Origin of the sequence: Aurantiacibacter suaedae, assembly GCF_005434915.1 — a bacterium.
Lineage (GTDB): Bacteria > Pseudomonadota > Alphaproteobacteria > Sphingomonadales > Sphingomonadaceae > Alteraurantiacibacter > Alteraurantiacibacter suaedae.
Genome location: NZ_SKCG01000001.1, coordinates 166399 through 224069, shown reverse-complemented (window position 1 = coordinate 224069; position 57671 = coordinate 166399). Strand labels below are relative to the sequence as shown.

At 61.7% G+C, this 57671-nt stretch carries 45 protein-coding genes, 1 tRNA gene and 1 pseudogene (2 of these 47 only partly in view); 20 read left to right on the top strand and 27 right to left on the bottom strand.

Annotation, left to right across the window (positions count from 1 at the left end; genetic code table 11):
• Together otsB and E0473_RS01080 are read right to left on the bottom strand one after the other, a co-directional pair.
• Window positions 1-61 carry the 5' end (the start) of a trehalose-phosphatase gene (gene otsB, locus E0473_RS01085; RefSeq protein ID WP_241657276.1) on the bottom strand. 653 nt of this gene lie to the left of the window's left edge, so only the first 61 of its 714 coding nucleotides appear in the window; its start codon is at window positions 59-61; its stop codon lies beyond the left edge, outside the window.
• 68 nt (window positions 62-129) lie between these two features.
• Window positions 130-639 carry a flavin reductase family protein gene (locus E0473_RS01080; RefSeq protein WP_206663406.1) on the bottom strand — a complete coding sequence of 170 codons (510 nt, stop codon included), beginning with the start codon at window positions 637-639 and terminating at the stop codon, window positions 130-132.
• Window positions 640-914: 275 nt separating this feature from the next.
• Between E0473_RS01080 and proB the strand changes: the two genes are divergently transcribed.
• Window positions 915-2090, top strand: a complete 1176-nt coding sequence (proB, locus tag E0473_RS01075; RefSeq protein WP_137679021.1) for a glutamate 5-kinase — start codon at window positions 915-917, stop codon at window positions 2088-2090.
• On the opposite strand, the gene putA is transcribed toward proB, so the two are convergent.
• Both putA and E0473_RS01065 read right to left on the bottom strand, forming a co-directional pair.
• Window positions 2087-5581, bottom strand: coding sequence for a bifunctional proline dehydrogenase/L-glutamate gamma-semialdehyde dehydrogenase PutA (gene putA / locus E0473_RS01070; protein ID WP_241657275.1), 3495 nt, complete (start codon window positions 5579-5581; stop codon window positions 2087-2089). The genes proB and putA overlap by 4 nt on opposite strands.
• 312 nt (window positions 5582-5893) lie before the next feature.
• Window positions 5894-6493: a class I SAM-dependent methyltransferase gene (locus E0473_RS01065; protein ID WP_241657274.1), complete on the bottom strand. Its 600-nt coding sequence runs from the start codon at window positions 6491-6493 to the stop codon at window positions 5894-5896.
• Window positions 6494-6981: 488 nt separating this feature from the next.
• On the opposite strand from E0473_RS01065, the gene E0473_RS01060 reads away from it, so the two are divergent.
• The 3 genes from E0473_RS01060 to E0473_RS01050 are packed head-to-tail and all read left to right on the top strand — an operon-like array spanning window position 6982 to window position 9762.
• Window positions 6982-8115, top strand: coding sequence for a carboxylate--amine ligase (locus E0473_RS01060; RefSeq protein WP_137679019.1), 1134 nt, complete (start codon window positions 6982-6984; stop codon window positions 8113-8115).
• A gap of 55 nt (window positions 8116-8170) precedes the next feature.
• Window positions 8171-8728 (top strand): arsenate reductase/protein-tyrosine-phosphatase family protein, encoded by a 558-nt coding sequence (locus E0473_RS01055; RefSeq protein WP_137679018.1) that lies wholly within the window; start codon window positions 8171-8173, stop codon window positions 8726-8728.
• Between the two features lie 56 nt (window positions 8729-8784).
• On the top strand, window positions 8785-9762 hold the full coding sequence (locus E0473_RS01050) for a polysaccharide deacetylase family protein (protein WP_137679017.1): 978 nt from the start codon (window positions 8785-8787) through the stop codon (window positions 9760-9762).
• A gap of 30 nt (window positions 9763-9792) precedes the next feature.
• Here the strand turns inward: E0473_RS01050 and E0473_RS01045 are convergent, their stop codons facing one another.
• Entirely contained in the window at window positions 9793-10731 is a 939-nt protein-coding gene (locus E0473_RS01045) for a LysR family transcriptional regulator (protein WP_161981465.1), read from the bottom strand.
• Window positions 10732-10853: 122 nt separating this feature from the next.
• Between E0473_RS01045 and E0473_RS01040 the strand changes: the two genes are divergently transcribed.
• The 5 genes from E0473_RS01040 (at window position 10854) to E0473_RS01020 (ending at window position 18731) form a co-directional block, all read left to right on the top strand.
• Window positions 10854-13793: a TonB-dependent receptor domain-containing protein gene (locus tag E0473_RS01040; protein ID WP_137679015.1), complete on the top strand. Its 2940-nt coding sequence runs from the start codon at window positions 10854-10856 to the stop codon at window positions 13791-13793.
• A gap of 150 nt (window positions 13794-13943) precedes the next feature.
• A complete protein-coding gene (locus E0473_RS01035; RefSeq protein WP_137679014.1) occupies window positions 13944-15320 on the top strand; it encodes an MFS transporter in 1377 nt (458 codons plus the stop codon).
• Complete coding sequence (locus E0473_RS01030) at window positions 15317-17005, top strand: dihydroxy-acid dehydratase (protein ID WP_137679013.1); 1689 nt, start codon at window positions 15317-15319, stop codon at window positions 17003-17005. The genes E0473_RS01035 and E0473_RS01030 overlap by 4 nt, the downstream gene beginning before the upstream one ends.
• The gene (locus E0473_RS01025) at window positions 16999-18288 is read left to right on the top strand and encodes an aconitase X (protein ID WP_137679012.1); all 1290 of its coding nucleotides are present in this window, start codon (window positions 16999-17001) and stop codon (window positions 18286-18288) included. Before E0473_RS01030 ends, E0473_RS01025 begins: the two co-directional genes overlap by 7 nt.
• Window positions 18288-18731 carry an aconitase X swivel domain-containing protein gene (locus E0473_RS01020; RefSeq protein WP_137679011.1) on the top strand — a complete coding sequence of 148 codons (444 nt, stop codon included), beginning with the start codon at window positions 18288-18290 and terminating at the stop codon, window positions 18729-18731. Before E0473_RS01025 ends, E0473_RS01020 begins: the two co-directional genes overlap by 1 nt.
• Window positions 18732-18758: 27 nt before the next feature.
• On the opposite strand, the gene E0473_RS01015 is transcribed toward E0473_RS01020, so the two are convergent.
• On the bottom strand, window positions 18759-19763 hold the full coding sequence (locus tag E0473_RS01015; RefSeq protein ID WP_137679010.1) for a copper resistance protein B: 1005 nt from the start codon (window positions 19761-19763) through the stop codon (window positions 18759-18761).
• Complete coding sequence (locus E0473_RS01010) at window positions 19763-21553, bottom strand: copper resistance system multicopper oxidase (protein WP_241657273.1); 1791 nt, start codon at window positions 21551-21553, stop codon at window positions 19763-19765. The genes E0473_RS01015 and E0473_RS01010 overlap by 1 nt, the downstream gene beginning before the upstream one ends.
• 84 nt (window positions 21554-21637) lie before the next feature.
• Here E0473_RS01010 and E0473_RS01005 point away from each other — a divergent pair, with 84 nt between their 5' ends.
• Entirely contained in the window at window positions 21638-21922 is a 285-nt protein-coding gene (locus tag E0473_RS01005; RefSeq protein WP_137679009.1) for a metal-sensitive transcriptional regulator, read from the top strand.
• A 153-nt stretch (window positions 21923-22075) separates the two neighbouring features.
• On the opposite strand, the gene E0473_RS01000 is transcribed toward E0473_RS01005, so the two are convergent.
• From E0473_RS01000 to E0473_RS15785, 3 genes are all read right to left on the bottom strand, one after another.
• Window positions 22076-23380 (bottom strand): sugar MFS transporter, encoded by a 1305-nt coding sequence (locus E0473_RS01000; protein ID WP_137679008.1) that lies wholly within the window; start codon window positions 23378-23380, stop codon window positions 22076-22078.
• A 239-nt stretch (window positions 23381-23619) separates the two neighbouring features.
• Complete coding sequence (locus tag E0473_RS00995; protein WP_137679007.1) at window positions 23620-24702, bottom strand: LacI family DNA-binding transcriptional regulator; 1083 nt, start codon at window positions 24700-24702, stop codon at window positions 23620-23622.
• A 4-nt stretch (window positions 24703-24706) separates the two neighbouring features.
• Window positions 24707-24883 (bottom strand): tryptophan 7-halogenase, encoded by a 177-nt coding sequence (locus tag E0473_RS15785; protein WP_421721759.1) that lies wholly within the window; start codon window positions 24881-24883, stop codon window positions 24707-24709.
• 268 nt (window positions 24884-25151) lie between these two features.
• Between E0473_RS15785 and E0473_RS15345 the strand changes: the two genes are divergently transcribed.
• Window positions 25152-25319 carry a hypothetical protein gene (locus E0473_RS15345; protein ID WP_161981463.1) on the top strand — a complete coding sequence of 56 codons (168 nt, stop codon included), beginning with the start codon at window positions 25152-25154 and terminating at the stop codon, window positions 25317-25319.
• 215 nt (window positions 25320-25534) lie between these two features.
• On the opposite strand, the gene E0473_RS00985 is transcribed toward E0473_RS15345, so the two are convergent.
• The 3 genes from E0473_RS00985 to E0473_RS00975 are packed head-to-tail and all read right to left on the bottom strand — an operon-like array spanning window position 25535 to window position 29207.
• Window positions 25535-27721, bottom strand: a complete 2187-nt coding sequence (locus tag E0473_RS00985) for a xanthine dehydrogenase family protein molybdopterin-binding subunit (RefSeq protein ID WP_137679006.1) — start codon at window positions 27719-27721, stop codon at window positions 25535-25537.
• Entirely contained in the window at window positions 27718-28704 is a 987-nt protein-coding gene (locus E0473_RS00980; protein WP_137679005.1) for an FAD binding domain-containing protein, read from the bottom strand. Before E0473_RS00980 ends, E0473_RS00985 begins: the two co-directional genes overlap by 4 nt.
• Entirely contained in the window at window positions 28701-29207 is a 507-nt protein-coding gene (locus tag E0473_RS00975) for a 2Fe-2S iron-sulfur cluster-binding protein (RefSeq protein WP_137679004.1), read from the bottom strand. The genes E0473_RS00980 and E0473_RS00975 overlap by 4 nt, the downstream gene beginning before the upstream one ends.
• A 321-nt stretch (window positions 29208-29528) precedes the next feature.
• On the opposite strand from E0473_RS00975, the gene E0473_RS00970 reads away from it, so the two are divergent.
• Window positions 29529-31565 carry a TonB-dependent receptor gene (locus E0473_RS00970; protein WP_241657272.1) on the top strand — a complete coding sequence of 679 codons (2037 nt, stop codon included), beginning with the start codon at window positions 29529-29531 and terminating at the stop codon, window positions 31563-31565.
• Between the two features lie 33 nt (window positions 31566-31598).
• Here the strand turns inward: E0473_RS00970 and E0473_RS00965 are convergent, their stop codons facing one another.
• The 4 genes from E0473_RS00965 to E0473_RS00950 form a co-directional block, all read right to left on the bottom strand.
• A complete protein-coding gene (locus tag E0473_RS00965; protein ID WP_137679003.1) occupies window positions 31599-32036 on the bottom strand; it encodes a response regulator in 438 nt (145 codons plus the stop codon).
• Window positions 32021-33994: a sensor histidine kinase gene (locus tag E0473_RS00960; protein WP_137679002.1), complete on the bottom strand. Its 1974-nt coding sequence runs from the start codon at window positions 33992-33994 to the stop codon at window positions 32021-32023. Before E0473_RS00960 ends, E0473_RS00965 begins: the two co-directional genes overlap by 16 nt.
• A complete protein-coding gene (locus E0473_RS00955) occupies window positions 33984-34643 on the bottom strand; it encodes a response regulator (protein WP_137679001.1) in 660 nt (219 codons plus the stop codon). Before E0473_RS00955 ends, E0473_RS00960 begins: the two co-directional genes overlap by 11 nt.
• Before the next feature lie 182 nt (window positions 34644-34825).
• Complete coding sequence (locus E0473_RS00950) at window positions 34826-35752, bottom strand: sensor histidine kinase (protein ID WP_161981461.1); 927 nt, start codon at window positions 35750-35752, stop codon at window positions 34826-34828.
• Between the two features lie 191 nt (window positions 35753-35943).
• Here E0473_RS00950 and E0473_RS00945 point away from each other — a divergent pair, with 191 nt between their 5' ends.
• Window positions 35944-36477 (top strand): phosphoribosyl-AMP cyclohydrolase, encoded by a 534-nt coding sequence (locus E0473_RS00945; RefSeq protein ID WP_137678999.1) that lies wholly within the window; start codon window positions 35944-35946, stop codon window positions 36475-36477.
• Window positions 36478-36609: 132 nt separating this feature from the next.
• Here E0473_RS00945 and E0473_RS00940 read toward each other — a convergent pair.
• Window positions 36610-37320: pseudogene (locus tag E0473_RS00940) on the bottom strand (GntR family transcriptional regulator).
• 282 nt (window positions 37321-37602) lie between these two features.
• Here E0473_RS00940 and E0473_RS00935 point away from each other — a divergent pair.
• Window positions 37603-43932 (top strand): hypothetical protein, encoded by a 6330-nt coding sequence (locus tag E0473_RS00935; RefSeq protein WP_137678998.1) that lies wholly within the window; start codon window positions 37603-37605, stop codon window positions 43930-43932.
• Window positions 43933-44439: 507 nt separating this feature from the next.
• On the opposite strand, the gene E0473_RS00930 is transcribed toward E0473_RS00935, so the two are convergent.
• The 5 genes from E0473_RS00930 to E0473_RS00910 form a co-directional block, all read right to left on the bottom strand.
• Window positions 44440-44516, bottom strand: a tRNA-Met gene (locus E0473_RS00930).
• 106 nt (window positions 44517-44622) lie between these two features.
• Window positions 44623-45135 carry a 2'-5' RNA ligase family protein gene (locus E0473_RS00925; RefSeq protein ID WP_241657271.1) on the bottom strand — a complete coding sequence of 171 codons (513 nt, stop codon included), beginning with the start codon at window positions 45133-45135 and terminating at the stop codon, window positions 44623-44625.
• Between the two features lie 41 nt (window positions 45136-45176).
• On the bottom strand, window positions 45177-46145 hold the full coding sequence (mltG, locus tag E0473_RS00920) for an endolytic transglycosylase MltG (protein ID WP_137678996.1): 969 nt from the start codon (window positions 46143-46145) through the stop codon (window positions 45177-45179).
• A gap of 1 nt (window position 46146) precedes the next feature.
• Window positions 46147-47406 carry a beta-ketoacyl-ACP synthase II gene (gene fabF / locus E0473_RS00915; protein ID WP_137678995.1) on the bottom strand — a complete coding sequence of 420 codons (1260 nt, stop codon included), beginning with the start codon at window positions 47404-47406 and terminating at the stop codon, window positions 46147-46149.
• A 99-nt stretch (window positions 47407-47505) separates the two neighbouring features.
• A complete protein-coding gene (locus E0473_RS00910) occupies window positions 47506-47742 on the bottom strand; it encodes an acyl carrier protein (RefSeq protein WP_119591335.1) in 237 nt (78 codons plus the stop codon).
• A gap of 241 nt (window positions 47743-47983) precedes the next feature.
• Here E0473_RS00910 and E0473_RS00905 point away from each other — a divergent pair, with 241 nt between their 5' ends.
• Window positions 47984-48418: a ferritin-like domain-containing protein gene (locus tag E0473_RS00905; RefSeq protein WP_137678994.1), complete on the top strand. Its 435-nt coding sequence runs from the start codon at window positions 47984-47986 to the stop codon at window positions 48416-48418.
• 104 nt (window positions 48419-48522) lie between these two features.
• Here the strand turns inward: E0473_RS00905 and aspS are convergent, their stop codons facing one another.
• Window positions 48523-50370 carry an aspartate--tRNA ligase gene (gene aspS / locus E0473_RS00900; protein WP_137678993.1) on the bottom strand — a complete coding sequence of 616 codons (1848 nt, stop codon included), beginning with the start codon at window positions 50368-50370 and terminating at the stop codon, window positions 48523-48525.
• Window positions 50371-50560: 190 nt separating this feature from the next.
• Between aspS and rnd the strand changes: the two genes are divergently transcribed.
• Together rnd and E0473_RS00890 are read left to right on the top strand one after the other, a co-directional pair.
• Complete coding sequence (gene rnd, locus E0473_RS00895; RefSeq protein WP_137678992.1) at window positions 50561-51763, top strand: ribonuclease D; 1203 nt, start codon at window positions 50561-50563, stop codon at window positions 51761-51763.
• Between the two features lie 26 nt (window positions 51764-51789).
• Window positions 51790-52686, top strand: a complete 897-nt coding sequence (locus tag E0473_RS00890) for a hydrogen peroxide-inducible genes activator (RefSeq protein ID WP_137678991.1) — start codon at window positions 51790-51792, stop codon at window positions 52684-52686.
• A gap of 12 nt (window positions 52687-52698) precedes the next feature.
• On the opposite strand, the gene pgsA is transcribed toward E0473_RS00890, so the two are convergent.
• On the bottom strand, window positions 52699-53292 hold the full coding sequence (gene pgsA, locus E0473_RS00885; RefSeq protein ID WP_137678990.1) for a CDP-diacylglycerol--glycerol-3-phosphate 3-phosphatidyltransferase: 594 nt from the start codon (window positions 53290-53292) through the stop codon (window positions 52699-52701).
• A gap of 120 nt (window positions 53293-53412) precedes the next feature.
• Between pgsA and E0473_RS00880 the strand changes: the two genes are divergently transcribed.
• Window positions 53413-54726 (top strand): MFS transporter, encoded by a 1314-nt coding sequence (locus E0473_RS00880; RefSeq protein WP_137678989.1) that lies wholly within the window; start codon window positions 53413-53415, stop codon window positions 54724-54726.
• A 10-nt stretch (window positions 54727-54736) separates the two neighbouring features.
• Here the strand turns inward: E0473_RS00880 and E0473_RS15450 are convergent, their stop codons facing one another.
• Window positions 54737-54940 carry a hypothetical protein gene (locus E0473_RS15450; RefSeq protein ID WP_137678988.1) on the bottom strand — a complete coding sequence of 68 codons (204 nt, stop codon included), beginning with the start codon at window positions 54938-54940 and terminating at the stop codon, window positions 54737-54739.
• A gap of 125 nt (window positions 54941-55065) precedes the next feature.
• On the opposite strand from E0473_RS15450, the gene E0473_RS00870 reads away from it, so the two are divergent.
• Window positions 55066-56739: a thiamine pyrophosphate-dependent enzyme gene (locus E0473_RS00870; protein WP_137678987.1), complete on the top strand. Its 1674-nt coding sequence runs from the start codon at window positions 55066-55068 to the stop codon at window positions 56737-56739.
• Here the strand turns inward: E0473_RS00870 and E0473_RS00865 are convergent.
• Window positions 56736-57149, bottom strand: coding sequence for an EVE domain-containing protein (locus tag E0473_RS00865; RefSeq protein WP_137678986.1), 414 nt, complete (start codon window positions 57147-57149; stop codon window positions 56736-56738). The two genes, E0473_RS00870 and E0473_RS00865, sit on opposite strands and share 4 nt — an antisense overlap.
• A gap of 126 nt (window positions 57150-57275) precedes the next feature.
• On the opposite strand from E0473_RS00865, the gene E0473_RS00860 reads away from it, so the two are divergent.
• Window positions 57276-57671: the 5' end (the start) of a putative bifunctional diguanylate cyclase/phosphodiesterase gene (locus E0473_RS00860; protein WP_137678985.1), read on the top strand. It continues 1296 nt past the right edge of the window; 396 of the gene's 1692 nt are visible here — the first part of the coding sequence; the start codon lies at window positions 57276-57278; its stop codon lies off the right edge, out of view.

Here is a 57671-nt window from a genome sequence, read left to right as displayed (position 1 = left end):
CCAGCGTACCGTCGAAATCCAGGAACAACGCGAGCGGACCGCGTTCTCGCAGCGCGCTCAAGCTCGGCGGGGCAGGCAAAGGTCCAGGCTGGGCCTCGCCACCGGATGCGTTCATTTCAACCTCGCTCTTTATGCCTCGTTCTCCGGCGCCTCGACACGGGCAAACTTGCCATCGTGGAACAGCAGCGGGGCGGCATCGCCGTGCGCGAAGTGCTCGACCCGGCCAAGAAAGATCACATGGTCCCCGCCCTCGAAGCGGTTTTCCAGCGTACACTCGAAATGGGCCGCGCATTCCTCGAACAACGGCACCCCATTCAGTCCGGCATGAACATCGAGCCCGGCGAACTTGTCAGCCGAGGACGCCGCGAACCGCTTGGCGAGATCTTCCTGATGCGCGCCGAGGATATGCACGGCAAAAGCTTTACACGCATCGAACGCATCGATTGAGCGCGAGGTCTTCGCCAGCGACCACAGCACCAGCGGCGGATCGAGCGAAACCGAGTTGTAGCTATTGGCGGTAACGCCGTAACGCTCGCCAGCGGCATCGACGGTGGTGACAATGGTCACCCCGGTCGCAAAGCGACCCAGCGCGTTGCGAAATTCCAGAGCATCGAACTCGCTCATGATCTGGCTTGGCACATCCCCGGCTGAAACTGCGTGTTGCATTGCGGTATCGCCGGAACGGCGCGCATTCAAGGTCAGCCTTGCGCAATCTGCGCTTTTGCCCCCGACTCAGCGAGATTGCAGGCGTATCGGCCCAATTTACCCAGACAGTGCCTTGCGAGAAACTGACCTTCCCCTATATGGTCTGCCGTCAGAACGGCGGGCAACACGATACGTAAAACCTGCCGGTCACACCGAAATTAATCTTTCAAATATCTCGCCCTTGTCCCGAAGTAATACTTGGTTGTTCTATGGCTCGCAAAAGGATCGTCGTAAAAATCGGATCCAGTCTTCTTACGGATCAGACCCGTTTGACCCCGCGCTGGGGATTCATGCAGCGAATAATGGAAGATTTCGCGCTGCTGCGTGATCAGGGTTACGAAGTTCTTTTGTGCTCGTCCGGGTCTGTTGCACTTGGCATGAAGATGATGGGCGTCACCCCCGAAGAAGCAGGACTGCGCGACAAGCAGGCCTCCGCAGCTTGCGGGATGCCGCTGCTGCTCAACGCCTACAAGCAGATCGGCCACGAATACGATCTCAACATCGGGCAGATTCTGGTGACCCTGGGCGATTTCGAGATTCACTCGCGCTTCCTCAACACCAAGAACACGCTGGTGCGCCTGCTTGAGGCCGGCATCGTGCCGATCATCAACGAGAACGACACCATCACCACCGAGGAAATTCGGGTGGGCGATAACGACCGGCTCGCCGCCAAGGTCGCGCAGATGGTGCTGGCAGAGCATCTCATCATCCTCACCAGTGTCGACGGGCTGTACGATCAGGACCCGTCGAACCCCGATGCCAAGCTGGTGGAAGAAGTGCAGGACGTGAGCCAGTATCTGTCGGTGACCGAGGGTGTGAGCACCTTGGGCACGGGCGGAATGCTGACCAAGCTGCAGGCTGCCAACATGGCGCAGAATTCCGGCTGTCACACCATCATCGCCAATGGCGAAGCGGACAGCCCGATTTCCTCGGCATTGTTCGGGGAGCGTCCGCGCACCATTTGCCTTGCCCATTCGGAGCCTTTGGCAACCTGGCACGCCTGGCTATCCGAGCGGCTGCACATCGCTGGGTCGATTGTAATCGAGAGCAGCGCTGCCGATGAGATCGATGCGGGCGAACGCGGCGTTCACCGCGAAGACGTGATCCGGATCGAAGGCTCTTACAGCAAGGGCGACGTGATCCACATCTATGACGAAGATGGCAAGGAGCGCGCACGCGGCATGAGCGACTTCACCTCCGAGGAAACAGAAATCCTCGTGCGCAACGTGAACATGCCGGTGAAGCAGTTGCTCGGCTATCATTCCCGCGCGGTGCTGGTCGAAAGCAACAACCTCACCACGCTGGATGAACGCCATTTGCCGTGGGAACGGCCCGAACCGACTGAGCAGCCCAAGTTCGAACCGTTCCCCGACGAGAAACGCTAACTGAGCAGCGACACGTTGCCGCCGGCGGCGGTGGTGTCGATGCAGATGTGCCGCTCCACCAGGCACCGGCTGGCAAAGTCCGGCGTGGTGAAGAGCGGCACAATCGCACCATCGCGAGCGGCCAGAGCCTTGCGGATCGCCCTGCGGTCCTCGGTATTGCTGAAGCTGACCACTACCTTGAGCGGCGCAGCTTCGGCCAGCAATTCACGATTCACGAACCCGTCAATCGCATGTTCTCCGGATGCTCCGGGTGCCACGACCAACGTCGGACAGCCCAGTTCACGCAGCTCTTGCGCCTGACGCATGGCCTGTTCGCCATCGGGACCAAGGCACAGGATCGGCCCGCGCGGATGTAGCGAGAGGCAATTGCTCTCGCCGGTCGCACCCGGCATTTCGGTTTCGTCAATCTTGCGGTTGGGCGCTTCGGGAAGCTCTGCAAGCGCCGCGTTCAGTTCCTCAAGCGAAACCTCGCGCCCTGCCTTCACCGGATCATTGGCGATCTCATCGACATAGAAACGCGGCAGATAGTGCGGGCCGCCCGCCTTGGGGCCGGTTCCTGACAAACCCTCGCCGCCAAACGGATGGGTGCCGACCACCGCCCCGATCTGGTTACGGTTGACGTACATATTGCCGACGTGAATCCGGTCGGAAATGAAGGTTTGCCGCCGCTTGATGCGCGTATGAAGCCCGGCGGTAAGGCCGTAGCCGCGCCCGTTCACATCGTTGATGATGTCCTGCAACTGCTCCTGCTTACCGAACAGAGCGAGGTGAAGCACCGGGCCAAACACTTCGCGTTCGAGGTCGTTGATGCCATTCACGCGGATGACTGCGGGGCCGACGAAGTGGCCTTCCTCGGGCGCGTCGATCTGCTTGATAAGGCGCCCTTCGGCCTTCGCCTTGGCAACGTACTCGCTGATCGATTCGTGCGCCTTGGCGTCGATTACAGGGCCGACATCGGTCGAGTGGTACCACGGGTCGGCCACCGAAAGCTCGTCCATCGCGCCCGATAGCATCTCGATGAACTGCTCTGCCACGTCCTGATGGACATAGAGCATCCGCAAGGCCGAGCAGCGCTGCCCGGCAGACTGGAAGGCCGAGGTGATCACGTCCTTCACCGCCTGCTCTGGCAAGGCCGAACTATCGACGATCATCGAGTTCAAACCGCCGGTTTCGGCAATCAGGAGGGCATCGGGCGACAGCGCGTCGGCCATGCTACGGTTTATGACGTGCGCGGTGTTGACCGAACCGGTGAAGCACACCCCATCGATACGCGGGTCGCCGCTGAGCAGAGAGCCGACTTTGGCGCCCGTGCCCGGCAGGAGCTGAATCGCCGTTTCGGGAACACCGGCCAGATGGAACAACCGGGTGGCCATGAAGGCAACCAGCGGCGTCGTCTCGGCGGGCTTGGCGATCACGCCGTTGCCTGCTGCCAGTGCGGCAGCAATCTGTCCGGTGAAGATCGCGAGCGGGAAGTTCCACGGGCTGATGCAGGCAATCACACCGCGCGGCTTGCGCCCGGCCAGCTCTGGCGTCTCGCACTGGCTGGCGTAGTAGCGCAGGAAGTCCACCGCTTCGCGCAGCTCGGTGACTGTATCGACCGGGCTCTTGCCAGCCTCACGGGTCAGCACGGCATAGAATTCGCCCTCGTTCGCCTCATAAAGATCGGCGATGCGGCGGAGCTTTTCAGCACGCTCTTGCGGGGTGGCATCCCAAGGCTTTGCCGAAGCCAGCGCATGTTCGACGGTCTCTTCATTCGCTTCGATCACATAACCCACGAACTTTTCCGGCATGGCCGGATTGTGGACTGTGATCTCCTGGCCATCGTTACGACCGTCCGCCGTCAGCGGGCCTGCGCGCCAGATCTTCTCCGCGTAGGGCATCCGCAGCTCTTGATACCGGTTCAGATGCTCGCGCACCGCCAGATCGTAGCCGCGCGAATTGAGGCGCTCAGGCAGATAGATATCCGATGGCGGAACCACCTTTTCCTTCGACTTCTCGCGATCGGCGGCCAGCGTTTCGAACGGGTCCGCGGCGATGTCTTCGGTCGGCACTTGCGGGTTCGAAAGCTGGGCCACGAAACTGTTGTTCGCACCGTTTTCGAGCAGGCGGCGCACCAGATAGGCCAGCAACTCACGGTGCGCGCCAACGGGCGCATAGACGCGTGAGCGCACGTCGCGATCCTTCAGCAGGAAGCCGTGCAGCCCCTCGCCCATGCCGTGAAGGCGCTGGAATTCGAAGTCGCGGCGGTTACCGGCCAGCTCCATGATGGCGGCGACGCTGTGCGCGTTGTGGGTAGCGAACTGCGGATAGATGCGGTCGGTCTTGTCCAGCAGCTGGTTGGCGCAGCAGATGAAGCTGATATCGGTGGCCGACTTGGCGGTGAAGACGGGGAAGCTTTCCACCCCGTTCATCTGCGCAAGCTTGATCTCGCTATCCCAATAGGCGCCCTTTACCAGCCGCACCATGATCTTGCGATCAAGCTGCGTCGCAAGAGCATAAAGCCAGTCTATAACGAAGCTGGCGCGCTTGCCGAAAGCCTGCACCACCACACCGAAGCCGTCCCAGCCGGCAAGGCGCGGGTCGGCCAGAACCAGCTCGATCAGGTCGAGCGAGAGGCCCAGACGATAGGCCTCCTCGGCATCGATGTTGAGCCCGACATTCGCCTCAGCAGCCTTGCGCGCCAGAATGCTGACCCGCTCGGCCAGCGCGGGAATGGCGCGCGATTGCTGGCTCATTTCATAGCGCGGATAAAGCGCAGAAAGCTTGATCGACAGACCGGGATTATCGCGAATGTCATCGGACGTGGCGGCCTTGGCAATCTCGTCGAGCGCATGCATGTAAGCATCGAAGAACACTTCGCTGTCCTTGGCCGTAACAGCCGCCTCGCCGAGCATGTCGTAACTGTAGGTTGCGCCCTGCTTTTCCCACTTGCGCGCCCGCTTCATCGCCTCTTCGATCGTCTCGCCAAGCACGAACTGCCCGCCCAGAACGCGCATCGCCTGCTGCACCGATGCGCGAACCACTGGCGTGCCAAGGCGCTTGGCCGCGTTCTGCACGGCGGAAAGCGGCCCGGCATGTTCGGGATCGTCGAGCAACGTCGCGGTCAGGCCCAGCGCCATGGTCGAAGCGTTCACGAGCGCATTATCCGAACGGCCGAAGTGATCGCCCCATTCTGCCTGCACGATCTTGTCTTCGATCAACCGGTCCACGGTCTCGCTGTCGGGCACACGCAGCAGCGCCTCGGCCAGCGTCATCAGGCCCAGCCCTTCCTCGGTGGAAAGACCGTATTCCTGAAGGAAGCTTTCCATCATCGTCGGCTTGGTGTGCTTGCGCACCCGGTCGATCACGCTCCAGGCGCGCTCGCCGATAGCCTTGCGCTGCTCCTGCGACGGGCCATGACTGGCGATTAGCTGATCGAGCAACATCTGCTCGTCGGCGAAGTGGTTGGTTCTGATAAGAGCGCGGTATTCGGACAGCGGCTGGTAGGGCAAAGTGGACCTTTCCTGCGGGTAAAATCTGTATCTGGAATGGAGCCTCCGCAACAGCAGCCGATCATTCCGTACTTCTAAGCATTTATTTACGAACCCTTTGGCGGCTTGTTCCGAAAAGATCGCGAGATCGGCCAGCGCAGGCGGCAACGCCCTAATCTAAACCACCCCGCAACCGGGGCGACCGACAAGCCAGTCAAAAAGGTATCGCAGGCCGAGACTCATCAGCCCTCGGCCCCAGAGGGTATCGATTCCGAATAGCGGCGTCCACGCCAGTCGCGCGGCGCGAGCCAGACCTACCGTGAGGGGGCGCCTCTAGTCTTCGGAAGAGCGGACCATTGGCGCACTCTTCCACCCCCAGGCGAGGCGGCACGGCAAAATGTTGAGCGGTTCGAAGCCACTGTCCACCCGGTCGAAATGCTGCGCGGTGAGGTTATGAGCAGCCTTGCTGAACTGATAAGTGAGGAAAGCCCCGCCCGGACGGATCACACGGTATGTCGCCGCGGCGATGCGCGGGCCGAGCCCCTCGGGCAACGTCGAAAACGGCAGGCCCGACAGCACATAATCGGCATGGTCGTGGCCATGGGCGCGGATGATCTGCTCGACATCTTCCGCCGAACCATGGACGGCGATGAAGCGGCTGTCCTGAATGGTGCGGTTGAGATAGTCGATGTAGAGCGGGTTGGTGTCGATCACGATCAGGCTGGCATCGCGCGGCAGCTTGTCGAGCACCGGCCGGCAGAAGGTGCCGACGCCCGGCCCATATTCGACGAACAGCTTGCACCGCTCCCAGTCGACGGGGCCGAGCATCTTCCTGATCGTGTAGCGGGAGGAAGGGATGATCGAGCCGACCATCACCGGATGCTCCACAAAGCCCTGGAAGAACACGCCCCAGGCGCCGAAGAAATTGCGCATTTTCTGCTTCAATCGCGTGGACTTGCGTTGGGCCATAGCCTCGTAACCGGGCATTATCGATCAGTATCCCTTGCGATGCCCCCGGCATGAGGGCCCTTGGAAGCCGCGCGAGGTCGCAAATTCGTCATGAATTTGCAAGACCTCGCCATTGCGAAGGCGAACAAGGAGGCCCGCAACGAGTGCGACCCGCCGCACAATCGGCGTTGCTGCGATACCGCGCTGATCTCGCGGATTGTTGAGGTTGCTCACCGTTCATAAAGCAGTGCAGAGCTATAAACCTCTCGCCCCGTACAGAGCTTGGTCTTTCAAGGAAGTCGCAGATGAACGATGCAATCAACGTCTTCGGAGCCGGCCTGAACGCACTATCGGCTATCTTCTCGCTAGTGCCTCGTTCAACGGTGGTGGCGCGGGGCTGAGAGGTCAGCGTGGTTCCGCCCCCTCCAAAGCTGGGTCTGGTTTGTTCCGAAAGCCCTATCTCCCTCGCGGTGATGCGCGAGATCGGAGCGCGCGGCGTACCCATCGTGGCGATCACGAGAGATGCCAGCTCCTTTCTCCAATATAGCCGCTATGCAACGCAGGCCGTGCGAAGGCCCGCTGGCGCTCTCGCAAGCTGGCTGCCGGAGCTGGCGGATAACTTCGGAATAGACGCGGTAATGGCGATTAGCGAGAACGATCTCGTCGCGCTCGCCGAGCTCAACAAGGTCGCACACCCGTTTCGAATCGCAGCGCCCGACGGGGATACGCTCGATCTGGTGCTGAACAAGTCCACACTCTTGACGAAGGCTGCAAGCCTTGGCCTCACCATCCCATGGACCTTTCAACCCGAGCGGCCAGACATCGCCGATTTCAAAGCGGCCGATTTGGCCTTCCCGCTTGTTGCGAAGTGGAGCAACCCGCTCGCAATCCAGCCCCATCTCGAGGCTGTTGGCCTTGAATTCGAGAAGGTCCGCTATTTCCACTCCCTTGATGAGGTCGAAGCCTATCTGGAAAGCCTCGCGCCATTGGGAAGGTGGCCTCTGTTTCAGGAATATTGCCCCGGCTACGGGCTCGGGCAGATGTTCCACCTTGTCGATGGCGAGGCAACGCTACGCTTTCAGCACCGCCGGTTGCGCGAATGGCCGCTGACCGGCGGGGTTTCGAGCCTGTGCCAGGCCGTCCCGCTGTCCGAACACACGGCGCTGCGCGCGCTTTCAGAGCAATTGCTGTGCGAACTTAAATGGTCCGGGCCGGCCATGGTGGAATATCGCTTCGATCCGCGCAGGGGCACTGCGCGCCTGATGGAGATCAACGGACGGTTCTGGGGGAGCCTGCCGCTCGCGACGGCAGCAGGGGCGCACTTTGCCTGGGAAACCTATCGCCACGCCTTCTTGCAGAGTTCCGAAGTACACGAGCAACCCGACTACCAGATCTGCAAGGCCCGCTATATGGCACCCGAGCTCAAGAACCTGCGCGATGTCGTGCTGGGGAGCCACTCCCTGAAGGACAAGGCCAGCTTCCTGCTTGGTTTCATCGGTGACTTTTTCGATAGATCCGTGCGCTATTACATCTTCTCGTGGCACGATCCGAAGCCATTCCTGCTCGACCTCCGCAACGCTCTCAGCCGATTGGCGGCAGGTAGATAACACAAGTCCCTCGCCTCTTTCTCCCACGACCAGACACTCTGACGGACCACGCCTGATGCAACACTTCATCGCTTCGAATTTCGGGACATCGAGAGGCGCGGTCAGGCTTGCCCTTTCCTACCTCGAAGTGGCGTCGGGATTTGACGGTCAGCACAAGATTGCCCTGCGTGAGGCAAGGCGGCTCGTCTTCGTGTGCCACGGCAACATTTGCCGGAGCGCCTATGCAGACGTCGTCGGCCGAAAGGCCGGGCTCGAAGTCGCCTCGTTCGGCCTATCGACCGCAACCGGCAAAATGGCGCACCCGCTGGTGATCGAGGAAGCAGGCAAGCGCGGGATCGACCTCAGCGCACACCGGACCACCGCGAAAGAGGACTTCGCCATAAAGGAAGGCGACTACCTGCTGGCCATGGAAACGCGGCACCTGCGCAAAATGTTGAGCGACCCTGCCTTTCAAGCAACCCCGATGGCTTTGCTGGGCACATACGCCCGGCCGCCCTTCCCTCACCTGCATGACCCCTACAAGCTTGCGCCCGAATATCTGCCGACCTGTCTGAATAGGATAGAGGAATCTGTCCGCAGTCTGGCACGTCAATGGGAACGAAGCCGGGCATGATCGTTGCCAGCCATCGCCAAAAGACCCCTGTGTGAACCCGAGCCATGGACGGCCGAATGACCAATGTCTTGATCACCATCGACACCGAATATTCCGCCGGAATGGTTGCGCGGAAGGGCGTCTCATGCCGGGCGGAGAATTTCGCCAGATCCATCTCCTGCGAAACCGAAAGCGGCAGCGTGGGCATCGCCTATCAGATGGACCGGTTCGACCGTCACGGCCTCAAGGGCGTCTTCTTCGTAGACCCTATGCCGGGGCTGGTGTGGGGTGCCGAAGCGATTGCGGATGTCGTCGAACCGATTGTCAGCCGGGGGCACGAGGTGCAGTTGCACCTGCATCCGGAATGGCTTCAATTCGCAGGCACCAACAATCCGCTAGGGCAAAAGACAGGCCGCAATATCAAGGATTTCCCGTTCGAAGAACAGTGCATCCTCCTGTCTCGAGCGCGCGACATACTGGTCGCGGCCGGGGCTCCGCGACCGACTGCATTTCGGGCCGGCAACTATGGCGCCGACGACGACACCCTACGCGCGCTCTGCGAAATCGGGATTCCGATCGATACCAGTCATTGCCCCGGAATAGCCCGCTCGGATTGCGAAATCTCGCTTGGTAGCGACACCGTCGGTCCGCTCCGCCACCATGGCACCATCGAAATGCCGATTGGCTGCATTGAGGCGGCCAGGGGGGCAACGCGGCACTGCCAGCTTACCGCCCTCAGCGCACGCGAAATCCTTGCCGCAAGCAAGCACGCGCGCGATACCAGAATGAGAAACCTGATCGTCGTCTCGCACAGCTTCGAACTGCTGAGCCGCGACCGAAGCCAGGTCAATTCTGTGGTGAAACGGCGGTTCGACAAAGTGTGCGAGCAACTGGCCAGCCTTCACGGTGTCGCAACCTGTGGCTTTACGGACATCGACACCGAGACCGCGCTTCTTGGAAATACGACAGCCAATCCGCTTCCCCATAAACCACTGCGAACGTTCGAACGGCTGGTTGAGCAATCCTTCTCCAACCTGTTTTACGGCAGAGCGTAGACCGTCCGCCTCTCTCCGATAGGCACGCGATTATCGGAATTCGGGTTGCTGCGCGTGGGGCAGCACATTCCACAGGTCCACTGGCGAATGATCCTGCGCCGTCGTCAGCCGGGCTTGCAGAAAGGCAATCAGTTCCCGCACGTTAGGCTTCAGCATTCGCTGCCTGGGTACCATGGCCTTGAGCCACAGCGGCAGCGGACGAAAGTCGGGCAAGAGCCTTACGAACTCGCCGCTTGCCACATCGTCTGTAACCAGAATGGAGGGCAGAACGGCAATCCCCAGCCCCTGCCGCACGGCCTCTCGCAGCACCAGCGCGTCGTTCACCTGAAAGCGCGGCTGCACGGTGACGGCGAAATCGCCGTTTTCGCTGTAGAAATGCCAGACATTGCCATAGAGCAAAGAGGCAAGGCAGCTGTGCTCGGTCAGCCGATGGGGGTGGTCCGGTTCACCGAACTGCTCGCAATAGGCGGCGCTGGCGTAGGTGGCATTGGCATAGGGCATCAGCGGGATGTCGACGATCTGGCCGCTGGTCGACGGGCGCGCGCCGATGGTGAGGTCACAATCCTGATCGAATTGATCGTTCAGGCGGTCGATCAGCCGCAAGTCGATCGTCACGCCCGGATGCATTTGCATGAATTCACCGAACAGCGGGCCGAAGATGCGGCTGGTCACCGTGCCCGGCGCATCAATGCGCAAATGCCCCCGTACCGTTTCCGAAGTTTCGGGCTCGGCGATCTCCTCATACTGCGCCAGAAGGCGTTGGCATTGCGGCAGCAACCTGCCCCCGTCCGACGTCAGCGATATTTCGCGGGTTGAGCGGTGAAACAGGGTTACACGGAACTGATGCTCCAGCTGGCCGATCCGCTTCGACACCACCGATGGCGCAACGCGCTCGGCCCGAGCCGCACCCGCGAAGCTGCCTAGGCGCGCGGCTATCAGAAAGGTGCGGATGTTCACCAGCGTATCCATAACGCAACCCTCATTATTCGTGTTTCGCGAATGCTGGCGTCTCATTATGGCATATTGTCGGCCCATTCAACGGCGCATATCCCGTGTCCCAACAAGCCACGATCACAGTGGGAAAGGGAGATATGATGACGAAGGCCAATGTCTTTTCGGCGACCACTTGCGCGCTCGCCCTAGCGGTGGGGCTTTCCAACGGAGCGCAGGCACAGGACCAGGCAGCAGACATGGCAGCGCCGGATTCCTCGGCAGGCGACGACAGCGGCACTATCGTTGTCACCGGCTCGCGCATTCGTTCCAGCTTCGAGCAGCCCACGCCGGTAACGATGCTGGGCTCGGATCAGATCGAACAGCGCGGCATCACCAATCTTGGCGATGCTCTGAACGAGCTGCCCAGCTTCTCCGCCACGGCCACTCCGGCAACCTCAGGTCTTAACCCCGGCCCCGGCCTCAACATCGGCGGCCGCATCCTCGATCTGCGCGGCCTCGGTGCGGTGCGCACGCTGACTATGGTGGACGGCAAGCGGTTCGTCCCCTCGACCTCGCAGGGCACGGTCGACACCAACATGATCCCCTCGATCCTGCTGAGCCGGGCGGACGTGGTGACCGGCGGTGCCTCGGCGGTTTACGGGTCTGACGCGGTTTCTGGCGTTGTGAATCTGGTGCTGGATCGCGATTTCACCGGCTATAAGGCGAACGCCCAGTTCGGCATCTCGAACCGGAACGACAATCTCACCCGCCAGGTGGGCGCGGCAGGCGGCTGGGATATCGGCTCCAACGTTCACCTCGTGCTTGGCGGCGAATGGGAAAAATCCGACGGGATCGATGCCTGCCGCGAACGCGAATGGTGCGTGAACGGGATGACGATCATCGGGCGCAATCCGTTGGCGGCTGGCCAGTCGCCCGATCGTCCGGCGTCCAACATCCTGCCAAATGCCGCCACCTGGAGCGCGGATTTCCAGGGCATTACCACCCCGCCCGCCAGCGCTTTCACCGGAGTTGACGTGCCGGTGTTGCGGCCGATTGACGGGATCACATTCAACAACGACGGGACGCCCCGCCGATATCAGTTCGGCTCCTATGCCAACCGCATCTGGATGGTCGGCGGCGAAACCGGCACCCCGGCGGAAGAGAACCCCTATTTCGACTTCCCGATTGTCTCGCCCACAGAGCGCTACGCAACGATGGGCCTGTTGACGCTGGAAGCCAGCGATGACCTTTCTTTCGAGCTGGGCGTGACCGTGGCCGGGGCCGACGGGCAGCATCGCTCTACCGCCTATCGCAGCATTGCCATCACCATACAGGACGACAACCCGTTCATCCCGCGCTCAAGCGATCCGACGCTCGATATTCCGACGATCCTGGCGAGTTCCGGTGCCACCAGCTTCACCCTCGGCAAGGGCTTCGACGATGTCGGCCCCACTCAGATTTCGGCGGAAAACCGCGTGTTCCGCGTGGTCGCCGGGCTTGAGTATGAACTTGGGAATGGCTGGGCTGCCGACGCCTACTATCAGTATGGCCGCAACTCGTTCCGTTCGGACCTCACCAACAACACGATCACCGCCAACATCGTGAAGGCGCTTGATGCGACCAGCGTTGGCGGTGAGGCCGTGTGCCGCGTGAACGCCGATGCCGATCCCTCCAACGACGATCCGGCCTGCGTTCCGCTCAACCCGTTCGGCTATGGCCAGGGACCGAATTTCGCCCAGGCGGTGGATTACGTCACCGGTGAAGGCTTCCAGACCAGCGTGACGACCCAGCATATCGTTGCCGCCAACATCTCCGGCAGCCTTGTCGAATTGCCTGGCGGCCCGGTAGGCGTGGCCTTCGGCGGGGAATACCGCAGCGACGACCTCAGCGGCGATACCGACGACATTTCGAAGGCTGGCGGGTTCTTCAACGCCGGTAACGGCTCTGCCATCTCGGGCAAGGTCGAGGTGGTCGAAGGCTATGCCGAAGTCGACGTGCCACTGCTCAGCGGCGTGACCTTTGCCGAGGAACTTGGCCTCAGCGGGGCGATCCGGCAGACGCATTACAACCGCTCCTCGGCTTTCGCCGACAGTTCCTCGGTCGATGCGACCACCTGGAAGCTTGGCGCGACCTGGGCGCCCACCGAAGCGGTCCGTATGCGCGTCACCCGCTCGCGCGATATTCGCGCGCCCAACGTGCCCGAGCTGTTCGGCCCGCAGACCACCACCACCGGTATCCTCACCGACGTCGGCAATGGCGGCGTGCAGGTGATTGTGCCGATTACCAAGGGGTCTAACCCCAACCTCAGCCCCGAAGTGGCCGACACCTTCACCGCCGGCATTGTGTTGCAGCCTACCGGAGGTTTCCTCAGCCAGTTCCGCGCCTTGATCGACTATTACGACATCGACATCTCGAACGCGATCGGAACGCTGGGTCAGCAGAATATCGTGCAGCGCTGCGAGGATGGCGACACGCTGTCGTGCTCGCTGGTCACGCGCGATGCAGGCAACAACGTCACCAATATCACCGACACGATTCAGAACGTGAACCAGCTCGTGGCACGCGGGATCGATTTCCAGCTCAACTATCGCCAGCCGCTGGGCGATGCCAACCAGCTCTCGGTGATGCTGCTCGCGAACCACGTGAAGGATCTGATCACCTACGATTCGGTGGGCGCGACCGAACGGGCCGGGCAAACCGGCTTGCGCGGCGGCACACCCTCGGGCGCGCCGGACTGGACGCTCGATGCCAACATCGCGCTCGATATCGGCGAGGCCTTCTCACTCAACACCCATGTGCGCTGGATCGACAAGGGCTTCTTCTTCCCCACCTTCGTAGCCCCCGGCGATCCCGATTTCTCGTTCGACAACCCGAACAGTGTGAACATCAACGAGCTTCCCTCGCGCACCTATGTCGATCTGATGGCGACCTATCGCCTGCTTCCGGCGTCCGGACAGAGCTTCGAGATCTATGCCGGGATCGACAACGTCTTCGACCAGGATCCGCCGACCTTCCCGGGAGCCAACGGCGCGGGCAACAACGTGTTGTTCAATCCGGTTGGCCGGATGTTCAAAGGCGGGGTGCGTGCCCGCTTCTAACCTGATCCCCCCACCGGCCGGGCCTACAACGGGCCCGGCCGGACCCCATACTGCAAGACCCGCTTTCATGCCCCGCCCCTCGCCCACTAGCCGATGCCTTTTCGGCCCTCATCACGCGCGCCCGCGCCCTGACAGGATCGAGACCGCCAGATGACCGAGCTGCCCCGAAAGATCGACGTCGCCGAGGTGATCGAACAGCGGCGGTTCACCCGCTTCAACCTGATGCTGGTGGCCGTTTCGTGGCTGATCACCGTGTTCGACGGGTTCGACATGATGATGATCGGCTACACCGCGCCCTATATGCGCGACGAGCTGGCGCTTGATGAGGTGATGCTGGGCAATGTGTTCTCGGCAGGCCTGCTTGGCATGATGCTGGGCGGTTTTGCCTTTGCCTGGATTGGCGACAAGTTCGGCCGCCGCCGCGCTATCATTGCTTCGGCGCTGGCCTTCGGCATTCTCACCTTCGCCACTGGCCTCACCCAGAGCTACGAGGCGCTGATGCTGCTGCGCTTCCTCGATGGCTTTGCCATTGGCGGAATGCTGCCGCTGGTCTGGGCGTTGAATATCGAATTCGTGCCCAAGCGGATGCGTTCCAGCGTCGTGACCGTGATTATGATGGGCTATTCGCTCGGCGCGGCGCTCGCCGGGCCGGTGACCGTATGGCTGGCTCCCGTGCATGGCTGGCACTGGGTGTTCTTCTTCGGCGGCCTGTGCACGCTCGCAATCGTCGTGCTGCTGTTCTTCACCCTGCCCGAATCGGTCCGCTTCCTTGTCGCCAAGGATGTGCGGCACGACGAGGTCGCGGCGATCCTCAACCGGCTCGAACCTGACCTCGCCGCCACTGCATCCGACCGCTTCGTGCTCGGTGACGAGCAGCGTGACACCGGCAACTTCACCGTGGGCAAGCTGTTCAAGGGCGACCTTGTCTGGCTCACACCGCTCTTGTGGCTCGGCTACACGGCCAGCACCATGGCGGTCTACTTCACCTCCAACTGGGGGCCGATCGTCTACGAATCGCTGGCATTCAGCCGCGACACGGCCGCCTATGTCGGCTCGATCACCTCGGTAGCAGGGGCAGCGCTCGGCCTCGCCCTGATGCAGTTCACCGACCGGCGTGGACCATACTCGGTGGCGTTCTATCCGCTCATCGCGTTTCCGCTGCTGTTGGTGAGCGGTGTGGTGGCGATGGGGCAGGATGTGTTCCTGATCGTCTCCGGCATTGCCATCAGTCTCGTCTCGGGCGCTCATTTCGGCATCCTGTCGATTGCGGGCGTGTTCTACCCGAGCGCGATCCGCGCCAACGGCGGCGGTTGGGCGACTTCGGTGGCGAAAGTCGGCGGCATTGCCGGGCCGATCGTGGGCGGCTTTGTGCTCGCCAGCGGACTGCCTGCCGTGCGCACCTTTGCCATCCTCGCCGTGTGCCCTGCCATTCTCGCCCTGTGCGCCATCGGCATCGGCGCCACCGTTTCGCGCCGCCGCAAGGCCGCCGCCACACCAGACATTCTCCCGGAAAGGAGCCTCGTATGACCTTGAGAAGCCTCGCCGCCAATTCCCCCGTCCGCCGCGCGCACTGGCAAGCGCTCGGCCTCAGCGAGGAAGACCTCGCAAAGCCGAAGATCGCGGTGGTCAATTCTTCCTCCGAGCTGGCCGTGTGCTACGCACATCTCGATGGCGTCGCCAAGCAAGTGAAGGAGGCTATCCGCGCCGCTGGCGGCGTACCCTTCGAAGTGCGCACCACCGCGCCCTCGGACTTCATCACCGGAGCCGGGCGGCAGGGCAGCTATATCCTCGCCGGGCGCGACCTCATCCCCAACGATATCGAGGCGCAGGTGGAAGCCGCACTGCTTGACGGGATGGTCTGCCTCACCTCCTGCGACAAGACCCCTCCCGGCCACCTGATGGCAGCCATGCGGATGAACATCCCCACGATCCTAGTGATCGGCGGCTATCAGGCCTCCGGCATGATCGACGGCGACCATGTCGACATCGAAGACCTGTTCTCCGGCGGCGTGCGCGAGAAGCTCGGCGGCGAGATGAAGCACTCGGTCGATGCGATGACCAAGCAGGCCGTGCGCGGCCCCGGTGTCTGCGCGGGCATGGCCACCGCCAACACCATGCACTGCGTGGTCGAGGCGCTGGGCATGTGCGTGGCAGGCTCGGCCCCGGTGCGCGCCAATTCGGACAAGATGTTCGCCTATGCCCGCGAGGCAGGCGCGCGGATCGTCGATATGGTTCACGAAGGGCTAACCCCGCGCCGGATCATGACCGAAGGCGCGTTCCGCAATGCTGCCGCCATGGTGCTGGCCGTTTCCGGCTCGATCAATGCGATCAAGCATTTACAGGCGGTCGCCGTTGAGGGCGGGCTCGACATCGACCTGTTCCAGATCTGGGAGGACATGGGCCGCGTGGTGCCTACTCTCTCTGCGATCCGCCCAAGCGGGTCGCGCCGGATCGAGGAATTCGAGGATGCAGGCGGCGCGCGCGCGATGATGAAGCAGCTCGAAACTGTGCTCGACACAGAGGTCACCGTCGCCTCTGGCAAGACGCTGGCCGATGACCTGTCCGAAGTTGCCGTGGCCGACGAGGAAGTCATCCGCCCGCTGGCTAACCCGATTTCGGAAGGACCCTCGATCGCGATCCTCAAGGGCTCGCTCGCTCCGGAAAGCGCGGTGGTGAAGCTGGGCATCCGCGACGGCTCGCGGCCCGAGGCCTTCTCCGGCCCTGCCCGCGTGTTCGAGACCACGGCCGCGGCTATGGAAGGCATCACCAGCGGCAAGGTGCAGAAGGGCGATGTACTCGTGCTGCGCGGGCAAGGCCTCAAGGGCGGACCGGCGATGGGCGGCGGTGCCTCCTACATCCTGTTCGCGATTGATGCGGCAGGCCTTGCCAAGGATGTGGCTTTCGTCACCGACGGGCAGCTCTCGGGCCTGTGCTTGAAGGGCCTGACCATCGCCGAAGTCGCCCCCGAAGGCGCGGTCGGCGGCCCCATCGGGCTGGTGCGCGACGGCGACCCGGTCGAGATCGACGTGGCGGCGCGGCGTATCGACGTTATGGTGCCGCCCGAGGAGTTGGCCGCCCGCCCCGGCCCGGGCCAAGAATTCGCCGTGCCCGCCGATGGCTGGCTCGGCATGTATCGCCGCGACGTACAGGAAATGAGCACCGGTGCGGTGCTGATCGACATGGCCAACACCCGGGGAGAACCCAAATGGTAAGTCTGACCGATACCGAAAAAGCCATGCGCGACGGGGCCGAGGGCGCTGCGGTGGCCAAGGCGATGGACCTGCTGATCCGCTATGCTGAAGCGCTCGACGCGCCCGACTTCGTCTACTGCAACAATATCGCCGGGGTGCCCGGCTCTTCGCCGCAGTGGGTGAAGGACTACTACAAGGAAGACGGCGGCGACTATCGCGCGGTGTTCTCGCGCTTCGATCTCGATTCCGATGAGGTGGTCGACGTGCCGCGCATGAACGGTTTCTCATGCCATCTGCAAGGCGGGATGGACCCCGAGCTGTGGCGCGAACAGGGAATGACCGAGGAGGCCTTCGCCAACTTCCGCAGCGACGAGGCGGAAGTCGCCGCGCACGGCATCCAGGTGATGAAGACCTGCACGCCCTACCTCGCGGGCAATGTGCCGGTAATGGGCGAACACTGCGCATGGATGGAATCGAGCGCGGTGGTGTTCTGCAATTCGGTAATTGGTGGGCGCACCAACTGCGAGGGCCGCGAGAGCACCAGCGCCGCCATGCTGGCCAAGCGCATTCCCAACTGGGGCTTTCACACCGATGCTTTCCGCAAGGGCCAGCACGCGATCAAGGTCGAGGTGCCGGTCGATTCGATTTTCGAATGGGGGATGCTCGGCTATTACACCGGCGCGGCGGTGGAGGATGCGATCCCCGTGCTCTCGGGCGACATCTCGGATGCGGCGCTGATCAAGCACAAGCACTTCGGCGCGGCGGCAGCCTCGTCGGGCGGGGTCGAGATGTACCATATGGTCGGTATCACCCCCGAGGCGCCCACCCGCGAAGTGGCTTTCGGCGGGTCCGACAAAGGCGAGACCTTAACCTATGGCGCGAAGGAGCGCGCGGAGGTTTACGAACGGCTGAACGCAATCGGCAGCAGCCGCGATGTCGACTACATCATGCTCGGCTGCCCGCACTATTCGATCGACCAGATCGCCGATGCGGCGCGGATGCTCGAAGGGCGCAAGGTCCACGCAAACACCGAGCTGTGGATATTCACCAGTCGCGCGGTGAAGGCCACCGCGATGGCTTCGGGCTACGACCGCATCCTCGCCGCCGCTGGCGCAAAGCTGATGACCGACACCTGCTCGGCGATCAGTCAGGCCGTGCCGCCGGGGACCAAGGTGGCCGCTTTCGACAGCGCCAAGCAGACGCACTACCTGCCCGCGATCATGGGTATCGAAGGTTGGTTCGGCACCACGCAGGACTGCATCGATGCCGCCTGCACGGGCCGCTGGAACGGAGGGTTGAACTGATGGCTACGACGACAACGCGAAAGCCTGACATCGTGATCCGCGGCCGCAAGGTGGTTGGCGGTGTGGTCGAAGGCGAAGCCCTCGCGACAAAGCAGACGATTTCCGGCTGGGGCGGTGTGAACCCGATGAAGGGCGAAGTGATCGAAAGCCGCCACGAACTGCGCGGGGTGAGCTTTGCGGGCAAGATCCTAGTGTTTCCGGGGGCCAAGGGCTCATCGGGCTGGTCGGCGGTGTTTCACACCAGCAAGCTCGCAGGCGCATCTCCCATCGGGATGCTGTTCACGATCACCACCACCAAGGCGGCGCTTGGCGCAGTGGTGCTGCGCATTCCCAGCATGACCGATTTCGATATCGACCCGGTTGAGCATATCGAAACCGGCGACTGGCTGCGGATCGATGCCGATGCGGGCGAAGTACAGGTGTGGAAGGGCGGCAAGCCGTAAGCGGCGAGTTGCCGCGCCGAACATGTCTCAGAACCAAAAGCGGATACCCGCTAAGTAGTTGGTCACGCCAGTCTGCTCGCCAGCAAGCCGAGCATAGTCGGCACTCCCGCCCAGCTTCCATTCCTGCTCGACCCCGACGTAGGGCGCGAACTCGCGGGCGAATTCGTAGCGCAGTCGCAGGCCAAGCTCCATCGAACTGAGGCCAGCCCCGATGCCTAGCTCGGGCACGTCCTGAGCCGACAGGTTAGCCTCGGCGCGCGGTTGCAGGATCAGGCGTTGCGTAATGCGCTGGTCCAGCTCCGCTTCGACACGCGCGGTCAGATCGCCCTTGTTCGAGAGGAAAGCCGCCGCATCGACTTCGAACAAGTAGGGGGCCAGCCCCTGCACGCCGAGAACGGCATAGGTGCGCTCGGGGCCGGTGAGATCCTGCCGGATACCGGTCTGCAAATCGAACCACGGCCCGATCGCGTGGCTCCACAGCCCCTGAATTTCCGCCGATTCCGCTTCTTCGCCGAAGGTGCCCTCGCCCTCGCTCTTGAACCAGAACTTGTCGATATCGCCGCCGTAGTAGCCCTGCACATCCCACAGATAGCCATCGTGGCCTTCACGTGCGCGGTATTCGAGGCGATCGCCCTGCAACCAAAGCACGTTCATGCCGCCATTCTCGCGCACCAGAGCTTCCCGCGAGGTGCGCATAGCTTCGGCACCCCAGATCGCATCGGCAGCGCGCGCCGGCCCCGAGCCTGCTGCGGCGGGCGGAGGGGTCTGCGGAATTGGCGCTGCCCCCATCGCACTATGGTCCATCTGCGAATGGTCCATCTGCGAGTGATCCATGCCCATGTGCTCAGCAGGCGTATCAGGGGGGCAAGAGCCCTTTGGCACCGCATGGCCCATCGCGCGATGCGCGGCGACCTCTTGCTCGCATTCGGTCTGGGCATCAGGCTTGGCAGGAGGCATCGAATGCCCCGAGTGATCCTGCGCGAAGGCAGGGGTGGTGGCGCTGGCGAGGAGCATGACAGCAAGCACACGCATCAGTCTTCTCCCACCCGCTGCACATCCGGCTCAGACCCTCGCGGCGCGACGGTCACGATCTGAAACATCCCCGAATGCATGTGATAGAGCAGGTGGCAGTGGAACGCCCAGTCGCCTTCCTCGTCGGCGGTGAGGTCGAAGGTGGCGCTGCCGCCGGGCTGGACGATCACCGTGTGTTTCTGCGGCTGACGGTCGGCGGGCGCGCCGTTGACCAGCTCGAAAAAGTGCCCGTGCAGATGGATCGGGTGCGCCATCATGGTGTCGTTCACCAGCTTCACCCGCACCCGCTCGTTATAGGCGAAGCGGATCGGATCGTCGCTGACGGCAGTGAACTTCTTGCCGTCGAACGACCACATGTAGCGTTCCATGCTGCCGGTCAGATGAATCTCCATCTGCCGCGACGGGCGGCGCAGGTCATCGTTTGGCACAAGCGCCACAAGATCCTTGTATGTCAGCACCTTGTGCGGAACCTTGTCGAGGCCGAGGCCAGGGTCACCCATCCGGTCGAGCGGGTTCATCGATACCATGTCGATGCCGGGGCCAACCTTCACGTCAGGCGGCAGCAGCGAGGTATCGCGCATGTTCATGCCACCCATGTCCATATCGGACATCTCCTCGGCAGGCACGTCGTGCCCCATCGCGGCGTGATCCATGGCCGAATGATCCATCCCGGCCATGTCGCCATGGTTCATGCCCATGTCCGCCATCGTCAGCAGCGGCGGATCACGCAGCGCCGGAACGCTCGCCCGCGCGCCCGGACGCGAAGCCAGCGTCGCGACCGCCATGCCCGAACGGTCCATGCTTTCCGCAACGATTGTCTGCGCTTCGCCGGTCGGCTCGACGATAATGTCGTAAGTCTCCGCCGTGCCGATCTGGAATTCTTCCACCTCGACCGGACGCACATTCTGGCCATCGGCGGCGACCACCCAGAACTTCACGCCCGGAATGCGGACATTGAAGAAGGTCATCGCGCTGCCGTTGATGATCCGCAGCCTCACCCGTTCGCCGGGGGTGAAGAGATACTCCATCCCCTCCTCCGGCCCTCGTCCGTTGGCAAGATAGGTGTAGGTCGAGCCGGTCACGTCGAGAATGTCGGTCGCCATCATGCGCATGTGGCCCCACATCCGGCGGTCCTCGGCGGACAACGGATAGTCGTCGGTCCAGCTGGTCTGCTGATAGTTGAAGTAGCCCTCGCCCTTCTTGAGCTTGTCCATGATCGTGTGCGGATGCAGCGGGGTGAATTCGCTGAGCAGCAACACATAATCGCGATCTGCCTGCACCGGGTCGGCAGCGGCGGGCTCGACTACAATCGGGCCATAGTGCCCTGATTGCTCCTGCAAGCCTGAGTGGCTGTGCCACCAGTAGGTGCCGCTCTGGCGCAGCGCGGGTATGTCGTAGACGAAAGTCTCGCCGGGACGGATGCCGGGGAAACTGATGCCGGGAACCCCGTCATACTGGAACGGCAGCAACAGCCCGTGCCAGTGGATCGAGCTATCCTCGTCGAGCGTGTTGGTGACGGCAATGCGCACCGGCTCGCCTTCGCGCAGACGCACCAGCGGCCCCGGAATGCTGCCGTTCACCGCAACCGCGTGCCCGCTGCGCCCCTGCACCAACCTGTGGCCCTCGCCGATGGTGAGGGCAATGTCGCGCCCGGATACCTCGTCGAAGCCATGGCGGATCATCCCGCCGTGCAGGTCCGCTCCGCGCGCCCAAGCGGGCATGGCCAGCGCCCCTGCGCCAAGCGCGCCTGCTCCAAGCATTCGGCGGCGGGAAAGCATCAAGTCGGACATCGGGCTTGCAACTCCTTCGCCCGGCGACATATATACCCCCCAGGAGTATTGCAAGATACCCCCGAGGGTATTGCATCAAAGGGAATGTCAAACGTGCCAACAGCCACCGGTCCCCGCATCGTCAACCGCCTGCACCGGATCGAGGGGCAGGTGCGCGGGGTGGCGCAGATGGTGGAAGACGACCGCTACTGCATCGACATTCTCACCCAAATGCAGGCGATCAAGGCCGCGCTCAGCCGTGCGGAAAGCGAGATCCTCAAGCGCCATGCCGCTTGCTGCGTGGCCGAAGCCATCGCGAGCGGGAATGCCGAAGAACAGCAGCAAAAGTTCGGCGAACTGATCGACCTGTTCGAGAAGGCCAAGCGTTAGCTACACCAGCCGGAGCGGGATAACCGCGCGAAGCCCTTCCCCTTGGGGAAGGGTTGGGATGGGGGTTCCACGCCAGTTGAGTGTCGAGCCCCCACCCCCAGCCCCTCCCCAAGGGGAGGGGAGCAAGGTGAAGAATGACAATGTTATCTATAACTAGACTATTGCAGCATCCACCGGCTTGCGGGCGAAAATGCCAAACCCGGCGATGATCGCATAGCACAGGGCCGGAATGGCCAGAGCACCGGCAAGGCCGATCCCGTCTGCCAGCAGGCCGTAAAGCGCAGGGATAACCGCCCCGCCCGCAATCGCAACGTTGAGGATTCCCGAACCGTCCGCCGCCTTGGGGCCAAGCTTCTCGCAGGCCAGCGCGAAGATCGTGGGGAACATGATCGAGTTCATCAGCCCCACCGCAAGCAGCGAATAGCCTGACAACACGCCAGTGGTGTTGGTCGAGATGAGGATGAGCGCAATGGCGCCAATAGCGTTGAACGCCAGCACCTTGCCCGGGCTCACCATTCGCATCACCACCGAGCCGATGAAGCGCCCCAGCAGCGCCCCGCCCCAGTAGACCGATAGCAACTTGCCCGCCGCCTGCTCGGGCAGGCCAAGCACGCTAGCCTGCATCAGATAGCTGACAATGAAGCTGCCGATGGCGACTTCGGCGCCGACATAGAGGAAGATGCAAAGCGCGCCGTATCCAAACCGTGGCCGCTTGAGCAGGCCGAGCCCTTCGGCGAGGCTGGTCGCCTCGTGCTTTTCGCCCTTCAATCGGTTGCGGAACATCCAGACGACGGCCGCAACCACCGCGATGGCGGCAGCGAGGCCAAGATAGCCGTTCACGATCGCCTGGCTTTCGGCCTGGCGATAGGCGGTCAGCTCCGCGTCCGATAGCTGGTCTGCCGTGACGAGCGCCAGCGAGCCGAGAATGAGCATAGAGCCAAAATAGGGAAAGATCGTCGTGCCGGCAGAGTTGAACGCCTGCGCGAAGGTGAGGCGGCTATGCGTCGTGCTGGGCGGCCCAAGCAGGCTGATGAGCGGATTGGCCACTACCTGAACGATCACCACGCCGCTTGCGAGGACGAAGTAGGCGAACAGAAACATGCCGAAGATGGCGGTCTGGCTAGCCGGGATGAACATCAGGCAGCCTGCGATCATCAGCAACAGCCCCACCACAGCGCCGCGCATGTAGCCCACGCGCTTCACCAGTTTCGAACCGGGAATCCCGACCACGGCATAGGCGATGAAGAACCACAGCTGCACGAGGCTCGCCTCGAAGTAGGAGAGCGTGAACAGCTCCTTCAGCTTCGGGATTATCACATCGTTGAGCGAGGTGATTCCGCCGAAAATGAAGAACAGGCCGAAGACGAAGTATTGCAGCCCCGGCGCGTTCACGGGCGGGCTGTCCTCCACCACCGGTTGCGGATCGGTGCTCGAAGATACCCCAGGTGCCAATGCCATTTGCGCTCGTCCTCTCCACTGGCGTCGCTCTTTGGCGACCGGTCTTTATTCTGCTTTCACGACCAAAAAGCCTCAAGCCGAGGCGCTCTTTAGCACGACTTGCAAGGCGCAGGCCGTGCCCTCCGGCAGATCTCCAAGGCTTACCGATGCAATCTCGAATGTAAATGCGCCATTGCTCTCGATCCCGAAGCCTGTGCTGCCCCCCAGCACCCAGCCGCGCCGATTGCCCGCCAGACTGCTCAGCCAGCCGAACAGGATGTTGAACCGACTGGCGCAGGTGGCGGCGCGGTCGATCCGCGCGTCTCCAGCTTGCCGCTGACCACAATCGTCTCCTCCGGCAACTTGTCGCCCTTGCTCGCCCCGATCAGCAGTTTGACCGCGCGCGCAGTCGTCTCGGAAATAGGCTGATCGACGGCCGTCAGAGGAGGATGGGTGAAGCGCACCACCGGGGTGTTGTCGAAGCTTATCAGTGACAGGTCGCGCGGAACCTCGAGTCCGCGTTTGCGCGCCAATTCAAGTGTAGCGAGCGCCATCTGCTCGCTGCTGGCGATGATCGCGGTCGCCCGGTCATCCAGATCGAGCAGCCTTTGCGCCGCGATCAAGCCGGACGCGAAGCCGAAATCGCCGCGCTCGCACAGGTGGGTTGAGTCGCAGCCCACCGCTTCCAAGGCGCTGCGCCAGCCGTCGATGCGCCAATTGCTGAGGCTGTATTCCTCCGGCCCGGCAATAAACCCGATCCGCTTGTGCCCGAGTGCCAACAAATGCTCGGTTGCTTCGCGTGCCGAGCCTTCGTCATCCATCGTCAGGAAAATGCCCGGGCCGGGGCCGCGCGAGCCGATGCGCGCAAAGGGAATTTTTTCGCGGTCGAGAAGGAAAGTCAGATGCTCGTTCTCGGAGTGAGGCGGCGTGAGAATGACGCCATCGGGCTGAAGCGCCGCGATGGCCGCGCCAAGCTCGCGCTCGATATGGTCGCTATGCGTATCGACGAGTTCGACGATCATGCGAAACCCGTGCTTGGCGCATTCGAGCATCCCGCCAAGCAGCATCTGATCGACCCAGTCCGTACCCTGACGCAATTTCCAGTCGGCAATGGTGCGTTCGCGATCGTTCAGGGCGAGGATCATGTATGACCGCGAACCGCTCATGCGCTGCGCGGCGATGGAGGGCACATAGCCTAGCTTCTCAATGGAGGCCTGCACCCGCTGGCGCATTTCGGGCCGCACATTGGGGCCATCGTTGATCACGCGGCTGACCGTTTGCAGCGAAACGCCGGCATCTGCAGCCACATGTTTGATCGTCACCGCCTGGCGCCGCCGTCTCATTATCTCAAGCCCTCAAACTATCTTGTGCCAAAGCGCCACCGAACGAAGGGAAATAGGACTGGCCAACGTCTTTCCAGTTTTCGAACGCGATGCCCAGCTTGAAGGTCGCCTGCGCGGCGCGCATCAACTCGGCCTCAGGGATATCGAGCAAATGGTTGAAATTCACCAGCGGCGCGGTCATCGATTCCCCCCAACGCCAACCGTGCCGATCTGCTCCCGTTCCACGAGCGTGACCGCAATCACCGGGCCGAGCGTGCGCGCCAAAGCCGCCTCCAACTCGGATATGGCCGCCAGAGGTTGTATTTGGCCCGGGCCATGCCCATTTGATGAATGGCTACCAGTCGCAATCGACGGTCAACGGCGCATGAGATGCGCCATTTCCTTCAGTTCCGCCTTCAAGTCACCCGGTGGCCGCTAATGGCTGGCGGGACGTTCAGAAAGGAACGAAGATGTCGAGTTATGCAACCATCCCCGGCGTTGGTCCGGTCGGTAAGCCCGGCGAGCTTGCCCTGCCCGCCATAGCGCAATTGTTCTTCGTGAACGCGAAACTGCATTCAACCGGGCACAACGTGCGAGAGCATGTGGGAATGCTCATCAGGCGCGAGGTGTCGCTTTGAGTACCCGGCGAAGCGACGGCCCCAACTATATGTCGGTCCTCTTTCCCGTCCTATTTTTGGCGGCAATATTTTTCTGGTTCGTACAGTAAAGCTCGTCACTTACCTCGTGGCTTAAGAGGCTGACCCACCACCACAGCATGGTTGCTATTGGCGATAGCTATCCACTGCCGGTTTGCATTACTGGCGATTTTTGAGCGGCTCGCTATGCCGGACTACTAATCCGGCATAGCTTTCAGAACATGATCGGGCGTCATCGGATAGTCGAAGATGCGCGCACCTGAGGCGTTGTAGATCGCGTTGGCGATCGCCGCTGCGCCGCCGCACATTCCCAATTCGCCAATCCCCTTGGCCTGAATGGGGCTCGCCGCAGCATCGCGTTCCTCAACCATCAGCACGTCCAGCTCAGGCACGTCTCGGTTGACCGGCACATGGTATTCGGCGAGGTCGCAGTTTACCAGATGACCGTCGCGCGGATCGAACTCCAGCGCCTCAGTAAGCGCTACGCCGATGCTCCACGTGATACCGCCCAAGCATTGCGATCGGGCAGTCTTGTGATTTAGCACACGCCCAAAACCGAACGCGCCGAGCATTCGGTCCACACGGGTTTCGCCGGTGTAGCGATTGACGCGTACCTGGGCGAAAAAAGCGCCGAAGCCAGCCGCGGTATAATCGTCTTTGATGTCGCCGGGCTCGTAATGCCCCTCTCGCGCGATATCCTCTCCACCAAGCAGGTCGATCAACGACTTCCCGGCTGACGTCTTGCCTTGGGATAGCTCCAGAGCGGTTTCTTCCACCCCGACCCGCGCAGCAAGGTCTTCACGAATAGCCTTACAGGCAACGTAGACGGCCGACCCTGTAGATGCAGCGCCCCAGCTCCCACCTGATCCGGATCCGCGCGGATGGCGCGTATCGCCCAACTCAACCAGAACCTTATTGGGCTCTAGGCCCAGCATTTCTCCGGCGATTTGGGCCAGGATCGTGTACGTTCCGGTGCCGATGTCGGTCATATCGGTCTCGACCAGCGCCGTGCCATCGGATTTCAGCGTCACTTTTGCGCGGGCTTCGGAGATACTGTGAGCGCGCGCCGCACTCGCCATCCCCGTGCCGACCCACCACTCGCCATCCTGGTGCTGCCTTGGCTTGCGCGGGCCACTGTCCCACCCGAACGCTTCGGCACCTTGCTTCAGACATTCCGCCAACTTGTTCGACGAAAACGGAAGCCCTTCCTCTGGGTCTTGCTCGGGGATGTTTTTCAAGCGCAATTCGACCGGGTCGATTCCCACCTTTTCCGCTAGCACATCCATGGCGCCTTCAAGCGCGGGCATACCCACCGCCTCACCCGGCGCGCGGACCGAGCCGGCCGTCATGCGATGGATACGCGCCACTTCGAGCATAAGTTCGCGGTTTTCGCCGCTGTAAAGGAAGTGCGACGATTGCAGCACCGGCTCGGCAAAAACCTCGCCGGGAAGGTTGGAGACCACCGCATGATGACCGAAGCCTGTCAGCTTGCCGTCCTCATCAGCCGCAAGCCGAAGGCGCTGCGTCGTTTCGGACCGGCGCATGATGCACTGGAAGACCTGCTGACGAGACATGACCACACGAACAGGCCGAGCCAGATCTTTCGCGGCAATGGCGGCCGCGACGACCTCCTCGCTTATTCCAAGCTTCGAACCGAACCCACCGCCCACGAAGCGCGAGATCAGACGAACGTCATCCTCTTCCACGCCAAGCGCGTCGGCCAATTCGCTGATGTTGTAGTTGAGCATCTGCAACGAGGCGTGGACGGTCAGTTTGTCACCATCCCATTCGGCAATCGCTGCATGTGGCTCCATCGCCGCTGAGGCATGGCCACGGGTGGTAAAAGTAACGTCGACCGAATGAGCGGCTTCGGCCATTGCATGGGCAAGATCGCCCTGCCGCACGGTGCCGTCTTTTTCTTCTGTCTCGACAGCCTGCGGATCGACCGGAGCGCCCTCCTCTTCACGATACTTAACAGTCAGATGCTTTGCCGCATCGCGGGCCTGTTCGAATGTTTCCGCGACCACAAGGGCAATGGGCTGCCCCCAGTAGCTGATCGTTTTCGGCCCTTGCTTAGGCGCCTCGTTGGCCGTGCCTTGCGCCGGTCGGGTTGTGAGCCGGGAATCATCGATCACCGCCAACACGCCCGGCATTGCAAGAACCGCGTCCTTGTCCAATCCGACAACCTCGCCCCGCGTGATCGTCGAGGTAACAAGCACACCTTCGGCACAGCCTTCGACCGGATATTCTGCGGCATAGGGTGCGGTGCCGGTGACCTTAGCCAGCCCCTCGAGCCGGGAAACCCCCTTGCCGAGGACGCCCTGCTTCATGCCATCGAGACGGTTGGATTGCTCTGGCTTGTCCTGCTTGAAATGAACGGTCATGCCGCCTCCTCCGCCGCATGCTCAAGCACCGCGTGAAGCGTGCGCCGGGCAAGCGGAATTTTGAAATCGTTCTCCCCATAACCACGTGCGATTTCGAGAAGGATGTCAGCAGCCTTGTCGAACGTCTGCGCAGTAGGCGGCTGCCCGATCAGCGCTTCAGCTATACGTAGATCGTGCCAGGGCTTGTGCGCCAGGCCGCCGAACGCAAGATCTGCGCGTGAGAACAGCCCATCTTTCATTTCAACGATGGCGGCGATTGATACCAGCGCAAAGGCATAAGACGAACGCTCGCGCACCTTGCGATAGATCTGCGTCCCGCCAACGGGAGCCGGCAAGGTGATCGCTGTGATGATCTCGCCATCCTCCAGCACGTTATCGCGCCAGGGCGTATCCCCGGGCAGGCAATGGAAATCGCGCACAGGCACCGTTCTTTCGCTGCCACCGGCTGTCGCGATATGGACCTGAGCATCCAGCGCACTTAGCGCCACGGCCATATCGCCCGGATAAGTAGCGATGCACTGATCGCTCGCGCCGAGGACCGCGTGCAACTTCGCAATGCCGTCGATCGCACCGCAGCCGCTGCCCGGCTCGCGCTTGTTGCAAGGCTGGTCGATGTTCGTGAAATAGAAGCAGCGCGTTCGCTGGCAGAGGTTTCCGCCGTTGGTCGCCTTGTTGCGAAGCTGCTGTGTCGCACCGGAAAGGATTGCGCGCGCAAGAACGGGATAGTCGGAACGCACGCGTGGATGGACAGCAGTTGCAGTGTTGGTGGCCAAAGCTCCAATCGAAAGCCCCCCGTCAGCGGTCTTCTTGATTTCGTCGAATCCGATTCGATTGATGTCCGCGAGCTTATGAGGTGTTTCCACCTGCAATTTCATCAGATCGAGCAGATTGGTGCCGCCTGCGATAGCCATGGCGCTTTCATCCGCGGTGATCTGGCGGGCATCTTCGATCACGCGCGCCTTGGTGTAAGAAAACGGCCTCATGCGCTTTCCTCCGCCACATCGCGAATGGCTGCGACAATGTTGGCGTAGGCGCCGCACCGGCAGAGGTTGCCGCTCATGCGCTCGCGAATTTCCTCGCCGGTAACGTTCATCTCGCCCTCCAGGCTTTCACTGGCGTCGCTTGGCCAGTTGTTGGCAATTTCCTGGAGCATCGCGGTGGCCGAGCAAATTTGGCCTGGCGTGCAATAGCCGCACTGAAAGCCGTCGTGAGCTACGAACGCCTTCTGCAACTCGGAAGGAGCTTCGGGCGTTCCAAGTCCTTCGATCGTCGTGACCTCGTCACCATCATGCATCACCGCGAGGGTCAGGCAGCTGTTGATGCGGATGCCGTTGACGATGACCGTACAGGCCCCGCACTGGCCATGGTCGCAGCCCTTCTTGGTGCCGGTCAGGCCAAGATCCTGACGAACGAAATCTAGCAGCGATCTGCGAGGATCATCGGGCAGCGAATGCTGGGTGCCGTTGATGGAAATGGTATCGGACAAAATCGCCTCCTGTCTGACTTGAACAACCGGGCCGCCAAACGTTTCCGCCTTTTCTGAGATCGCATACGATTGCGTGATTTTCCTGCGAGCAGCGCCGACACCACCCGCGTTTGGGACTCGCGAACCGGAAGAATTGCTTCAAGGCGCGCTATTGATAATGACAAGCGAAAGCGCTCGCGATAAAGGCGCGCGCCATGCCCAACACTCGCTCCTTGATTTTCTGGAATAGCTGTCTTGGCTGGAGTGGGCTGTCGACCCGCAAACCGCTTGCCTGGCGGGCTAAACTTGCAACTCCATCACCAAATTCATGAGGGTACTATCTTGTCCAAACTGCACCTGACTTCGGCACTGGCAATTGCCCTTGCCGCCTTCCCTCTCACCGCCCGGGCAAGTGAGGAAAAAAGCGCGCCAGCCAATGGCATGGACGATACCAGCTTCTCGGTCGGCGATATTATCGTCACCGCAAGCAGCGTGGCTGGCAGCACGCGCAACGTGCTCACCTCGGTCGACCGCATGGGCGGCGATGTCGCGCAGAGTGCCGATGTCGACAACGTCTACGAACTGATCGGCCAGATGCCTGGGATCCAGGTCACCGACTTCAATCAGGGCACGACCAACGGCAAGTTTTCGATGCGCGGCTTCAATGGCGAGAGCAAAATCAACGCGGTAAAGCTGCTGATCGACGGCGTCCCCTCGAACAGCAATGATGGCACCACGCCCTTTATCGACATGGTGTTTCCCCTCAACATCGCGACAATCGAGGTAGTGCGCGGAACGTCCGATCCGCGCTATGGCCTGCACGCCATCGCCGGCAGCGCCCACATTCGCACCCGCACTGGTGGCACCTATGCCGAAGGCCGCGCTTCCGTGGGCAGCTACGACACTTACGAGGGTCAGGTCGTCGCCGGCCTGGAGAGCGGCAAGGTTACCCAGAATTACCAGATCGCCTATCGCGAAAGTGCTGGATACCGCGACCATTCGGACAGCCAGCGTCTCAGCCTCTCGGGCAAATGGGGCATCACCCTTACCGATGACGTGCAGCTCGGCGCCATCGCCCGCTACTACGAGGCCGAAGCAGAGGAGCCGGGCTTCCTCACCTTTGCCGATAGCCGCGCCGCTCCGCGCATGACCAACGCCTTCAACGCATCGGACGGCAGCACCCGCGACATCCAGCAGTATGCGCTAAACGCCGACATCGCTCTTTCGAGCCAACTCGATTGGTCGAGCGTGGGCTGGTTCAACCGCCTGCGCGACGAGCGCTATGTGAAGTTCTCCGCCGCGGCCTCGCAACAGCTGCGGCTGACCGAGGAAGATCACTATGGCCTTTCAAGCGTGCTGCACTGGCGCGGCGATCTGGGCGCGACCAGCCTGATCCTCGAGGCTGGCGGCGATGTCCAGTGGCAGGACAACCGCTCACTGCGCTGGCTCTCGGTGGAGCGCGAGCCGATCAGCCAGGTCCGCGATCAGCGGTTCGATCTCACCGTGGGCGGCGCCTATGTGCAGGCTATCGTCGAGCCGACCGACTGGCTGCGCATCACACCGGCCTACCGTTTCGACTGGGTCGGCGGCGGCTTCACCAACCAGCTTGCCGGCACGGATGCGCCGATCAACGATTACGGCAGCATCGACCAGCCCAAGGTTTCTGTCGCGCTGCTGCCCGCCGCCGGTGTCACGCTTTATGGCAACTGGGGCAAGACCTATCAGATCGGGCTTGGCTCTGGCGCCTATCTGATCGCTCCGCGCGTCGTCGACCTTGCCCCTTCCATCAACGAGGGTTGGGAAGTGGGCGCCAAATATGCGCTGGGCGACCGGGTCCAGGCGCGGCTTGCTTATTGGGAGCAGAGCGCGAGCGGCGAAATCGCCCGCAAGACCAACGACCCGCTGGGCGACTTCGAGAACATCGGCGCAACCGACCGGCGCGGGATCGACGTGCAGGGCAAATTGACAGTGCTGGAAAGCCTGCGCCTGTGGGGCGCGCTGTCATGGCAGGAAGCGATTATCGCTGTGCCCGACCCCGCCACCCCGGAATATGCCAACAATGCGATCGACCACACGCCCGAATGGCTGTGGTCGGGCGGCATCGACTGGAGCCCGGTGGACGCCGCAACGCTCTCGCTCACCGGTCGCGGGCAATCGTCATACTATCTCACCAACGCCAATAGCGAGGGCAACTGGGGCCAGTTCACGGTATTCGACGCCAGCGCTTCCTACCGCGTGAACGAGACGATCGCGCTTGGCATCGCACTCAAGAACATCGGCGATGTCTATCACGAGTACGTGTGGTGGGACGGAGCCCAGTCCCTTCACAGCCCGGCAAATGGCCGCAACGTCACCGTAAGCCTCCGCCTGCGCCGCTGATGCACTGGGCCAAGAAAGCCCGGCGCGATCCTCTCAGGCCGATCTGAGCCGTTCGTACAGGATGCGGGTCTCCAGCAGATTGGAGATCCGCAGGGCCACCTCGATCACGTCGAACGGCTTGGTCACAAAGTCTTTCGCGCCCAGCGACAGCGCACGTCGGCGGGCTTGCAATGTGGTATCGGCAGTAAGCACCAGAACCGGACGATATTCGTCAGCCTTGTCATGCCGGCCGAAGGCCTCCAGCAGCTCGAACCCGTCTACCTGCGGCATCATGAGATCGAGCAGAACAAGATCGGGCTCGAAGTCGATATAGGCCTGAAGCGCCTTCGTGGGGTCACTGAGGCACTTGAGCGAGGCGTAGCCCTCCTGTTCGAGCAAGCTCTGAAGCAAGAGGATGTTGGGCTGCTCGTCGTCGATTGCCAGAATGCGGCGCTGCCGTATTTCGGCAGGATCGATCAATTTGGCGGGCATGGCTGACCTTCATTGTTATCGGGTGGCAGGGCAAGGTTCTTATCGCGGCCAGTGGTGGGTTGAAGCAGGCTGAACCAGAAACGCGAACCCGGCTCCAGCGGTTCGTAGCCAATCTGTCCGCCCATTGCCTCGACCAGACTCTTCGACAAAGACAGACCCAGCCCCGTGCCCTCGACCCGCGCGCGCTCTTGTTGGCCGAGCCGGTCGAACGGCGTAAAAATCCGTTCGGCCATGCCGCGCGCCACGCCTGGGCCATCGTCTTCCACGCTTACTCTCACCGCATCGTCATCAATGGTGCAGGCGAGGCGAACCAGCGAGCCTGTGCGGTTGTACTTGGCCGCATTCCCGACAAGATTGAGCATCACCTGGATAACACGGCGCCGGTCGGCGAGCACCAAGGCCTGGCGGTCCGGCGCGATACGCTCGAACGTCAGGCCGGCGGTTGCTACGATAGGCGCTGCAAGGCCCTGAACCTCGTCCAGCAGTTCATTCAAGTCGATTGGCTCTATCTTGAGCTCGGAGGCGCCTGCCTCGATGCTGGAAATGTCGAGCAGGTCGTTGATGAGTGACAGCAGGTGCCGGCCCGCCAAGGTTATCTGGCCGATCGCCTCGCGATGGCGCTCATCGAACTGGTCCTCGTTGAGTTGCAGCAATTGGCCGAAACCGAGGATGGCATTGAGCGGCGTGCGCAGTTCGTGGCTTGTGCGCGATAGGAACTGGCTCTTGGCGCGGCTTGCCGTCTCGGCCTCCTCGCGCGCCTTGCGCAAGGCGTCTTCCGACCGGCGACGCTCGGTCATGTCACGCGTCACCTTGGCAAATCCTTGCAGTTCGCCGCGTTCGTTGCGTAGCGCCGTGACGACCACATTGGCCCAGAAGCGTGAACCATCCTTGCGCACGCGCCAGCCTTCATCTTCCGCCGAGCCACTGGCGCGCGCGCGTTCGAGCATCTCTGAAGGAAGGTAGTCGCGGGTTTCGGGCGGGTAGAATCGGCTGAAATGGTGGCCGAGGATTTCCTCCGCCTGCCAACCCTTGATCCGCTGCGCACCCAAATTCCAGGTCGTCACGATACCTTCGGGATCGAGCGCGAAAATGCCGTAATCGCGCACGTCTTCCACCACCAGGCGGAACCGCTCCTCGCTTGCGCGCAGATCGTCCTCGCGCGCGTGGAGCAGCGCGCTGGCCCGAACCAGACCCTGCGCCAGGCGGCCCACCTCGTCGGCTTCCTCAGGCGGATCGGTCAATCGCTCACCCTCGGCCAGAGCCCGGGCATCGCCCTCGAGCTTGCGCACCCGGCGGACAATCCCGGTCGAAAACAGGTAGACCGCCGACAGGCTGCCGAGCAGGCCCACAAGCGCACTGATCGCCGTCAGCACCAGAAACCCGCGCCGCACCTCATCGACGCGGGCACGTCGCTCGTCGAGAACCACGGCTTCGCGTTCCTGAATGGCATCGATGGAGCGCCGGACCTCATCGAGAGAAAGCTTGTTGCCCACCAGTGCCGTGGAAAGTTCTGCCGAACTGGTGCCGCCGCTATCGGCCTCTTCGAGAATTTCCCTGAGGCCTTCACGCTTGTCCCGTTCAAGCCGGCGCAGATCCTCGAAATGTTGGCGAACCACATGATCCTCGATTGCGTCATCGAGCCGTCCGATGGTCGGTGGCAACTCCGCCTCTGCCTTGCGGTAGGGATCAAGAAACTGCTCTTCATTGGTCAGCACATAGCCGCGCACCCCGGCAGCGGCTTCGGCGAGCAGGGCATGGACCTGATAGGTGTCGCGTTGAATGGCGAAAGCCCGGCGCACGTCGCTTTCGGCCCGCGTTTCCGCATTGCTGGCAAGGTAGAGAGATACCAGCGCGCCCAGCAAAATCGCCAGCGGCAGCGCCACCACGACGAGGCCCTTTACCGCCAGCGACCGGTCAGCCCAATAGCGCGCAACCCTGCGCATCGCTTCAACTGTCATCTGTTGTCGCCGTCCGCGTGTTGGTTTTTACCGCCAAGACTGCGGCCTGGGTGCGGTCGGCCACGCCGAGCTTCGAAATGATCCGCTCGACATGAGCTTTCACCGTCGCCGGGCTGATCGCAAGGACGCGGGCAATGGCCTTGTTGGTCTTCCCCTCGGCAACCAGCGCGAGCACATCCTTCTCGCGCGGCGTGAGCACCTGCGCCGGATCGCTGAAGCTTGGCGCGTTTCCCTGCGTTCGAAGCGCAGCACCCAGAAGGTCAAGCGGAAGTGCCGAGTTGCCAGCCATCACCTGCTCGATTGCGCGGCGCAGATCGCCGATCGCGGTATCCTTGAGCACATATCCCGAAGCCCCGGCGGCAATCGCCTCCCGAACGTAGCCGTGCATCTCGTGCAGGGTCAGCATGATAATGCGACTGGACAGCCCCGCCGAGATGATGCGCCGTGTCGCTTCGAGCCCATCGATCCCGTCACCGAGGCGAACGTCCATCAGAACGATATCGGGCACCAGATCGCAGGCCATCGCCACGCCCTCCTCGCCCGAGGCGGCCATGCCCACCACAGCCATCGCGCCGCCTTCCAGAACGGCCTTCAGCCCTTCCCTTGCCAACTGATGATCGTCAACGATCACAATGCGCGGCGCTGCCATAGCCTAGGCCCTCGGCGCGAGGTGGGCTTCGACAGTCACCCCGCCCTTCTCGCCCGCCCGCCATTCCAGCGTGCCACCGATGTTGGCCATGCGCTCCTTCATGCCCTCGATACCGATATGATACCCGCCAGCAGACTCCGGTTTGCTGCGGCCCTTTGGGCGCAGACCCCAACCTTCGTCAGCTATCCGCAAAAAGGGTGTTCTGCGCCCTGACGTAAGTCCGCCTCCACCAGCACCGGGCATGGTTGACCGGCGTGCTTGCGGATGTTCGTTATCGCCTCTTGAGCAACACGGTAAAGTGTTGTTTCGATGACATTCGGCAGGCGATCTTCACTCGCACGCAACCGTTTGGTCACGCGATACCCGTCGCGTTCGAGGTCATCGCAAAGAGCCTCCAGCGCGGCGCTGAAGCCAAGGTCGTCAAGAATGGTCGGGCGCAGCCCGGCGATCACGCCGCGAAGCTCTGTGACAAGGCCGCGCGCAATCTGGGTGAGCTGTTCGCGCTGCGCCAAGAAAGCCTCCGATTTGGCCTGAGCGGTGGCACCTTCAAGCAAGCGAAGCAGCGCGGTGGCAGTCTGAGCGACACCGTCGTGCAGTTCGTAGGCGACGCGGCGACGCTCGTCCTCTTGCGCGCTGAACATCCGCGCGACCAGCGTCTCAAGCTGCGTCTCGCGCTCCTGCAATATCGCAAGCAAGTGCTCCCGATCCCGCTCGCGTTCGACTCTCTCGACAGCCGTCCCGACCAGATCGAGCAACATCCGGCAAGCTTCCCGGTCTTCCTCATCGGCAATCGCATCAAGCGACGCGAGGCCTTCGATCTGGACCCGGCAAAGCACGCCGCCCTCCCGACCTGGGGCTTTAATGGCTATCCCAGTGGCGCCGTCCGCTGGCAACAGATCTGCCCCGCGGCCGCCAACAAAGAAGGCCAGCCGGGCAAGCGAACGCCTCACGACCTCGTCAAGCGTGACCGAGTCCGCCTCGATCAGGTCGCCGCCGACATTCGAAAGCAATCTGAGCCGCGCAGCACGCGCTTCGGCCGCGCGATAGAGTTCGCGCAGTTCCCCGACCGTCTCGATTTCGGCGGTGAGAACAGGCAGCGGATCGGTCATGCGAGCCATTCTACGAGAACCTGCAAGAAGTGCATAGGCCATCCGGCCTAGGCCGCAAAGCCAGCCACCCGGCTGATTTCTCGCCGCTGCCAGCCTCCTACCTTGGCAACATCGAAGGGCCAATCCTGAGATCATGTTCCACGCAGCCACCTCGCGGCCGCGCCAACCGAGGACCGAAAGGGAGACTATCCATGAAGAGCAACCTTGTCGCCGCTGTTGCAGCTACCCTCGCCCTTGCCAGCCCGGCTGCGGCACAGCACGCGGGCACCCCGATCACCACCGAAGAGGTCGAAGCGGCTCAGAAAGCGTGGGGTGACGGAATCGTAGCAATCAGCCGCACCCACACTCAAGGCGCCGACTACGCCTCGCGCGCTCGCGCCCATCTCGACGACCTCTACAATTACGATCACGGCATGGTGCTGTTCAAGCCGACCCTGGCTTCCGAAGATCAATTCCGCGGCACCTATGACGAAGCAGTAAGCTATTTCGTAAAGGGTATGCGCTCCGAAGACAGCGGCTTTGCCATCAAGGGCTGGACCGATGTGCGCTTCGAGAACGAGGGCATAATCACCCAAGATGATAATGCCATGGCCATGGGCAACTACTATTTCACCGGGCCAGACGGCGCAGAAACCAAGGTCGAATACACGTTCGGCTATGTTCGCGATGAGGATGGCAAGTTGCGTATCAACGTCCATCACAGCTCGGTGCCATACGTGCCCTGAGCGTTACGCTGACTCTGGCGCCAGGGTGGCGGACAATCTACCAACTAAACAACTTAGCGGGAAGGCCCCGCGACCTGCCTTGCCGCAACTAAAGGCGAAGGCAGGCCCGCAGGCCGACCCCTTAAATCTCCTTTAGTTCGCTAACGAACTCATAGCGGTCGCCGCGATATCCGAACGGGTAAACTCCACCACACGGCCATCGGGAATGCGTGTCAGCCGCGCGATCCGCAACACCTCTGAGTTCTGCTTGACGCTGAGGATCCCCGCCTCGTTCGGAGTCGCCAGCAATGCCCGCACACGCTGCTCGCCCTAGGTTGGCCGAAAGCCATGCCGATCGAGCGGTTCGTAAACAGAATCACCCAGCATATCGAGATCAGGCAGGAACTGCGCCGGGATGACGGCATGTTCGATGGCCAATGGCTCTCCACCCGCAAGACGAACGCCGCCAAGACGAGCGACCTTCGCACTGGCCGACACTTCCGGCGAGGCGGCCTCTTCCTCGGTAGGCTGAGCATAGGTGTTGTTAATCCAGACGACACCGGGCGCCTCGCCGCGCGAACGGGTTTCATCGCTGAAACTGCTGAGCTTGCTGCCAGGCGCTTTGATACGGCTGGCGACGAAGGTGCCTGAGCCTTGCTGGCGGACCAGAACACCCTCTTCAATGAGCTGCTCGATCCCCTTGCGCACGGTAACGCGTGACAAACCCGCCAATTCGCTGAGGTCGCGCTCTAAAGGCGAGGCGCTACACGGATCTAACCCGCCACTACTGATGTGCTCACGCAGGCTGTGGGCAAGCTGGAGGTCAAGTGGCCCCCTCGTCGTTTCGGCTCCAGGCGATCTCACGCATTCGGTGAAGCTGGAATGCCGAACTCGAGGGAGCTGCGCAATGCGCGCTTGGCGATAGAGAGCCGGTTCATAGTCGTGGTACTAATGTCCGCCTTGGATGTTATACCAAATCACAAGCATTAGAAATGGACGCGCTCCAATCAGGGACACCTCGTGCAGATATCGCAAATTATCACTAAATTATTGCATTGCAGGATTGCGCCTCGTCCAAATTCGCTGCAGTGAATTCGATATCCAGAATCCTGGGTTTGGGGTGATTGCAGGGGTTGCTCGAAGATTATGACGACAAAGGTTCAGTCGCGCGCAGGTTATCTGCGTGCGTGCAGCGTAATTGCGATTGGTTGCAGCTCAGTCGTCGTTTCCAATCCCGCCAGCGCAGCCTGTTCTCCTGATCCTACGCTGGAGTCCTCGACCACTATCTGCGCGGGCACAGATGCCGACGGGCTGACCGTTACCACCAACGCGACGACCGTTCTCGTCGAAGACGGTGCAAGCGTCTCGCCTTCGTCAGGCCCAGCCATTACCGTAGCGATCGACGCCCCAATCAGCGTAAGCGAGCGCACCGCTACCATACAGGTAAACGGTTCTGTTGATGGGGGTTCTTCCGCAGGCATCGCCCTGACCGAGGGCACACTGCTTTCTGGCTACTGGATATCCACCGAGACCGATATCACCGTGGGTGAAACTGGCTCAGTCACCGGTTCCCACGGCATCTTGCTTGGGCCGGTTACCGAAGGGACCGGCTATACGTTCGGCACACTGGACAATGCTGGAACGATCAGCGGGACCGCTGGAGCCGCAGTCTTGTCGCAAGGTAGGTCCGTTACCTTCACCGAAGTCACCAATCGGTCCACCGGCACGATCTATGGCCTGTCCGGCGCATTTGGGACGATAGACAACGCGGGCCTGATCGACGGCAGCTCTGGCAGCGCGATCGCCCTCAGTGGACAAACTCAAGCCTATTCGCGAGCGATTACGAACTCTGGCAGCATCGTCTCATCCGGCCTGCCTGCCACAATTGATAACCTGAACATGGAAATCACGAACAGCGGCGAGATCGCAAACACCGGGAGCGGAGCCGCGATCTCAGGAAGCAGCGACTATTATGTGCGTGTGACCAACAATATAGGCGGTACGATCACGTCAGCGCAGGGCAGCACCTTGACCTCGGGCCGCAGCCTGTCGCTCACCAATGCAGGGACAGTGGCCAACCTTGGAACCGGAATGGTCATGGAAACAGCGTCTGCATATATCAAAAACGAGGCGGGCGGAACGATCCGGTCGACGGGAACGGCGATCTCTGTTTCCGAGACCCTAACCTTAATCAATGAGGGCACAATCATCGGCGACATCCTGGCCGGTTCGAGCTCGAACATTGGCATTGATGGGAGCAACGTCGATTCGACGAAAGGAACGATCACCGGCGATCTAATCTTCGGCGCAGGACAGGATGTGCTCCATGCTCTTTACACCGACGAGGGAGAGCTGGTCACAGGCGTTACCGGGGCGATTGATGGCGGAGCCGGGAGCGACTTGGTCCAGCTCGATTTCACGGCCGATCGGACGCTCGACGCCGAGATCGTGCTGCCGACAAACTTCGAGAACATCGTGCTGGCGGCCAGCAGCGGTGTGACAGTCACTCTGGCCGATGGCTTCTCAAGTGCTGACACGATGGTTGTTGGCGGTCCTGGAACTGTTCGAAACGAAACGAGCCTTACTGGCGATGGGGTCGTTATCTCCACACAATGGTGGATTGTATCAGGAAGACCCTCACTTGAGAACGCGGGCACTATCACCAGCGCCGGGATGTCGGGAGATTACGCTCTCGACCTATCGCCCGTAGATCGTTTTTCCAATTCGGGGACGATTGTTTCGCAAGGTGGAGGTGTCAATCTCTATACCTATGAGTTTACAAACTCAGGTGCGATCGATGCCGTAGACACAGCCGTTAAGCTCCACATCAGCGGACCCGCTGTAAACTCGGGCACCATCCATTCAAGCGACGGGATTGGTATGGAGCTTTCGGGCTCTTACGGCGATGCTCTGACCAACAGTGGAACCATCGAGGGGAAGGCCGTTGGTGTAGCGCTCGGCGCGGCCCTCATCAACACCGGCACAATTTTCTCATCAGGGACAGGCATTGCCCTTAGTAACTCCGGCATTCTTGATAACAGGGCTGGTGCCACCGTGACAGGTGACGTCATGGCCATTGCTCCCGCTTCGTCACGGCTCTGGAACGCCCGCGTCTACAATGCCGGCGTGATTGAGGGTGATGTTTCCTTCGGCCAGACCTACGCCTCGTTCTACGGTAACAACAATACTTTCTACGCCCTCGAAGGTGGTATCCTCAACGGAAACTTGGCACTGGGCAACGGCGACTTTCTCGTGACCTCGATAAACAATAAGGGCGATGGAGATTTTGCCGGCATAAACGGAACTGTAAGCGCCTCGAATTCGCATCTGCGCTACGAGGTCAACAGTGACACAAGTGCCCTTCTTGCATTGCCCCAGGGTTTTTCATCGGTCGGCTTTCAGTTGCACGACGATGCCGCTCTGACGCTGAAGACCGATGAAACCTACACCTCACAATTGCTTGTGTCCGGCGTCGGAAGTGTCGACCTCACTTTGGATATAGAGGTTATTGATACCGGAGCGCTCTCAGGCACTGCTATGATTTCGGCATACGAGTATTCAAGCGAATCGCGAGCACTTAACGTAATCAGCCACGGCATGATCTCGGCAACAATTTATAATCCCAAGCTTTACCCAGCTGCCGCCGTGGTCCTCGGTTCGAACGATGTGTTCACCAATACCGGAACTGTTACGCTTACCGATTTGCGGGACGTCACCTACAACACACTATCGGCGATCTGGAATGCCTCCGTCATAAATACAGGCACGATTACAGCCAATGGCGGCACCGGAATTTACGGCTCCGAGAATATCGAGAACTCGGGAATCATCACGGCAAGTGGTCTCGCCATCGATGGCTATGAGAATACACTCGTTACTAACTCCGGAACTATTTCGAGCACTGGATCGGCGGCAATCCAGTTCACCTACGGCTACAACTCAAGTATCGCCAACACGGCCGAAGGAATTATCACAGGCGAGGATGGCGTCGCGATCCAGTCGAGCGGCGGAACTGTGCGCAACGCCGGTAAAATTGTCGGTGATGTCAATCTGGGCTGGTCAAGCTACGGCTATTCGGCGACGAGCGGAACCTACTTCGCCGATGGCGGCACCATCGAAGGCGATCTCCTGTTCGGTTCGGGCAGCGACATCCTCATCGAAACCGGATCCGGCTTCGGTGTCAGCGGCACAATCGATGGCGGCAATGGCGATGACTCTGTCGGCCATGTCCTGCCCGCAAGCGGGACCGTCGCGCTGGGTGGCGACCTTCCAACCGGCTTCGAGCACGAGTTCGCGGGCTCATTGGGTAGTGATACGGTCACTACGATAACCAGCGAAGCAATGCTGGAACATGACTTACTCGTTGCCGGAAATGGCCAAATTGTAAATCAGGCTTCGACCAAAGGCAGCCTGACCGGTTTCTATTTCTCGAGCAATTCGGAACTCTTGGCCGACTTGAAGGCTCCGCTTGCCAGCCTTGTGAACGAAGCGGATGTCGCAGGCGGGATTTCGCTGAACGTCGTATCGCTGACCAACACCGGGATGATTGGTTCGGATATCCGCCTTGGAGCAGCGGTTTACCAGACGGCCACCGGGCAATTCGCGTTCGCGAACAGCGGGACGATTGCCGCTGGAATGAACTATTCAGCGCTCACTATTTACGCCACCGATCTGGCAAGCGGTAGCTTTACCAACAGCGGATCAATTACCGGTGCCGATGCAGTTCTCGCGTACCGTTTCGCGGAAGACGCTGAGTTACCGAATCTATCTTTCACCAACAGCGGTACGATGACGCTGGATAGAGGAGTTCTAATCACTAACGAGGGGTCGCCAAACACCTATTCGCTGACGATTGCCAATTCGGGAACTATTTCATCGTCGTATTGGGGAAGTGCAGCGCTAAATCTCGAGGCAGGCGGTAGCGGGACCATCAGGCTTTCCAACGGAGGGACGATCGGCAACGACGGTTCTGGTTATTCGGGCTATTTCTACAATTGGACCCGGCTACCGGACGGCGGTTTTGCATACGTCGAGGTCCCGATTACCGGTGTCGCAAGCGCAATATCGATCGAGGGCGATAGTTCGAGCGCCCAGATAAGCACGATCGTCAATGCCGGAACCATTAGGGCTAGCGGATCACTGAGCACGGCGATCCGAACACGCGGTGGGCTCGATCTGACGAATACAGGTACAATCTCGGGCAGTGTCGGCTTCGTCTTGGCGGACAATGATCGTGCTGCCCTTGAGGCTGGCACGACGCGCTTTGCAGGCGCGATCCAAACGTTTGGCGAGGCAGCCGACACGATCACCAATAGCGGGACGATCTCGGGCTCGATCGATCTCGGCAGCGGCAATGACGCGATCGCCAATACCGGCACAATCGCGGGCGATGTCTGGCTTGGGGCAGGAGATGACACTTTCACCCAGTTGCTCTCCGCAGTATTCGATGGAACTGCCGATGGCGGCGACGGCCTCGACACCCTCGCCTTCGACATCACTGGCGGTGGCACATTGAGTGCTGCGAGCTTCGCCCCTTTCATCAATTTCGAAGCCTTCAGGCTTACTGGCACCGGAGAGATTACGACCAACGGGGTGATGCCCGTCGAAACTCTTCAGATCGCCTCTGGTGCCTCGTTCGAGCTCGCCGCTGGCTCCACTCTGCAAACTCAGGGTTCGGTGGCGCTTACTGGTAGTGATGGCGCCGAAACCCTAATCAACCACGGGCTCATTATCGGTGACGTTGTGCTTGGCGGGGGCGACGACACCTACGAGTTTTATTCAGGGTCGTCGGTGACCGGGACTGTCAATGGCGGCGCCGGTTATGATCGCTTGGCCTTCTACCTCGCGGGTTCTGACCAGGCACGCGACACGCTGGACCTTGCCCCATACACCAGCTTTGAAGAATTCGTGATGGGCAGCGGAACTGGCGAGTACGCTGGCGAGGTTGCGTTCGACAGCGTCTCGGTTGAGGGTGGCCGCCTGATCGGTGCGGCAGGTTCCACACTGCGGGCGCCGGGCGGCATTCGCGTCGCCAGAGGGGCGACATTTGGCAGTGCGGGCACCGTTATCGGCAATGTCGATGTCGCTGGTACACTTTCGCCCGGCGCCTCGCCGGGTACGATGACAATTGACGGCGATCTCTCGCTTGCGTCCGGATCGACAACCTATTTCGAGATGACTGAGGCACAGAGCGATGCCATCCTGGTTTTGGGCTCAACCACAATCGCGAACAGGGCCACTTTGGAGTTGAGCGGCAGGCGCGCTTACAAAGCAGGCACTCCGGCATATACCCTGATATCGTCTATCGGCGGCATCTCAGGCAGCTTCGCCACGATCACCAAGAGTTCGCAAGTCTATGGCTTCGTACGTCAGGAAGGTGAATCGCTTGTCCTTACCAACACTCTTCTGGCCCCTGCCGGAGCTAGTGCGCCACTTACGGCCACGGTGGCGCGGATCAATGCGATGATGGAAGATGGCAGCGGAAGCGAGGCGTTTTACGCCGCAGTGCCGACGCTGGCAGACATAGGCGGCAGGGCATTTGGCGCCGCCATCGCAACCTTGCATCCCGAAGCTTATGCTTCGGCCGCACAGGTTGGCATCGACGATGGCCTGGCAATTGCCTCGGCAGTGCGATCCGACATCAAGGCATCAGGTGCGCGGGCAGGACTTTTCGCAATGGGCATGGGGCTTGGTGCGTCGAATCAGCTGGCCGGGCGTGCGGGCACGTCGGATGCCGACAACGATCTTGGTGGCATGCTGGCGGGCCTAGGCTATCGCTTCCAGAATCTTACCGTCGCGGCCTTTGGCGGGCGGGCGTATGGCCATCAGTCCATTTCCGCCCTAGGGACGCGGACGAGCACCAGCGGGACCTTCGTGGGAGGCACGCTTGGCTACTCTGTTGGCAGTCTTCAGCTGGGCAGCTCCGTCATCTGGGACGCAAGTTCGGCCACCACCCGGCGGGCCTTGTTCGATGCAAGTTTGCTGGAAAGCACTTATGACCTTCATAGCCTCACGTTCGACGGCTACGCGGCCTATTCGTTTGGGCTTGGCTCCACTGGCTGGAAGGCGGGGCCGCAGCTGACCCTGAGCCACGTGAGGACTAACCGGGCCGGTGCTCAGGAAAGCGGCAGCGAGGTTTTTGGTTTGCAAGTCTCCGCTCGCGACCACCAGGCAACCTTTGTCTCGGCCGATGTGAGGTTCGAACTGGATCGGCAAACACGCGTGCAGCCCAACCTTATGCTGGGTGTACAGCAGCGTGTTTCTGGCGACGCATTACGCGCCAGCGCCGCGTTCGGCGGTAGTTCCAAGAGCTTCACCGTCGCCGGAGCCATGCGCGAAAAAACGCTCGCCCACGTTGGCGCTGGCGTGAATTGGGCAGCGTCGCAAAAGATAGAGTTTTTCGCTCAGGGCGAGATCCATTTCAACGCAAAGGCTAGCGCTGAAACGGTCAACGCGGGTATCCGTGTATTGTTCTAGACCGATAATCGTCGGAACCAGTTGAGGGGTATGGCTAGGCCATGTGCCCCTCGATGGTGAGGATCTTCGCGGGCATTTCGTTGCCCCCAACTCCTGGGCTAAAAAACCAAGTCTGTGTTGGAGGGCCGGCGCTGCATTTCTCACCGTGCGGTGCTGTAATAAACAGCACCGCCCAGCCTATATTTGCATACAGCAAAAGGGGTTCACGATATGAACCAGAGAGGCCATGCAGGCGCCTCCATTCCATCCGCCCCCTCCGACAGTATCAAGCAGTCGAATGAGCGGTAAATAAACCACGTACTGCTGGACGCAGCATGGCGCAGGTGATCGCAAGTAGCGAAAAGACTCCGTCGCGGAGCACTGAAACCTTCCAGACCCCGACGACTTGACGCTCGCTTACACCTGCTTGGAAAGCGCGTCTGCCATCATCGAATGATGACCAACCTCTCTGCGGATCCCCGCGGCGTGTCAGGCAGCATATTACGCGAAACTGAGATCTGATTGCGATGGTAGCGGAGGAGGGACTCGAACCCCCGACACGCGGATTATGATTCCGCTGCTCTAACCGGCTGAGCTACTCCGCCATACCATGGTTGCCATCGCAGGTTTGCGCTGCAAACACGCTGGCAAGGCGCGCCCTTTAGGTCGCCCTGAGGCGGCGGTCAACCCTGCCTTTTCGCTCTTTGCAAATCAGTCGTCGACACGCGCCTGGCCGCGGAACGAAAAGTCGCGCAAGCGCTCCCACGGCCCGCCCCGGTAGGCGTATAAGCCAAAGCCGCGAAAGGCGAACTCGCGCGGCAGAATTCGCGGCGTAAGCTCGGCCTGAAGCGCTTTGGCTTCCTCCAAAGAAACCTTGTTCTGAATTGTCACATGCAGGCGCGGACGATGCTCGTCCTGCGGAGTGAGCAACCCATGAAAGCGGTCCGCAAGACGCTCCCACAGCGCCAGCATCGCCTCGCTCTCTATACCAAGCGCCGTGCCCCGCCCCAGCTTCATCACGCCGGTCAGATAGGCCGGAACGGGGGCGTGTTCGCGCACCAGCTCGGCCAGCACCGCGCGCACCTCACCCTCACAGCTTGGCGGCAGCGCGTGGAACAGCGTAACGTGCGCCTTAAGAAAGTTGCGCTCTGGCGGAAAGTGCGCCTGCCGCAGCTGGTCGGCGCGCGATTGCAGGCTTTCGGGCAGGAGCGCGGTGACGATCAACGGAGCGGGTCCGCCTGTGTCACCCCCTGCCCGGTCCGGGCTCACATCTCGCCCCGCTCACGGCGCAGCGCATACCACTTCTCGACGTTGGCATTGTGCTCTTCGATGGTATCGGCGAAGGCATGGCCGCCGCTGCCATCCGCCACCATGTAGAGCGCGCTAGTCTCTGCAGGGTTGAGCACGGCGGCAATGCTCGCCCGCCCCGGATTGGTGATCGGCGCCTTGGGCAGGCCCAGCATCGAATAGGTGTTATAGTCGTTCACCGCCGCGATTTCCGACTGGCGGATGCGCCGCCCAAGCGGCTTGCCCTTGGTGATCGGATAGATAATCGTGGGATCGGCCTGCAGCATGATACCCTGCCGCAACCGATTGGAATAAAGCCCGGCGACTTTCGTCCGCTCTGCGGGCAGCGCGGTTTCCTTTTCGACGATACAAGCGAGAATGAGGGCCTCGCGCGGCGTGCTCACGGCAGCGTTGGGCCCGCGCTTTTCCCATTCCTCAGCCAGCGCTGCGGTCATGGCCGACTGCATCCGGTCAAGCACCGCCTGCCGGCTCTCGCCACGCTGGAAATCGTAACTTTCGGGCAGCACCGAACCCTCGGCAGGGATCTCGATCTCGCCGGTAAGCAGCGGCTCGGCCATCAAGGTTTCGTAGACGAGGATCGAAGGCATGCCCTCGGGGATCGTCACGTAACGGCGCAGCACGTCGTTGCTTTGCAGTTTCGAGAGGATCGCCGACCCGCTTGCGCCCCCAGAGATCAGGAACTCGCCCGCCTTGATCGGGTCGCCGCTGCCCAGCAGCTTGGCGCGCAAGGTGAACATTTCCGCAGAACCGATCAGGCCTTCGTCTTCGAGCTTGTCGGCCACCGAGGACAGCGAGGCGCCCGACGGCACGATGAAGGATGTATCCTCCTCTACCGTCGAGGCGCCATACCAGCCCCAGGCGCCCCACCCGACGACAGCCACCGCGACCAGAACAGCAGCGAGCAGCAGTCCGCCGAGCAGGCGCATGTCAGTCTACCTTCTTCATCACCAGCGAGGCGTTGGTGCCACCGAAGCCGAAGCTGTTGTTAAGCACCGCGCGCACTTCGCGCTTCTTGGCCTCCAGCGGCACCAGGTCGACGCCGTCGGTCCCCTCATCCGGGTTGTGCAAGTTGAGCGTAGGCGGAACCACGCCGTCACGCATGGCGAGGATGCAGAAAATGCTCTCCACCGCGCCAGCACCACCCAGGAGGTGGCCGATCGCGCTCTTGGTGGAACTCATCGACGCGCCACCAAGGTCGTCGCCCAGCACGCGCTTGACCGCCGCCAGCTCGATGGTGTCGGCCATGGTCGAGGTGCCGTGGGCGTTGACATAGTCGATATCGCCCGGCCCCATTCCTGCCTTGCGCAGTGCCATGCGCATCGAGTTTTCCGCGCCCTTGCCTTCCGGGTGCGGGGCGGTGACGTGATAGGCATCGCCCGAAAGGCCATAGCCGACCACTTCGGCATAGATCTTCGCGCCGCGCGCCTTGGCGTGCTCGTATTCCTCGAGCACAACCACGCCCGCGCCCTCGCCCATCACGAAGCCGTCGCGGTCTTTGTCGTAAGGACGGCTGGCCTCGGTCGGGCGGTCGTTCATCGAGCAGTTGAGCGCGCGTGCCTGTGCAAAGCCCGCCACGCCGAGGGGGTTGATCGTGCCTTCCGCGCCTCCGGCGAGCATGATGTCGGCATCGTCGTCGCGGATCATGCGGGCAGCATCGCCAATCGAGTGCGCGCCGGTGGAGCAGGCGGTGACCACTGCGTGGTTCGGCCCCATCAGCCCGTATTTGATCGAGACCTGGCCCGAAACGAGGTTGATCAGGCGGCCATGCACGAAGTGGGGCGAGACACGGCCCGGCCCGCGTTCGTGCAGGTTGATCGATTCGCTCTCAATGCCCGGCAAACCGCCAATGCCCGAGCCGATCGAACAGCCCGCGCGCAGGCGCATCTCTTCGGGCATGTCTTCCAGGCCCGCGTCCTCGATTGCCTGCCCTGCGGCATCGATACCATAAACGATGAAGGGATCGACCTGGCGCTGTACCTTGTGATCGACCCGCTTGTTCGGATCGAAGCCATAGTCATGATCCGCCGGCTTTACCTCGCCAGCGATGAGGCACTTCTGACCCGTAGTATCGAAGCGGGTGATCGTGCCGATCCCGCTCTTGCCTGCAATCAGGTTGGCCCAGGTCGTTTCCACGTCAGCGCCCAGTGGCGTGACAAGCCCCAATCCGGTTACGACAACACGCCGCATAGTAGCTCTCCACAATCACAAAAGGCCCAGCCGTTTTGGCTGAGCCTTTGATCCCCGTCCACGATCGGGCGGACCTTTCGCGAACGAGGCGGTCCGACCTCAGTCGGTATGTTCTTCGATGTATTTGATGGCATCGCCGACGGTGTTGATCTTCTCAGCCGCATCGTCGGGGATTTCGACACCGAATTCCTCTTCGAACGCCATCACCAGCTCGACAATGTCGAGGCTGTCGGCGCCCAGATCGTCGATGAAGCTCGCGTCGGGGGTAACTTTCTCTTCCTCGACGCCGAGGTTCTCGACAACGATCTTCTTAACGCGGTCCGCGATATCGCTCATATTATGCCCTCTTGAAGCAATAAGGTTGAATTGCATCCGGCCCTAGTGAAGCCTGACGAAGCTTGCAAGTGCGTCCAGCAGACCATGGTGCAAATGATCCCCTGCCGACCATGGTTCTGAATGCGCAATCGCCGCATTGCGGATCAAAAGCGACAAGCCGTGCGCAAAGGAAGGTTAGTCAGGGATATAAAGCTCTCGCCTCTCGTTGATGGGATAAGAACCTGTTTCGAGGAGAGTTTTTATGTCTGCCAACACCGTGCTCAAAACGCTTACCGACACCGCTTTCGATTCCATCGAAGGTTATACCAACGCCGCCGAGAAGGCCAACAATCCTCAGCTCAAGCAAGCGCTCAACCTGCGGCGATCCGAGCGCGAAAAGACCGTCGCTGCGTTAAATGGCGAAATTCAGCGTCAAGGCGGCGAACTGGTCACGAAGGGCACGCTTACTGGCGAAGCTCATCAGCTCTGGCTCGACATCACTAACGCCTTCGAAGACAATGACGAGGCCGCCGCAGAGCGGGTCGAAGAAGGAGAGGACTATCTGCGTAAGAAGTTCGAAGCCGCGCTGAAAGATGACGATTTGGACGCAAGTTCACGCTCGGTAGTGCAGCAGTGTTATGCCGAAATCTGCGAAGGCGAGCGCTTCGGCGATATGATTGCCAAGCAGTTCGACTGATAAAGTGTAATCCTCAATTCCGCTAAAAAGACAGGGCGCGATCTATACAAAGATCGCGCCCTGTTCTTTTGGAGCTTGCCGAATCTCAGCCGCTTGCGAGCAGCCTACTCTCCGTCGCGCTCTGCGGCATTGCTGTTCATATCGGTCTTTTCGGCGGTGCTCGCTTCTTTTTGCGCCTCGACCGCTTCGCCCGACAGGCGAATGTGCACGTCGCGCAATTGCCGTGCCGATACCATCGAAGGCGCGCCCATCATCAGATCTTGCGCACGCTGGTTGAGCGGGAAAGCGATGACCTCGCGAATGTTCGGCTCATCGGCCAGCAGCATCACGATACGGTCGATACCTGGTGCCGAGCCGCCATGCGGCGGCGCGCCCAGTTTGAACGCCTCGATCATGCCCGAGAAGTTCGCATCGACATCTTCCTGCGTGTAGCCGGCGATCTCGAACGCTTTGTACATGATATCCGGGCGATGGTTCCGGATCGCCCCGGAAGACAGCTCATAGCCATTGCAGACGATGTCGTATTGCCAGGCAAGAATATCGAGCGGGTCGGAGTTTTCCAGCGCATCCATCTCGCCCTGCGGCATCGAGAACGGATTGTGGCTGAAATCGACCTTCTTGAGGTCTTCGTCGTACTCGAACATCGGGAAGTCGACGATCCAGCAGAATTTGAAGCAGTTCTCCTCGATCAGTTCGAGGATTTCGCCGGTGCGGGTGCGCGCGGCGCCTGCCAGCTTGGCAGCGTCCTTCTCCTTGCCCGCGGCGAAGAACAGGCCGTCATTCTCGCCAAGGCCAAGCTCCTCATAAAGCTTGGCCATGTTTTCCGGGCCGTGGTTCTTGGCGATCGGCCCGCCGAACTCGCCGCCTTTGCGGGTGACGTAGCCGAGCCCGGCAAAGCCCTCCTTCTTCGACCAGTCGTTCATCTCATCGAAGAACTTGCGGCTCTTCTCCGCCGTGTTCGGCGCGGGGATCGCGCGGACCACACCGCCGCCGCCAACGATCTTCTCGAAGATGCCGAAGCCCGAACTGGTGAAGTGGTGCGAGACATCCGAAATCTCGATCGGGTTGCGCAGATCGGGTTTGTCGCTGCCATATTTCAGCATCGCTTCCTTGTAAGGAATGCGCGGGAATTCACCGGCAGGCGTAACCGTCTTGCCGCCCGAGAATTCCTCGAACACGCCGGCGAGCACCGGCTCGATGGCCTGGAACACATCTTCCTGCGTGACGAAGCTCATCTCGAAATCGAGCTGGTAGAATTCGGGGCTGCGGTCGGCGCGCAGGTCTTCGTCGCGGAAGCACGGGGCGATCTGGAAGTAGCGGTCGAAGCCGGCCACCATCAGCAGCTGCTTGAACATCTGCGGTGCCTGCGGCAGCGCATAGAAGCGGCCCGGATGCAGGCGGCTCGGCACCAGATAGTCGCGCGCGCCCTCGGGGCTCGAAGCGCCCAGGATCGGGGTCTGAAACTCGTTGAAGCCTTGCGCGATCATCCGCTGGCGCAAGCTCGAAATCACCTGCGAACGCAGCACGATGTTGTTGTGAACCCGCTCGCGGCGCAAATCGACGAAGCGATACTTCAGGCGCGTTTCTTCCGGGTAATCCTCCGCCGAGTTGACGATCAGCGGCAGCTCCTCGGCGCGGCTCTGTATCGTCACCTCGCGCGCAAACACCTCGATCTCGCCGGTTGGCAGGTTCGGGTTCACCACCTCGGGCGCGCGGGCCTTCACATCGCCGTCGATAGTGACGACCGATTCCAGCTTCAGCTTTTCGAGTACCGGCAGCGCCGGGGAATCGCTGTCGGCCACGATCTGGGTCATGCCGTAATGGTCGCGCAGGTCGACGAATAGCACTCCGCCATGGTCGCGCTTGTTATGCACCCAGCCCGACAGGCGGACGCTCTGCCCGACGTCACTCTGGTTCAGGGCGGCACAAGTGTGAGTACGATAGGCGTGCATGGGGACTCTTTCCAAAAGGCGGACTAAGGGGCTAAGAGCGCGGTAAGCAAGGGTCGCTCAAAGCCGGTGCTTTACGCGCGCGCTAACAGGGCAAGCCAGTCGCTTTGTCAAGGTCAGCACCGCTGGCGATGGCTATGGCGAAGGGCGTGCCGGTGGTCGGTGAACCGTCCGAACGATGTATGGGAAAGACATGAAGATCCATCCCCTGATTACCAAGTCCGCCGAACTCGCCGAGCTGTGCGAGCGGCTCGCAGAACACGATTTCGTCTGTGTGGACACCGAGTTCATGCGCGAGAACACCTATTATCCGCTGCTGTGCCTGATCCAGATCGGCAATGGCGAGGAAGCCGCAGCGGTCGATCCGCTGGCCAAGGGCATCGACCTCACGCCCTTGTGGAACTTGCTGTGCGAGAACGAAGACGTACTCAAGGTCTTCCATGCCGGCGGGCAGGACGTGGAGATCGTCTACAACTTCACCGGTAAGACGCCGCACCCGATCTTCGACACCCAGATCGCGATGATGGCGATCAGCCAGTCGGAGCAGATCGGCTATGCCAACCTCGTCGAAAGCTGGCTCGGCAAGACCATCGACAAGGGCGCGCGCTTCACCGACTGGAGCCGCCGCCCGCTGACCGAGCGGCAGATCGAATATGCCATCGGCGACGTTACCTATCTGGCCGACATCTTCCCGCGCATCCTGAAAAAGCTGATCAAGACCGACCGCGGCCACTGGCTCGACGCCGAGATGGAGAAGCTGGCCGATCCGGCGAACTATGCCAACGATCTTGAGGTGGCATGGCGGCGCATCCGCGCACCGGGGCGAAATCCGGCAGTGCTCGGGCGGCTTAAGGCGCTCGCCGCATGGCGCGAGACCGAGGCGCAGGGCAAGGACATTCCGCGCGGCCGCATAATCCGCGACGAGACGCTGGCCGACATCGCCAGCCACCCGCCCAAGAAGCAGGCCGATCTCGCCAAGGTGCGCGGCCTGTCGCAGGCCTGGGCAGAGAACGATATTGGCAAACGGCTAATGAAGGTCCTGGCCGGTGCCGAGCCGCTGCCCAGCGATGAGCTGCCCGAACGTGCAGGGCGCGGCGCTCCGCTTGGCAAGGAGGGTGCTTTGGTGGCCGACCTGCTCAAGCTGCTGCTGAAAATCCGCTGCCGCGAGATCGATGTCGCGTCGCGCCTGCTTACCCGTTCTGACGAGATGGAGGCGCTGGCCGCCGGTATCCGCAAGCTGCCGGTGCTCGAAGGCTGGCGCTACGAGGTGTTCGGGCGCGATGCGCTGGAACTGGTCGAGGGTAAGCTCGCTTTCGCGGTCGAGAAAGGGCGGCTGAAAATGGCGCATATCGACGATATTCACGCCGACATGGCCTCGCAGGCGGTGGCGGAGTAGGTTTTCACAACGTCGGAGGTCACGATATGTCTACCTACCTCCCCACCATCAAGCAGCTGCAATATCTGGTCGCGCTGCACGAAACGGGCCATTTCGGCCGCGCCGCCGATGCCAGCTTCGTCTCGCAGTCGACGCTATCGGCGGGCATCCGTGAACTCGAAAACCTGCTCGGCGTGACGCTGGTGGAGCGCAGTCGCAGGGTCGTGCGGTTTACCCCGCTGGGCAATCAGGTGGTGGCCAAGGCGCACCGCCTTCTGCGCGAGGCCGAGGAGCTGAGCGAGCTGGTGCAGGCCGCTGGCCAGCCGCTCTCGGGCGAATTGCGCATGAGCGTGATCCCCACCATCGCCCCGTTCCTGCTGCCCCGCATCCTCCCGCGTCTGCGCAAGGAACGTCCGCAGCTAAAACTGTTTCTTCGCGAGGAGACGAGCGACCACGCCATCGAATCGCTCCATCACGGCCGCGCCGACTGTGTTCTGCTCGCCCTGCCCTTCGCCACCGGCGAAGTGGCCAAGGCCACGATCTGCGACGATGAACTCTACGTCGCCTTCCCCAAAAACGACCCCCGGGATCCGCCAGCCGAAATCCCGCCGGCGATGATCGACGAGGCGCGGCTGATGCTGCTCGAAGACGGGCACTGCCTGAAGGAACACGCGCTCGCTGCCTGCAACCGGCCCGAGCTGCGTGCGAGTGCGACGATGATCGGCACCTCGCTGCATACGCTGGTGCAGATGGTCGACAACGGCCTGGGCCTCACGATGCTGCCCAAAATGGCCCTCGACGCAGGCATTCTGAACGACACGAATGTGGTCGCCCGACCGCTCAAAGGCGCGAAGACCAGCCGCGAGATCGCACTCGTCTGGCGCGCCAATTCACCGCGTGAGGAAGAATTCCGGATGCTGGCCGAGGAACTGCGCGAGGGTTAGGCGCAAGCGGCTTCAATCCATGTGCTTGAGGCCGACCCGCAGGTAATCCCACCCGGTAATCACTGTCAGCACCGCTGCGCCCCAGAGGGTGAACAGACCCACGATGTGCGGCACGTTGTGGGCAATTCCGTCGGCAAAGATAGTCCAGCCGGGCAGCCCCTCGCCAAGGATCAGTGAGCCGAGTGAAATCAGCTGAAAGGTCGTCTTCCACTTGGCCAGCTTGCTGACCGGCACGCTCACCTGCAAACCGCCGAGAAACTCGCGCAGGCCAGAAACGGCAATTTCGCGGATCACGATGATCATCCCTGCGATCACATGCACATCACCGGCATAAGGCCCGTTCAGCACCCCCATCGCCGCCAGCACGAGGATCACCGAGACGACCATGATCTTGTCGGCAATCGGATCGAGGAAAATGCCCAGCTTCGACACCCGCCCGCTCTGGCGCGCCAGCATCCCGTCGAAATAGTCGGTGATGCCCATCACACAATAAAGCGCGAAGGCGGCGAGATAGCCCGCGTGCCAGCCCGGCCACCACAGAAGAGCGGCAAGCAGCGGGATCATCGCGATCCGGCTCATGGTGAGAATGTTGGGCAGCGTCAGCATGTCTTGCCCCTAGTGCGATATTGCGATGGGAAAAAGGCCTTGGCGCATTCAATCGTAAATCCCTAAGGCACTAAGGAGCGCCCGTGGGCGTGAAAGTCCGCAGGCAGCGCGAAGGCATAGATGCTAACCTCGACCTATCTTCTTAAGCAGCAACGCTTCGGCCCGCTGTTCGTCACCCAGCTTTTCAACGCCTTCAACGACAACCTCTACAAGAACGCCATGGTGCTGTTCGTCGTCTACTCGGTCTACAATTCGGCCGCGGCGGAGACGGTGTTTTCGGGTGTCGCCTCGGGCCTGTTCATCCTGCCGTTCTTCCTGCTGTCGGCGCTGGCCGGGCAACTGGCCGACATGCGCGACAAGGCGAAGATCATCCGGATCGTCAAGGCGGCCGAGATCGGAATTATGTTTGTCGGCGCAGTCGGGCTAACGCTTGCCTGGCAAGGCGCGCTGACCAAGGTTGTCGCTCTGCCGCTCATGCTGCTGGCGCTGTTTGCGATGGGCATCCATTCAACCTTCATGGGTCCGATCAAATATTCGATCCTGCCGCAACACCTGCAACCCAAAGAGGTGCTGGCCGGAACCGGACTGGTCGAGGCGGGGACCTATCTCGCGATCATGTCGGGAACGATCCTCGCCGGCTTCATCGAGGTCGAGGTGGCCGCCGTGCTGGTAATCGTAATCGCCGCGCTGGGCTTCGTTTCCAGCCGCAAGATCCCGTCTGCCCCCGCCATCGGTAAGGTCGAGCCGATCGATTTCAATCCCTTCACCGCCTCGGTCCGCATCGTTCGCCGCACGATGCAAAACCGCGAGGTGTTCTACGCCATTCTCGCGATCAGCTTCTTCTGGACCATCGGCGCCGTGCTGTTCATCCAGTTCCCGCCACTGGCCAAGAACGTGCTGATGGCGAGCAAGGAGGTGGCTAGTTTGTTCCTTGTCGTCTTCTCGATCGGCATCGCGATCGGCTCGGTGGCGATCAACGCGCTGCTCAAAGGCGATGTCTCGGCGCGCTTTTCACCCGCGTCGGTGATTGTGATGGGAGTAATGGTGGCGCTGTTCTATTTCGTCTGCCGTGCGTGGAACGCCAGCATCGGCAGCACCGACCTGCTCGATATCGGCGAGTTCATCTCGCACCCCATGGCCTGGCTGGTGCTCGGCGCGCTGCTGCTGATCGCGGTGTTCGGCGGAATGTTCGTGGTGCCGCTCTACGCCTTCCTTACCACGCGGGTGGAAACAAGCGAGGCCAGCCGGACGGTGGCGGCAAACAACATTGTCAATGCCGGGGCCATGGTGATCGGCTCTGTCATTGCGCTGGGGCTCAGCTTCGTCGGCGTTCCGCTGGCCGAGCAACTGCTGCTCAGCGCAGGCATGTGCGTGATCTCGGCCTGGCTCGGCTGGCGGCTGTGGCAAGCCGAAAAGGCCGCGCGCCGCGTCTGATCCTGCCAGCTCAGGCGAAGAAGGTGAAGACGGCGACGAAGCCCGTGCAATAGGTCGCGGCCGCACTCTGGATATCCGCACGGGTGAGCCCTAGGCGAACATGCCAGGGCACGCACCGCTCGACCTCCCCCATTCGCGCGAAGACATGGGGCGGCAGCGAGGCCCGGAACGGGTGGCGTGCCGATTCGGAGGTCAGGACAAGTGCTCTTCTCATGGCGAGGCAGGTTAACGTTTCGGTAACCATTGGCGAGCGCGCCATGGCCTGTGTCCAGAGAGGGGACAGGTTGGCGAAGATGGCCTTGCTTGCGGAGCCCGATCTGCCGCGCTAGCCCGTTGCAGATGAAACTGCCTGCCGACAGCCCGCTCACCGCAGCCCAGCTGCTCGTCGCCTGCCTTGCCGAACAGGGCTGCGACCGCGTGTTCACCGTCCCCGGCGAGAGCTTCTTGCCGGTGCTCGACGCGCTGGCCGATGGCGACGCCATAGATGTAGTGACCTGCCGGCAAGAGGGCGGCGCTGCCTTCATGGCCTGCGCCGATGGCGCCATGCGGATGCAGCCGGGCGTGGCATTCGTCACCCGCGGCCCGGGTGCCACCAACGCCAGCATCGGAGTCCACGTGGCGATGCAGGATTCGCAGCCGATGATCCTGTTCATCGGTGATGTGGATCGCACCATGCGCGACCGCGAGGGCTTTCAGGAGATGGACTTCGCCGCCTTCTTCGGGCCCATCTGCAAGTGGGCCTCGCGGATCGACGATCCCGCGCGCATTCCCGAATATGTCGCCCGCGCCTGCTCGACCGCCATCGCGGGCCGCCCCGGCCCCGTCGTGCTGGCCCTGCCCGAAGATATGCTGCACGAGGCCGATATTGCTGCCGCACCGCGCCCCGCCGTGGTCCGCCCGGCCCAGCCCCCCTGCCCCGACGCGCTATCGGCACTGATGGCGATGATCGGCGATGCCGCCGCTCCGGTAGCGATTGTTGGCGGCGCGGGTTGGCACGAGAAGGCGCGCACGCACTTCACCACATTTGCCGAGCGGATCGGCCTGCCAGTCGCCACCGCCTTTCGCCGGCAGGATGCGCTGCCACCCTCCTCACCCGTCTATGCTGGAAACCTCGGCTATGGGCCCAATCCCAAGCTGGTAAGCCGGATCAAGGAGGCCGATCTGGTGCTCGTCGTCGGCGCGCGGCTCGGCGAGGCGACAACCGATGGGTACACGCTCATCACGCCCGACCATGCGGGACAAGTGCTGGTCCACGTCTACCCTGATCCGGAGGAACTGGGCCGCGTCTACCGCACCGATCTCGCCATCTGCGCCGACCCGGCGGAGTTCTCCGAAAGCGCCGCGCTGTGGGACGATGGCAGCATCATCACCTTCGATGCCGGAGCGCAAGCCCACGCTGAATGGCGCGAATGGAACACTCCGCGCGAAGAGGCGCTGTTCCCCCTCGATCTGGCCCGCGCGCTGGCCTCTGCGCGCGAGCTGCTACCTACCGATTCGATTATCTGCAACGGAGCGGGCAACTTCTCGGGCTGGTGGCACCGTTACTGGCCCTATGCGGGCTTCCCTTCGCAGCTCGCCCCCACTGCCGGAGCCATGGGATATGGCATTCCCGCCGCCGTGGCCGCCGCGTTGCGTTTTCCCGAGCGCTGTGTGCTGGCGGTATGCGGTGACGGCGACTTCCTGATGAACGCGCAGGAACTGGCCACCGCAGCCCAGCACGGCGCGAACCTGTTGGTGATCGTCTTCGACAACTCGGCCTACGGCACGATCCGGATGCATCAGGAGCGCGAGTATCCCGGCCGGGTGTCCGCGACTCGCCTCGCCAACCCGGACTTTGCCATGATGGGCCGCAGCTACGGCGCCTGGAGTGCGACGGCCCGCACCAATGCCGACTTCGAAGAAGCGCTGAGGGAAGCCATGCAGCACGATGGCCTGCGCCTCATTCACTGCCTGACCGACATCGAGCAGCTCAGCGCTGGCGGCGCAACGATAAGCGGGTTGCGCCGGGCCTAGGCGGCGTCCTTCGACATACTGAGGATCTCGTCCCATTCCTTAACCGTCAGCTCGGCCACAGATAGGCGGCCAAGGCGGACAAGTTCGATTCCTTCAAGCGCCGGATTGGCCTTGATCGCCTTCAGTGTCACCGGGCTCGGCACCGGCTCGACCGGCTTGAACTTCACCGTTGGCCACTTGCCTTCCTGATCGGTCGGATCGATCAGCCCGGCCTCGCTCACCTCGGCGATACCGACAATCTCCAAACCCTTGTTAGAATGGTAGAAAAAGGCAAGATCGCCTTCCTCCATCGTGCGCAGGTTGTTAGCGGCGCGGTGGTTGCGGACCCCGTCCCAAACCGTCTCGCCATCGCGCAAAAGGTCGTCCCAAGAGTATTTGAACGGTTCCGATTTGATCAGCCAGCGATGCAAAGATTAGCCCTCCATTCTTGCCAGTGGCCCTAGACGGTTGCCTGGCTCTGCGCAATTAACCGGATATTGAAGGTGATGCGCCACAAACTTCTCTCGACTATGCGAGTCTCACGACAAGAGCTGCCTATGCAACAGCACGACCAGAAGCCCCGGGCAGAACGCCGCAGCGGCAAGGCGGATCACGATATCGTGGCGCTTGGCATCATTACGGCCGCCATCATCCTTTTTGTAGGCACCGGCGGCAGCCTGATGCCCAAGATCATCCACTCCTGGATGACCGACAGCTATTCGCCCGACGTTCTGCTCTCGAACGCCGTCCTGCTCAACATCGCCCTGCTGATCTTCGGCTGGCGACGCTACAGCGACCTCAAAGAGGAAGTGCGCGAAAGGCGGCTGGCCGAACAGCGCGCGCAGGAGCTGGCCGAGATCGATCCGCTCACCGGGTGCTTCAACCGGCGCGCCGGCTTGCCCGCTATCGACCGGATGCTGTCCCAGGCGTCGACCAGCGGAACAGAGGTCGCG

What these genes read in the sequence shown, in the direction of transcription:
- E0473_RS01020 (WP_137679011.1), top strand. Translation starts at nt 18,288, where the DNA reads ATGGCTACGACGACAACGCGAAAGCCTGACATCGTGATCCGCGGCCGC.
- E0473_RS01065 (WP_241657274.1), bottom strand. Translation starts at nt 6,493, where the DNA reads ATGCGCAATTTCTTCGGCGCCTGGGGCGTGTTCTTCCAGGGCTTTGTG.
- E0473_RS15785 (WP_421721759.1), bottom strand. Translation starts at nt 24,883, where the DNA reads ATGACCGCGCCGCTGGTGAATTTCAACCATTTGCTCGATATCCCTGAG.
- E0473_RS01035 (WP_137679014.1), top strand. Translation starts at nt 13,944, where the DNA reads ATGACCGAGCTGCCCCGAAAGATCGACGTCGCCGAGGTGATCGAACAG.
- pgsA (WP_137678990.1), bottom strand. Translation starts at nt 53,292, where the DNA reads ATGCTGACGCTGCCCAACATTCTCACCATGAGCCGGATCGCGATGATC.
- E0473_RS01060 (WP_137679019.1), top strand. Translation starts at nt 6,982, where the DNA reads ATGCGCGAGATCGGAGCGCGCGGCGTACCCATCGTGGCGATCACGAGA.
- E0473_RS00950 (WP_161981461.1), bottom strand. Translation starts at nt 35,752, where the DNA reads ATGACCGATCCGCTGCCTGTTCTCACCGCCGAAATCGAGACGGTCGGG.
- E0473_RS00995 (WP_137679007.1), bottom strand. Translation starts at nt 24,702, where the DNA reads ATGAGACGGCGGCGCCAGGCGGTGACGATCAAACATGTGGCTGCAGAT.
- E0473_RS01045 (WP_161981465.1), bottom strand. Translation starts at nt 10,731, where the DNA reads ATGGATACGCTGGTGAACATCCGCACCTTTCTGATAGCCGCGCGCCTA.
- rnd (WP_137678992.1), top strand. Translation starts at nt 50,561, where the DNA reads ATGAAGATCCATCCCCTGATTACCAAGTCCGCCGAACTCGCCGAGCTG.
- proB (WP_137679021.1), top strand. Translation starts at nt 915, where the DNA reads ATGGCTCGCAAAAGGATCGTCGTAAAAATCGGATCCAGTCTTCTTACG.
- E0473_RS00965 (WP_137679003.1), bottom strand. Translation starts at nt 32,036, where the DNA reads ATGCCCGCCAAATTGATCGATCCTGCCGAAATACGGCAGCGCCGCATT.
- aspS (WP_137678993.1), bottom strand. Translation starts at nt 50,370, where the DNA reads ATGCACGCCTATCGTACTCACACTTGTGCCGCCCTGAACCAGAGTGAC.
- E0473_RS01010 (WP_241657273.1), bottom strand. Translation starts at nt 21,553, where the DNA reads ATGTCCGACTTGATGCTTTCCCGCCGCCGAATGCTTGGAGCAGGCGCG.
- E0473_RS00955 (WP_137679001.1), bottom strand. Translation starts at nt 34,643, where the DNA reads ATGGCAGCGCCGCGCATTGTGATCGTTGACGATCATCAGTTGGCAAGG.
- E0473_RS01025 (WP_137679012.1), top strand. Translation starts at nt 16,999, where the DNA reads ATGGTAAGTCTGACCGATACCGAAAAAGCCATGCGCGACGGGGCCGAG.
- E0473_RS00985 (WP_137679006.1), bottom strand. Translation starts at nt 27,721, where the DNA reads ATGACCGTTCATTTCAAGCAGGACAAGCCAGAGCAATCCAACCGTCTC.
- E0473_RS00935 (WP_137678998.1), top strand. Translation starts at nt 37,603, where the DNA reads ATGACGACAAAGGTTCAGTCGCGCGCAGGTTATCTGCGTGCGTGCAGC.
- E0473_RS01040 (WP_137679015.1), top strand. Translation starts at nt 10,854, where the DNA reads ATGATGACGAAGGCCAATGTCTTTTCGGCGACCACTTGCGCGCTCGCC.
- E0473_RS00905 (WP_137678994.1), top strand. Translation starts at nt 47,984, where the DNA reads ATGTCTGCCAACACCGTGCTCAAAACGCTTACCGACACCGCTTTCGAT.
- fabF (WP_137678995.1), bottom strand. Translation starts at nt 47,406, where the DNA reads ATGCGGCGTGTTGTCGTAACCGGATTGGGGCTTGTCACGCCACTGGGC.
- E0473_RS00890 (WP_137678991.1), top strand. Translation starts at nt 51,790, where the DNA reads ATGTCTACCTACCTCCCCACCATCAAGCAGCTGCAATATCTGGTCGCG.
- E0473_RS01015 (WP_137679010.1), bottom strand. Translation starts at nt 19,763, where the DNA reads ATGCGTGTGCTTGCTGTCATGCTCCTCGCCAGCGCCACCACCCCTGCC.
- E0473_RS01030 (WP_137679013.1), top strand. Translation starts at nt 15,317, where the DNA reads ATGACCTTGAGAAGCCTCGCCGCCAATTCCCCCGTCCGCCGCGCGCAC.
- E0473_RS01055 (WP_137679018.1), top strand. Translation starts at nt 8,171, where the DNA reads ATGCAACACTTCATCGCTTCGAATTTCGGGACATCGAGAGGCGCGGTC.
- E0473_RS00980 (WP_137679005.1), bottom strand. Translation starts at nt 28,704, where the DNA reads ATGAGGCCGTTTTCTTACACCAAGGCGCGCGTGATCGAAGATGCCCGC.
- E0473_RS00880 (WP_137678989.1), top strand. Translation starts at nt 53,413, where the DNA reads ATGCTAACCTCGACCTATCTTCTTAAGCAGCAACGCTTCGGCCCGCTG.
- E0473_RS00910 (WP_119591335.1), bottom strand. Translation starts at nt 47,742, where the DNA reads ATGAGCGATATCGCGGACCGCGTTAAGAAGATCGTTGTCGAGAACCTC.
- E0473_RS15450 (WP_137678988.1), bottom strand. Translation starts at nt 54,940, where the DNA reads ATGAGAAGAGCACTTGTCCTGACCTCCGAATCGGCACGCCACCCGTTC.
- mltG (WP_137678996.1), bottom strand. Translation starts at nt 46,145, where the DNA reads ATGCGCCTGCTCGGCGGACTGCTGCTCGCTGCTGTTCTGGTCGCGGTG.
- E0473_RS01005 (WP_137679009.1), top strand. Translation starts at nt 21,638, where the DNA reads ATGTCAAACGTGCCAACAGCCACCGGTCCCCGCATCGTCAACCGCCTG.
- E0473_RS01050 (WP_137679017.1), top strand. Translation starts at nt 8,785, where the DNA reads ATGACCAATGTCTTGATCACCATCGACACCGAATATTCCGCCGGAATG.
- E0473_RS00960 (WP_137679002.1), bottom strand. Translation starts at nt 33,994, where the DNA reads ATGACAGTTGAAGCGATGCGCAGGGTTGCGCGCTATTGGGCTGACCGG.
- E0473_RS01000 (WP_137679008.1), bottom strand. Translation starts at nt 23,380, where the DNA reads ATGGCATTGGCACCTGGGGTATCTTCGAGCACCGATCCGCAACCGGTG.
- E0473_RS00945 (WP_137678999.1), top strand. Translation starts at nt 35,944, where the DNA reads ATGAAGAGCAACCTTGTCGCCGCTGTTGCAGCTACCCTCGCCCTTGCC.
- E0473_RS15345 (WP_161981463.1), top strand. Translation starts at nt 25,152, where the DNA reads ATGTCGAGTTATGCAACCATCCCCGGCGTTGGTCCGGTCGGTAAGCCC.
- E0473_RS00870 (WP_137678987.1), top strand. Translation starts at nt 55,066, where the DNA reads ATGAAACTGCCTGCCGACAGCCCGCTCACCGCAGCCCAGCTGCTCGTC.